The sequence below is a fragment of the Flavimobilis sp. BM9 genome, assembly GCF_058313055.1.
The window spans coordinates 739,454-797,124 of the sequence record NZ_JBZEMO010000001.1 but is presented as its reverse complement, the minus strand read 5'-3'; the positions used below and the strand labels follow the sequence as shown (position 1 = coordinate 797,124).

The 57,671-nt window shown below is 71.4% G+C and carries 51 protein-coding genes and 1 pseudogene (2 of these 52 running past the window's edge); 12 read left to right on the top strand and 40 right to left on the bottom strand.

What is annotated here, in order from left to right:
* From AC4F3Q_RS03580 to AC4F3Q_RS03570, 3 genes are all read left to right on the top strand, one after another.
* Positions 1-358, top strand: partial view of a glutamate ABC transporter substrate-binding protein gene (locus AC4F3Q_RS03580; protein ID WP_491038753.1) — the end only. The gene continues 449 nt to the left of window position 1, outside the view; only the last 358 of its 807 coding nucleotides appear in the window; its start codon lies beyond the left edge, outside the window; its stop codon occupies positions 356-358.
* 61 nt (positions 359-419) lie between these two features.
* On the top strand, positions 420-1,121 hold the full coding sequence (locus tag AC4F3Q_RS03575) for an amino acid ABC transporter permease (RefSeq protein WP_491038752.1): 702 nt from the start codon (positions 420-422) through the stop codon (positions 1,119-1,121).
* The gene (locus AC4F3Q_RS03570) at positions 1,118-1,978 is read left to right on the top strand and encodes an amino acid ABC transporter permease (RefSeq protein ID WP_491038751.1); all 861 of its coding nucleotides are present in this window, start codon (positions 1,118-1,120) and stop codon (positions 1,976-1,978) included. Before AC4F3Q_RS03575 ends, AC4F3Q_RS03570 begins: the two co-directional genes overlap by 4 nt.
* Before the next feature lie 28 nt (positions 1,979-2,006).
* Here AC4F3Q_RS03570 and AC4F3Q_RS03565 read toward each other — a convergent pair whose 3' ends face one another.
* From AC4F3Q_RS03565 to AC4F3Q_RS03550, 4 genes are all read right to left on the bottom strand, one after another.
* The gene (locus tag AC4F3Q_RS03565) at positions 2,007-3,485 is read right to left on the bottom strand and encodes an Rnase Y domain-containing protein (protein ID WP_491038750.1); all 1,479 of its coding nucleotides are present in this window, start codon (positions 3,483-3,485) and stop codon (positions 2,007-2,009) included.
* A gap of 87 nt (positions 3,486-3,572) precedes the next feature.
* Complete coding sequence (locus tag AC4F3Q_RS03560; RefSeq protein ID WP_491038749.1) at positions 3,573-4,091, bottom strand: regulatory protein RecX; 519 nt, start codon at positions 4,089-4,091, stop codon at positions 3,573-3,575.
* A gap of 77 nt (positions 4,092-4,168) precedes the next feature.
* Entirely contained in the window at positions 4,169-5,269 is a 1,101-nt protein-coding gene (gene recA, locus AC4F3Q_RS03555; protein WP_491038748.1) for a recombinase RecA, read from the bottom strand.
* A 210-nt stretch (positions 5,270-5,479) separates the two neighbouring features.
* Positions 5,480-5,713 carry a DUF3046 domain-containing protein gene (locus AC4F3Q_RS03550; RefSeq protein ID WP_168445891.1) on the bottom strand — a complete coding sequence of 78 codons (234 nt, stop codon included), beginning with the start codon at positions 5,711-5,713 and terminating at the stop codon, positions 5,480-5,482.
* Between the two features lie 69 nt (positions 5,714-5,782).
* On the opposite strand from AC4F3Q_RS03550, the gene AC4F3Q_RS03545 reads away from it, so the two are divergent.
* Positions 5,783-10,735 (top strand): DEAD/DEAH box helicase, encoded by a 4,953-nt coding sequence (locus tag AC4F3Q_RS03545; protein WP_491038747.1) that lies wholly within the window; start codon positions 5,783-5,785, stop codon positions 10,733-10,735.
* Positions 10,728-11,519, top strand: a complete 792-nt coding sequence (locus AC4F3Q_RS03540) for a DNA-formamidopyrimidine glycosylase family protein (protein ID WP_491038746.1) — start codon at positions 10,728-10,730, stop codon at positions 11,517-11,519. Before AC4F3Q_RS03545 ends, AC4F3Q_RS03540 begins: the two co-directional genes overlap by 8 nt.
* A 22-nt stretch (positions 11,520-11,541) precedes the next feature.
* On the opposite strand, the gene AC4F3Q_RS03535 is transcribed toward AC4F3Q_RS03540, so the two are convergent.
* From AC4F3Q_RS03535 to pgsA, 3 genes are all read right to left on the bottom strand, one after another.
* Complete coding sequence (locus AC4F3Q_RS03535; RefSeq protein WP_491038745.1) at positions 11,542-11,868, bottom strand: helix-turn-helix domain-containing protein; 327 nt, start codon at positions 11,866-11,868, stop codon at positions 11,542-11,544.
* A 160-nt stretch (positions 11,869-12,028) separates the two neighbouring features.
* Complete coding sequence (locus AC4F3Q_RS03530) at positions 12,029-12,535, bottom strand: CinA family protein (protein WP_491038744.1); 507 nt, start codon at positions 12,533-12,535, stop codon at positions 12,029-12,031.
* Positions 12,532-13,110, bottom strand: a complete 579-nt coding sequence (gene pgsA / locus AC4F3Q_RS03525) for a CDP-diacylglycerol--glycerol-3-phosphate 3-phosphatidyltransferase (RefSeq protein WP_491038743.1) — start codon at positions 13,108-13,110, stop codon at positions 12,532-12,534. The genes AC4F3Q_RS03530 and pgsA overlap by 4 nt, the downstream gene beginning before the upstream one ends.
* 80 nt (positions 13,111-13,190) lie before the next feature.
* Here pgsA and AC4F3Q_RS03520 point away from each other — a divergent pair, with 80 nt between their 5' ends.
* Complete coding sequence (locus tag AC4F3Q_RS03520) at positions 13,191-14,480, top strand: CapA family protein (RefSeq protein ID WP_491038742.1); 1,290 nt, start codon at positions 13,191-13,193, stop codon at positions 14,478-14,480.
* A 14-nt stretch (positions 14,481-14,494) separates the two neighbouring features.
* Here AC4F3Q_RS03520 and AC4F3Q_RS03515 read toward each other — a convergent pair whose 3' ends face one another.
* The 3 genes from AC4F3Q_RS03515 to dapA form a co-directional block, all read right to left on the bottom strand.
* Positions 14,495-17,245 (bottom strand): DNA translocase FtsK, encoded by a 2,751-nt coding sequence (locus AC4F3Q_RS03515; RefSeq protein WP_491038741.1) that lies wholly within the window; start codon positions 17,243-17,245, stop codon positions 14,495-14,497.
* 81 nt (positions 17,246-17,326) lie between these two features.
* Positions 17,327-19,012, bottom strand: a complete 1,686-nt coding sequence (locus AC4F3Q_RS03510) for a ribonuclease J (protein ID WP_168445899.1) — start codon at positions 19,010-19,012, stop codon at positions 17,327-17,329.
* Between the two features lie 20 nt (positions 19,013-19,032).
* On the bottom strand, positions 19,033-19,935 hold the full coding sequence (gene dapA / locus AC4F3Q_RS03505; protein ID WP_491038740.1) for a 4-hydroxy-tetrahydrodipicolinate synthase: 903 nt from the start codon (positions 19,933-19,935) through the stop codon (positions 19,033-19,035).
* A gap of 93 nt (positions 19,936-20,028) precedes the next feature.
* Here dapA and AC4F3Q_RS03500 point away from each other — a divergent pair, with 93 nt between their 5' ends.
* Positions 20,029-20,904 (top strand): polysaccharide deacetylase family protein, encoded by an 876-nt coding sequence (locus tag AC4F3Q_RS03500; RefSeq protein ID WP_491038739.1) that lies wholly within the window; start codon positions 20,029-20,031, stop codon positions 20,902-20,904.
* A 13-nt stretch (positions 20,905-20,917) separates the two neighbouring features.
* Here the strand turns inward: AC4F3Q_RS03500 and AC4F3Q_RS03495 are convergent, their stop codons facing one another.
* A complete protein-coding gene (locus tag AC4F3Q_RS03495; protein WP_491038738.1) occupies positions 20,918-21,439 on the bottom strand; it encodes a dihydrofolate reductase in 522 nt (173 codons plus the stop codon).
* Positions 21,436-22,290, bottom strand: coding sequence for a thymidylate synthase (locus AC4F3Q_RS03490; protein WP_491038737.1), 855 nt, complete (start codon positions 22,288-22,290; stop codon positions 21,436-21,438). Before AC4F3Q_RS03490 ends, AC4F3Q_RS03495 begins: the two co-directional genes overlap by 4 nt.
* 86 nt (positions 22,291-22,376) lie before the next feature.
* On the opposite strand from AC4F3Q_RS03490, the gene AC4F3Q_RS03485 reads away from it, so the two are divergent.
* Positions 22,377-22,886, top strand: coding sequence for a GNAT family N-acetyltransferase (locus AC4F3Q_RS03485; RefSeq protein ID WP_491038736.1), 510 nt, complete (start codon positions 22,377-22,379; stop codon positions 22,884-22,886).
* 31 nt (positions 22,887-22,917) lie between these two features.
* On the opposite strand, the gene AC4F3Q_RS03480 is transcribed toward AC4F3Q_RS03485, so the two are convergent.
* The 13 genes from AC4F3Q_RS03480 to rimP all read right to left on the bottom strand — a co-directional run bounded on the left by AC4F3Q_RS03480 (position 22,918) and on the right by rimP (position 38,818).
* Entirely contained in the window at positions 22,918-23,367 is a 450-nt protein-coding gene (locus AC4F3Q_RS03480) for a hypothetical protein (protein WP_168445905.1), read from the bottom strand.
* An 11-nt stretch (positions 23,368-23,378) separates the two neighbouring features.
* Positions 23,379-24,158: a 4-hydroxy-tetrahydrodipicolinate reductase gene (gene dapB, locus AC4F3Q_RS03475; RefSeq protein WP_491038735.1), complete on the bottom strand. Its 780-nt coding sequence runs from the start codon at positions 24,156-24,158 to the stop codon at positions 23,379-23,381.
* Between the two features lie 158 nt (positions 24,159-24,316).
* Complete coding sequence (locus AC4F3Q_RS03470; RefSeq protein WP_491038734.1) at positions 24,317-25,645, bottom strand: M16 family metallopeptidase; 1,329 nt, start codon at positions 25,643-25,645, stop codon at positions 24,317-24,319.
* Between the two features lies 1 nt (position 25,646).
* The gene (locus tag AC4F3Q_RS03465) at positions 25,647-27,860 is read right to left on the bottom strand and encodes a polyribonucleotide nucleotidyltransferase (protein ID WP_491038733.1); all 2,214 of its coding nucleotides are present in this window, start codon (positions 27,858-27,860) and stop codon (positions 25,647-25,649) included.
* 205 nt (positions 27,861-28,065) lie between these two features.
* The gene (rpsO, locus tag AC4F3Q_RS03460; RefSeq protein ID WP_098457171.1) at positions 28,066-28,335 is read right to left on the bottom strand and encodes a 30S ribosomal protein S15; all 270 of its coding nucleotides are present in this window, start codon (positions 28,333-28,335) and stop codon (positions 28,066-28,068) included.
* 126 nt (positions 28,336-28,461) lie between these two features.
* Positions 28,462-31,110, bottom strand: a complete 2,649-nt coding sequence (locus tag AC4F3Q_RS03455) for a peptidoglycan recognition protein family protein (protein WP_491038732.1) — start codon at positions 31,108-31,110, stop codon at positions 28,462-28,464.
* A 199-nt stretch (positions 31,111-31,309) separates the two neighbouring features.
* Entirely contained in the window at positions 31,310-32,269 is a 960-nt protein-coding gene (locus tag AC4F3Q_RS03450; protein WP_491038731.1) for a bifunctional riboflavin kinase/FAD synthetase, read from the bottom strand.
* A 2-nt stretch (positions 32,270-32,271) separates the two neighbouring features.
* On the bottom strand, positions 32,272-33,297 hold the full coding sequence (truB, locus tag AC4F3Q_RS03445; RefSeq protein ID WP_491038730.1) for a tRNA pseudouridine(55) synthase TruB: 1,026 nt from the start codon (positions 33,295-33,297) through the stop codon (positions 32,272-32,274).
* 132 nt (positions 33,298-33,429) lie between these two features.
* A complete protein-coding gene (gene rbfA, locus AC4F3Q_RS03440; protein ID WP_491038729.1) occupies positions 33,430-33,867 on the bottom strand; it encodes a 30S ribosome-binding factor RbfA in 438 nt (145 codons plus the stop codon).
* A gap of 87 nt (positions 33,868-33,954) precedes the next feature.
* Positions 33,955-36,729: a translation initiation factor IF-2 gene (infB, locus tag AC4F3Q_RS03435; RefSeq protein ID WP_491038728.1), complete on the bottom strand. Its 2,775-nt coding sequence runs from the start codon at positions 36,727-36,729 to the stop codon at positions 33,955-33,957.
* Between the two features lie 71 nt (positions 36,730-36,800).
* A complete protein-coding gene (locus AC4F3Q_RS03430; protein WP_491038727.1) occupies positions 36,801-37,109 on the bottom strand; it encodes a YlxR family protein in 309 nt (102 codons plus the stop codon).
* Positions 37,110-37,260: 151 nt separating this feature from the next.
* Positions 37,261-38,301 carry a transcription termination factor NusA gene (nusA, locus tag AC4F3Q_RS03425; RefSeq protein WP_168445913.1) on the bottom strand — a complete coding sequence of 347 codons (1,041 nt, stop codon included), beginning with the start codon at positions 38,299-38,301 and terminating at the stop codon, positions 37,261-37,263.
* A gap of 1 nt (position 38,302) precedes the next feature.
* The gene (gene rimP, locus AC4F3Q_RS03420; protein WP_491038726.1) at positions 38,303-38,818 is read right to left on the bottom strand and encodes a ribosome maturation factor RimP; all 516 of its coding nucleotides are present in this window, start codon (positions 38,816-38,818) and stop codon (positions 38,303-38,305) included.
* A 150-nt stretch (positions 38,819-38,968) separates the two neighbouring features.
* Here rimP and AC4F3Q_RS03415 point away from each other — a divergent pair, with 150 nt between their 5' ends.
* The 3 genes from AC4F3Q_RS03415 to AC4F3Q_RS03405 are packed head-to-tail and all read left to right on the top strand — an operon-like array spanning position 38,969 to position 41,881.
* Positions 38,969-40,051, top strand: coding sequence for a ferritin-like domain-containing protein (locus tag AC4F3Q_RS03415; protein ID WP_491038725.1), 1,083 nt, complete (start codon positions 38,969-38,971; stop codon positions 40,049-40,051).
* 52 nt (positions 40,052-40,103) lie between these two features.
* Positions 40,104-41,039 (top strand): ABC transporter ATP-binding protein, encoded by a 936-nt coding sequence (locus AC4F3Q_RS03410; protein ID WP_491038724.1) that lies wholly within the window; start codon positions 40,104-40,106, stop codon positions 41,037-41,039.
* The gene (locus AC4F3Q_RS03405; protein ID WP_491038723.1) at positions 41,036-41,881 is read left to right on the top strand and encodes an ABC transporter permease; all 846 of its coding nucleotides are present in this window, start codon (positions 41,036-41,038) and stop codon (positions 41,879-41,881) included. Before AC4F3Q_RS03410 ends, AC4F3Q_RS03405 begins: the two co-directional genes overlap by 4 nt.
* A 353-nt stretch (positions 41,882-42,234) precedes the next feature.
* Here the strand turns inward: AC4F3Q_RS03405 and AC4F3Q_RS03400 are convergent, their stop codons facing one another.
* The 15 genes from AC4F3Q_RS03400 to rpsB all read right to left on the bottom strand — a co-directional run bounded on the left by AC4F3Q_RS03400 (position 42,235) and on the right by rpsB (position 57,476).
* A complete protein-coding gene (locus AC4F3Q_RS03400; RefSeq protein WP_491038722.1) occupies positions 42,235-42,837 on the bottom strand; it encodes a hypothetical protein in 603 nt (200 codons plus the stop codon).
* A gap of 3 nt (positions 42,838-42,840) precedes the next feature.
* Positions 42,841-44,094, bottom strand: a complete 1,254-nt coding sequence (locus AC4F3Q_RS03395) for a hypothetical protein (RefSeq protein ID WP_491038721.1) — start codon at positions 44,092-44,094, stop codon at positions 42,841-42,843.
* Positions 44,091-44,879 carry an ABC transporter ATP-binding protein gene (locus tag AC4F3Q_RS03390; RefSeq protein WP_491038720.1) on the bottom strand — a complete coding sequence of 263 codons (789 nt, stop codon included), beginning with the start codon at positions 44,877-44,879 and terminating at the stop codon, positions 44,091-44,093. Before AC4F3Q_RS03390 ends, AC4F3Q_RS03395 begins: the two co-directional genes overlap by 4 nt.
* A 225-nt stretch (positions 44,880-45,104) precedes the next feature.
* Positions 45,105-46,868 (bottom strand): proline--tRNA ligase, encoded by a 1,764-nt coding sequence (locus AC4F3Q_RS03385; RefSeq protein WP_491038719.1) that lies wholly within the window; start codon positions 46,866-46,868, stop codon positions 45,105-45,107.
* 52 nt (positions 46,869-46,920) lie between these two features.
* Positions 46,921-47,817: a GNAT family N-acetyltransferase gene (locus tag AC4F3Q_RS03380; protein ID WP_491038718.1), complete on the bottom strand. Its 897-nt coding sequence runs from the start codon at positions 47,815-47,817 to the stop codon at positions 46,921-46,923.
* Positions 47,818-47,830: 13 nt separating this feature from the next.
* Positions 47,831-48,994 (bottom strand): flavodoxin-dependent (E)-4-hydroxy-3-methylbut-2-enyl-diphosphate synthase, encoded by a 1,164-nt coding sequence (ispG, locus tag AC4F3Q_RS03375; RefSeq protein WP_168445920.1) that lies wholly within the window; start codon positions 48,992-48,994, stop codon positions 47,831-47,833.
* Positions 48,995-49,069: 75 nt separating this feature from the next.
* The gene (locus AC4F3Q_RS03370; protein WP_491038717.1) at positions 49,070-50,374 is read right to left on the bottom strand and encodes a M50 family metallopeptidase; all 1,305 of its coding nucleotides are present in this window, start codon (positions 50,372-50,374) and stop codon (positions 49,070-49,072) included.
* A gap of 90 nt (positions 50,375-50,464) precedes the next feature.
* The gene (gene dxr / locus AC4F3Q_RS03365; RefSeq protein WP_491038716.1) at positions 50,465-51,634 is read right to left on the bottom strand and encodes a 1-deoxy-D-xylulose-5-phosphate reductoisomerase; all 1,170 of its coding nucleotides are present in this window, start codon (positions 51,632-51,634) and stop codon (positions 50,465-50,467) included.
* Entirely contained in the window at positions 51,631-52,185 is a 555-nt protein-coding gene (locus tag AC4F3Q_RS03360) for a DivIVA domain-containing protein (RefSeq protein ID WP_350308674.1), read from the bottom strand. The genes dxr and AC4F3Q_RS03360 overlap by 4 nt, the downstream gene beginning before the upstream one ends.
* The gene (gene rlmN, locus AC4F3Q_RS03355; RefSeq protein ID WP_491038715.1) at positions 52,182-53,318 is read right to left on the bottom strand and encodes a 23S rRNA (adenine(2503)-C(2))-methyltransferase RlmN; all 1,137 of its coding nucleotides are present in this window, start codon (positions 53,316-53,318) and stop codon (positions 52,182-52,184) included. Before rlmN ends, AC4F3Q_RS03360 begins: the two co-directional genes overlap by 4 nt.
* 22 nt (positions 53,319-53,340) lie before the next feature.
* Positions 53,341-54,195 carry a phosphatidate cytidylyltransferase gene (locus AC4F3Q_RS03350; protein ID WP_168445924.1) on the bottom strand — a complete coding sequence of 285 codons (855 nt, stop codon included), beginning with the start codon at positions 54,193-54,195 and terminating at the stop codon, positions 53,341-53,343.
* Positions 54,195-54,752 (bottom strand): ribosome recycling factor, encoded by a 558-nt coding sequence (gene frr / locus AC4F3Q_RS03345; protein WP_491038714.1) that lies wholly within the window; start codon positions 54,750-54,752, stop codon positions 54,195-54,197. Before frr ends, AC4F3Q_RS03350 begins: the two co-directional genes overlap by 1 nt.
* Positions 54,753-54,816: 64 nt before the next feature.
* A complete protein-coding gene (pyrH, locus tag AC4F3Q_RS03340; protein WP_168445926.1) occupies positions 54,817-55,560 on the bottom strand; it encodes a UMP kinase in 744 nt (247 codons plus the stop codon).
* Positions 55,561-55,679: 119 nt separating this feature from the next.
* Positions 55,680-56,525, bottom strand: coding sequence for a translation elongation factor Ts (gene tsf / locus AC4F3Q_RS03335; RefSeq protein WP_491038713.1), 846 nt, complete (start codon positions 56,523-56,525; stop codon positions 55,680-55,682).
* 78 nt (positions 56,526-56,603) lie between these two features.
* On the bottom strand, positions 56,604-57,476 hold the full coding sequence (gene rpsB, locus AC4F3Q_RS03330) for a 30S ribosomal protein S2 (protein ID WP_491038712.1): 873 nt from the start codon (positions 57,474-57,476) through the stop codon (positions 56,604-56,606).
* Here rpsB and AC4F3Q_RS03325 point away from each other — a divergent pair.
* Positions 57,364-57,671 (top strand): annotated as a pseudogene (locus AC4F3Q_RS03325) (M23 family metallopeptidase); its annotated part runs 658 nt beyond the window's last position; the annotation flags it as partial. The gene rpsB and the pseudogene AC4F3Q_RS03325 sit on opposite strands and share 113 nt — an antisense overlap.

The following is a 57,671-nucleotide window of genomic DNA, read 5'->3' as shown; positions in this document are numbered from 1 at the left end:
GAAGGTCAAGGACGACTACTCGACGGGTGTCCAGCTGCAGGAGTTCGACACGTACTCCAAGTGCATCGAGCAGCTCGCTGCCGGCACGATCGACGCCGTCACGACCGACGACATCATCCTCGCGGGCTTCGCCGCCCAGCCGGCCAACGCAGGCAAGCTCAAGGTCGTCGGCAGCCCGTTCTCCGAGGAGCAGTACGGCGTCGGACTGCCCAAGGACAACGACAAGTGCCAGAAGGTCAACGACGCGATCACGAAGATGATCGAGGACGGGGCCTGGCAGAAGGCCGTGGACGACAACACGGCGGAGGGCTACACCCCCAGCGCCGCGAACCCGCCCACCCCTGCCGCCTGCAGCTGACCCTTCCCGGGCGGGCGCGGGGACGCGCCCGCCCGTCCCTCCTCCGACCACGAGGTGATCGATGACGACGCTCTCTGCCGACGTCTCCTCGCTGTTCGCCCAGTACGACATCCTCGGGGCGTTCGCGATGACACTGCGACTGACCGGGATGGCGCTCCTCGGCTCGCTCGCGATCGGAACGGTCCTCGCTGTCATGCGGATCTCGCCGATCCCGTCGCTCCAGCTCGGCGGGGCGATCTACGTCAACGTCGTGAGGAACACGCCGCTGACTCTCATCCTCGTCGCATGCTCCCTCGGCCTCTACACGCAGCTCGGCATCGTGCTCGCTGACAGCTCGTCGCCGACGTTCATCGTGGACAACAACATCCGGCTCGCCGTGCTCGGCCTCTCGGCCTACCACGCGTCCTTCGTGTGCGAGGCGCTGCGGTCCGGTGTGAACACGGTCCCCACCGGGCAGGCAGAGGCCGCACGGTCGATCGGGCTGTCGTTCGGTCAGAGCCTGCGGCTCGTCATCCTCCCGCAGGCGTTCCGCGGCGCGATCGCCCCGCTCGGCAACGTCGTCATCGCGCTGACGAAGAACACGACCGTCGCCGCGACGATCGGGGTCGCCGAGGCGTCGTACGTCATGAAGGAGATGATCGAGTTCCGTCCTGACGTGATCTTCCTGGTGTTCGCGATCTTCGCGATCGGCTTCGTCGTGATCGTGCTCCCCGTGGGCGTCTTCATGACGTGGCTGTCCCGACGAGTGGCGGTGACCCGATGAGCACGAACCCCTTGTTCGACGTCCCAGGGCCTCGGACGCGGCGCGCGTTCCGCATCGCCAACGTGCTGGCCCTGCTGCTGCTCCTCGGCGGGCTGGCGTGGGTGCTCGTCGTGCTCGAGCGTCGTGGCCAGCTGACGGCGGCGAAGTGGGAGCCGTTCCTGACATCAGGCGTGTGGACCGACTACCTCCTCCCGGGGATCGGCGGCACGCTCACGGCTGCGGCGTGGTCGGTCGTGTTCGCGGGGATCTTCGGCGTCGTCCTCGGGCTCGGCCGGTTGTCGCAGAGCCGCGTCCTGCGCGCTGTGAGCGGAGCGGTCGTGGAGTTCTTCCGGGCGGTCCCGGTCCTCCTGATGATGGTCTTCGTCTACCAGCTGCTGATCGTCTACCGGCTGGTGCCGTCAGACAAGCTCGCGCTGACTGCGGTGGTCACGGCTCTGACTCTCTACAACGGCTCGGTCGTCGCCGAGCTGGTGCGCTCGGGCGTCCTGTCCCTTCCCCAGGGCCAGCGAGAGGCGGGGCTCGCGGTGGGCCTGACCCATGGGCAGACGTTGCGCAACGTGCTTCTTCCCCAGGGCGTGACGGCGATGCTCCCCGCTCTGGTGAGCCAGCTCGTCGTGGTGGTCAAGGACTCCGCCCTCGGGTACCTGATCAGCTATGCGGAGCTGTTGCGGCAGGCGGAGTACGTCGCGACGAACTTCTCGAACTACATCCCGGCGGTCATGGTGATCGCGGCGATCTTCATCACGATCAACTTCGCTCTGTCGACGGCTGCGGACCGTCTGGCGCGACGCCTGCGGTCGCGGACGTCGGGACGGCTGACGCCTCAGGCACCCGGGATGGTCACGAGCACGAGGTGACGGCCCGAGGCGGCGTGGCGCTGCGAGATCATCCCGCGGTCGCGCGGGCGCGCAGCTCCCGCACGACGGTGACCGTGACCTGGCCGAGGACGAGGTCGCGCTCGGCGATGTCACGGGCGATCTGGTCGGCAAGATCGGCGAGGGCGGAGTCCGGGACGGCGTCAGGCTCGACGACCACGCGAACCTCGTGCCCGGAGGCCATCACGACGACCCCGGAGACCCCGTCGACGTGGCTGACGTGCCTCTCGAGCTCGTCCATCCGGCGGACGAAGGCGCTCGCGTCTTCGCGGCGCGCGCCGGGCCTGGCGGCGGAGATCGCGTCGGCGATCTGGACGATCACGGCCTCGATGGTCTCGGTGGGCACCTCGTCGTGGTGCGCCGCGATGGCGTTGACGATGACCGGGCTCTCGCCGTGCTGGGACGCGAGCCGTGCCCCCTCTGCGGCATGCGTCCCGGCCCCGGCCCGGCTCACGCCCTTGCCGAGGTCGTGGAGGAACCCCGCGCGCCGGGCACTCTCGGCGTCAGCGCCGACCTCGGCGGCGATCGCTGCGGCGATCAGGGCAGTCTCGACGAGGTGCTCCTGCACGTTCTGGCCGGCCGAGGTTCGGTAGGAGAGCTGGCCGACGATCGTCAGGAGCTCGGGTGCCAGGCCGCGGACTCCCGCTTGCTGCGCGGCCGCGAGCCCGCTCGCCTGGACGCGGTCTGCGGTCTGGCGGGTGGCCTCGGCCACCGCGGTCTCGATGCGATCGAGGTTGATGCGCCCGTCGGCGACGAGCCGTTCGAGCGCGACGCGAGCGACCTCGCGCCGCTCGGCGTCGAAGCATGACAGCACGACGTCGTCGGACTGGTCGTCGATGATCATCGTGACACCGGTGAGCGCCTCGAAGGCACGGATGTTGCGTCCGTCCTTGCCGATGACGGGGCCCTTCAGGTCCGGGGACGGGAGCGGCACGACAGACACTGCGGCCTGGGCGCTCGTCGGAAGAGAGAGCCGGCCCACAGCGTCGACGATGATCCGGCGGGCTCTCGCTTCGGATTCCTTGCGAACCTGCTCCTCGTGGCGCCGCGCCTTGTCGAGCGCCTCCTGGCGGGCGTCGTCGAGCAACCGCCGCACCAGCTGGTCACGTGCGTCGCTCACGCTGAGGCCCGCACTGTCGGCAAGCTGCTGGTCGACCTGACGCTCGAGCTCCTCGAGCCTCGAACGCTCGGACTCGACCGTGTCTTGCAGGGCTGCGATGGCCGCCCGATCTGAGACGAGCCGCGCTTCGACGCCCTCGAGCCGCTGACGTTCGGCCTCGACGCTGCGTTCCCGCTCGGTGACTCGCTCGTCGCGGCCCGCGACGTCCTTCGCCTGGCCGATCGCGGTCTCGCGCACCGAGGCGGCATAGTCACGCGCCTGCTCGCGGACGGCTTCAGCCTCGCGTCGCGCGACGAGGACGAGGAGGAGTGCGACGAGGCAGGCGCCGAGCAGGACCAGGAGCAGGATGCTCGTCTCGACCGTTCCCATGACCCTCCCTCACGATGCGCACCGGACCTGACGGGGCCATCCTTTCAAACGAATGTGGCCCGTGACGACCAGCCCAGGGTGTCGACGTCAGTCTGCGCCGTCGACGACCTCACGGATCACCTGCATGGACACGCTCGACGAGTATCCCTTGCGGCCGAGAAACCCTGCGAGCCGTCGCCGGCGCGTGTCGGGGGTAAGGGACGTCATCCGGGCCGCTCTCGAGGCGGCGAGGCGTCGTGCGGCCATGAGCTCGTCGTCGTCGTCGACCTGGTCGAGCGCATCGCGCGCGACCGCCTCCGCGATGCCCTTGTTCCGCAGCTCTGCGGCGAGAGCTCGCCGCGACAGACCACGCTCGGTGAATCGGGTGCGGACGAGCGTGTGCGCGTACTGCACGTCGTCGATCAGCCCGACTTCTTCGAAGCGGTCGAGCACCTCCGCAGCGATCTCGGGGTCGACGTCCCGGTCAGCGAGTCCCCGCGCGAGGCGCGAACGGCTCTTGGCCGAGGCCGTGAGCGCCCGGAGCAGATATTCGCGGGCACGTTCGCGTTCTTCGTCGGGATCGGGCGCAGGCACGGTGGCCTCCCCTCCCTCCGCCGAGATGGACATGGCTCCGCCCTCGCTGCCCATGCGCGCGGACGCGCCGTCCCGCCGTGCGGGACGACGCGTCCGTGCGGCTGGGCGACTCAGAAGTCGACCTTCTTGCTCTTGGCGGTCTTGGTGGTCTTCGCCGCGGGCGCGTCGGCCGCCGCGGCCGCGGGAGCGTCTGCGGCCGCCGGCTCTTCGGTGCTCGGCACGATCCCGAGCTTCTCGAGGATGCGGCGCTCGATGTCGGCTGCCAGCTCGGGGTTGTCGCGGAGGAATGACCGCGCGTTCTCCTTGCCCTGTCCCAGCTGGTCGCCGTCGCACGTGAACCAGGAGCCGGACTTGCGCACGATTCCCTGCTCGACGCCGAGGTCGATCAGGCTGCCCTCGCGCGAGATGCCGACGCCGTAGAGGATGTCGAACTCTGCCTGCTTGAAGGGCGGTGCCATCTTGTTCTTGACGACCTTGACGCGCGTGCGGTTGCCGACAGCGTCGGTGCCCTCCTTGAGGGTCTCGATGCGACGGATGTCGAGACGCACGGACGCGTAGAACTTGAGCGCCTTGCCACCCGTCGTCGTCTCCGGCGAGCCGAAGAACACGCCGATCTTCTCGCGAAGCTGGTTGATGAAGATCGCGGTCGTGCCCGAGGTGCTCAGAGCGCCGGTGATCTTGCGCAGCGCCTGGGACATGAGCCGGGCCTGGAGGCCGACGTGGCTGTCCCCCATCTCGCCCTCGATCTCGGCCTTGGGCACGAGCGCCGCGACCGAGTCGATCACGATGATGTCGATCGCGCCCGAACGGATCAGCATGTCCATGATCTCGAGGGCCTGCTCACCCGTGTCCGGCTGCGACACCAGCAGCGCGTCGGTGTCGACGCCGAGCTTGCGCGCATAGACCGGGTCGAGCGCGTGCTCGGCGTCGATGAAGGCGGCGATGCCGCCCGCGCGCTGGGCGTTCGCGACGGCGTGCAGCGCGACGGTCGTCTTGCCCGAGGACTCAGGGCCGTAGATCTCGACGATGCGACCGCGCGGGAGCCCGCCGATGCCGAGCGCGACGTCGAGCGTGATGGAACCCGTAGGGATGACCTCGACGGCCGGGCGGTTGTCGTCGCCGAGACGCATCACCGAGCCCTTGCCGAACTGGCGGTCGATCTGGCTGAGCGCTGCTTCGAGCGCCTTCTCGCGGTCAGCGGTTGCTGCCATGGCTGTCACCTCTGTGCTCGGGCGACCTGCTGGCCGCGCGTCTCCGGTCGTTCGTGCTGTCGTGCCGACACTAGGACCGACCTCTGACACCGTCGCAGGACGGGGCAGGAACGGTGCTTCCCGAGACGTGCCGACGTCTCTGAGGACAGACGATACCGAACATCTGTTCGAGAGGCGACGGTGCTCGCGCCCGGCGTGTCGGCGAGCCGCTCAGCGGCGCGGCGGGGCCTGTCGGTGCGGGTCGGTGCCCCACCGCTTGTCCTCCGGGACGCTCATCGCGTCGCACAGCGCGTGCCACACCACCCGTGGCTCCTCGCCGTCGTCGAGCGCCTGGACCGCAGTCCGGTCCTGGAGCGGGGGCAGCACCTGGTCACCCGTGATCGAGCGCCCGTAGGCGCGGCCGAACACGTCGTCGACCAGGTCCCAGAACTCGCGGTAGCGCACCCACCAAGCCTGCCACGCGACGGGAGCACCGCCGTGCCGTTGTCGGTGGTGAACGACACAATGTCCTGCATGAGCAGTCCTGAGGTCCGCAGCGTGCCCGCGGCACGCGAGCCGGCCGACACCCTCGCCGGCTTCCACCCGGCGACGCGCGCGTGGTTCGAGGGCGCGTTCGCCGCCCCGACAGCGGCGCAGACAGGAGCATGGGCGGCGATCGACGCCGGCGACCACGCGCTCGTCGTCGCTCCGACCGGCTCGGGCAAGACCCTCGCGGCCTTCCTCTGGTCGATCGACCGTCTCCTCGCACGCCCACGCCCTGAGGACGCGTCGATCGCCCCCGAGCCCGTCCAGGACCGGATCGTCTACGTGTCGCCGCTCAAGGCCCTCGCAGCCGACGTCGAGCGGAACCTGCGTGCGCCGCTCACCGGGATCGGCCACGCGGCCCGGCGCCTGGGCTTGACGATCCCCGACCTCACGAGCGGCGTGCGCACCGGTGACACACCGCCAGCCGAGCGGCGGCGCCTCGCGGTGCGGCCGCCCGACATCCTCATCACGACGCCCGAGTCGCTCTTCCTCATGCTCACGTCGTCCGCCCGCGACGGACTGCGGGGCACAGGCACGATCATCGTCGACGAGATCCACGCCGTCGCCGGCACGAAGCGCGGTGCGCACCTCGCGGTCTCGCTCGAGCGGCTCGACGACCTGCTCGACCGCCCTGCCCAGCGGATCGGGCTGTCCGCGACCGCCCGCCCGGTCGCTGTCGTCGCGGAGGTGCTGGCCGGGCACCGGCCCTCGGAGGACGGGGGCCGCGCCGTCACGGTCGTCCAGCCTCCCGCCCGCAAGCAGGTCGAGATCGACGTCGTGCTCCCTGTCGAGGACCTCACGGACCTCGCGCGGCCGACGGCGACGATGCCGGCACCGGACCCGACCGACCTGTCCGGCCCGGCCGCGGGCCCGCTCGCACGGCCGTCGATCTGGCCGCACGTCGAGGACCGGATCGTCGACCTCGCACAGGAACGGCGCTCGACGATCGTGTTCACCAACTCGCGCCGCACAGCCGAACGCCTGACCGCGCGGCTCAACGAGATCTGGGCCGAGCGGCAGGGCGAGTCGGTCCCCGACCCGGGGGCGACGCACCCGGCGGCCGTGCCGGGCCAGTCCGGCACCGCCGCCGGCGCCGCCGGCGTCCTCGCGCGGGCGCACCACGGGTCCATGTCCCGGGCGGAGCGCACCTTCACCGAGACGGAGCTCAAGGCTGGCAGGCTGCCGGTCGTCGTCGCCACGAGCTCGCTCGAGCTCGGCATCGACATGGGCGCGGTCGACCTCGTCGTCCAGGTGGGCTCCCCGCCGTCGGTCTCGAGCGGGCTCCAGCGTGTCGGACGCGCCGGGCACCAGGTGGGCGCCCCGAGCCACGGCATCGTCCTGCCGACGTTCCGCGGCGACCTCGTCCCCGCCGCGGTCACGGCGGCACTCATGCGCGACGGCCAGATCGAGTCGCTGCACCCCGTGCGCAACCCGCTCGACGTGCTCGCCCAGCAGGTCGTCGCGATGGTCGCGATGGAGGACCGCACGGTCGCCGACGTCGCGGCGACGGTACGGCGCAGCGCACCGTTCGCCCACCTGCCCGACTCTGCGCTCCGGTCGGTCCTCGACATGCTCTCGGGCCGCTATCCGAGCGAGCAGTTCGGCGAGCTGCGCGCGCGACTGACGTGGGACCGCAGCTCCGACGTGCTCAGCGCCCGGCCCGGCTCTCAGCGGCTTGCCGTGACGAGCGGCGGCACGATCCCCGACCGCGGCCTGTACGGAGTGTTCCTCGCGGGACCGGGCGGCGTCTCAGGATCGCCCACGTCCGACGCCGTCCACACCGATGACGCGCCCGTGCGCGCCCGTGGTGGCCGCCGCGTCGGCGAGCTCGACGAGGAGATGGTCTTCGAGTCCCGCGCAGGCGACACGTTCACGCTCGGGTCGAGCACGTGGCGCATCGAGGAGATCACTCCCGACCGCGTCCTCGTCTCCCCCGCACCCGGCCTGCCCGGGCGGCTGCCGTTCTGGAAGGGCGACGCGCCTGGTCGGCCGGCAGAGCTGGGCCGCGCTCTCGGCGCATGGGTCCGCGCGCTGCCCGCCGCTCCCACGCGTCGTGCACGCGACGCTGCTGCAGAGGTCCTTCCCGCAGACCCGCGCGTCCTCGAGCTTCAGGCGCAAGGGCTCGATCCGTGGGCGGCGACCAACCTGCTCACGTACGTCGACGAGCAGAGGACCGCGACCGGGACCGTGCCGGACGACCGGACGATCGTCGTCGAGCGCTTCCGCGACGAGCTCGGAGACTGGCGCATCGTCGTCCACTCCCCGTACGGGGCGCGCGTCCACGCCCCGTGGGCGCTCGTGCTCGCGGCGCGCCTGCGCGAACGGCTCGGTGTGGACGTCGCAGCGATGCACGCAGACGACGGCATCGTCCTGCGCCTGCCCGACGACGGTCCCGGTGGGCCCGGCCGCCACGACCCGTCCGGGCCGCGTTGGACCGACTCGTCCGAGGCCCCCGACCTCGTCGAGGACCTCCTGCTCGACCCTGAGGACGTCCACCGCCTGGTACGCGATCACCTCGGGGGCTCCGTCATGTTCGCCTCGCGGTTCCGGGAGGCCGCCGCACGCGCGCTCCTGCTCCCCCGCCGGTCCCCGGACCGCAGGCAGCCCCTGTGGCAGCAGCGGCAGCGCAGCGCGCAGCTCCTCTCCGTCGCGTCCGGGCACGACCAGTTCCCGATCGTCCACGAGGCGGTCCGCGAGTGCCTCCAGGACGACTTCGACGTCGCAGCGCTCGCCGACCTCATGCGCGCCGTCGCGACGGGCGAGATCTCGGTCGTCCACGTGGACACGCCGTCACCGTCTCCCTTCGCGCAGTCGCTCCTGTTCAGCTACACGGCCCAGTTCCTGTACGACGGCGACGCACCGCTCGCCGAGCGCCGCGCGGCCGCCCTCACGCTCGACCCGAACCTCCTCGACGAGCTGCTCGGCCGCACCGCGGAGGCGCAGGTCGCGGACCTCCTCGATGTCGACGCGGTCGCACGCACCGCGGCGGAGCTCGCCGGTCTCGCCCCTGACCGGCAGTCCCGGCACGCCGACGACGTCCTCGACATGCTCCGCCGGCTCGGGCCGCTCACGCTCGCCGAGGTCGAGGAACGCACCCTGCCCGACGTGCGCGACCACGCCGCCCGCTGGCTGGCGGCGCTCGCGGACGCGCGGCAGGTGTTCAGTACGAGGCTGCCGGGTGCGGAGCGCCCTGACCCTGTGTGGGCGGCCACGACCGACGCCGCACGACTGCGCGACGGCCTCGGTGCCCCGCTCCCGGCCGGCCTGCCCGTCGACCTGACTGCGCCCGTCCCGGACCCTGTCGGAGACCTCGTGCTGCGCCACGCACGCACCCACGTGCCGTTCGCTGCGAGCGACGTGAGCGCGCGGTTCGGGCTGCCCCCGGCCGTCGTCGACGACGTCCTCACCCGGCTGGCTGCTGCCGGACACCTCGTGTCCGGGCGTCTCCTGCCCGAGGCGCTCGGGGGCACAGGGCTCGAGCACTGCCACCGCGACGTCATGCGGGTGCTGCGGCGGCGGTCGCTCGCGGCCCTGCGTGCCGAGGTCGAGCCGGTTCCACCGCGGACGCTCGGCGTGTTCCAGCCGCGCTGGCAGCGTGTCGGCGCGCTTCGCGGCCGCACCGGTCTGCTCTCGGCGATCGAGCAGCTCGTCGGCGTCCCTGTGCCCGCGAGCGACCTCGAGACGCACATCCTCCCGGCGCGTGTCGTCGACTACGAGGCGGGCATGCTCGACGAGCTCACGACGTCGGGCGAGGTGCTCTGGTGCGGACACTCGGCCCTACCGGCCGCGGGGCGCGCGGCGGGCAACGGGCTCGTGTCCCTGCACCTCGCCGACACGGCGCACCTCACGCTGCCGTGGGACGGGCTCGACGACGGTGCCGTCGAGACCGCTGAGACCGAGGACACGACCGCCAGCGTGGTCGAGCGCCTCGTGCGGACAGCGCTCGACGGCGCCGGGGCCTTCTTCCTCGACCGGCTCGTCGACCGGGTCCGCGACGCTGGCGACGCCACCGAGCTCCCCGTGGACCTCACGGCGGCCGTCCGCGACGCACTGTGGCACCTCGTCTGGGCCGGGCGGGTCACGAACGACTCCCTCGGACCTGTCCGCGAGCTCCTCGGCCCGACCCGGTCCCGCGTCAGCCGCACGCGCACCGCACGTCCGGCGCGCCGCGGCCGGACGGGCCTCGCGGCGCTCGCTGCTGCGAGCAGCGCGGGACGCGCCGGGGCGCTCCACGGCGGCGGACGTTGGTCGCTCCTGCCGCGCGCCGAGCAGGACCCGACCGTGCGCGCCCACGCGCTCGCGACCGTCCTGCTCGAGCGGCACGGCGTCGTCACCCGTGCGCTGGCGGCCGCCGAGCAGGTCAGCAGCGCCCAGATCGGGGGCGCCTTCCGGGTGCTCGGTGCGCTCGAGTCGCAGGGTGAGGCACGGCGAGGGTACTTCGTCGAGCACCTGGGCGGCACCCAGTTCGCGCTCCCGGGCGCCGTCGACACGCTGCGGCAGGACTCGCGCGACCTCGAGCGCGCCGCCGACGGCGGCTCCGCGAGCCCGTCGACGCCAGCATGCTTCGTGCTCGCCGCGACCGACCCAGCCAACCCGTACGGCGCAGCGCTGCCGTGGCCGCCGCCGGGCGAGGTGGCCCACCGACCGGGCCGCAAGGCGGGCGCGGTCGTCGTTCTCGTGGCCGGGGAGCTCGTATGGTTCGTCGAGAAGGGCGGCCGCACGGCGCTGTCCTTCACGACGGACGACGACGTGCTCGGGGCGGGCGCGGCTGCGCTCGCCGAAGCCGTGCGCGAAGGCCGTCTGGGGCGGGTCACCCTCAGCAGGGTCGACGGGCACGAGGTGTTCGGAGCGTCGAGCCCCGCCCTCGCCGCACTCCAGCGCACGGGGTTTGCCGTGACGCCGCGAGGGCTGCGCGTCTCGGCAGGGAGCAGCCGTGCCTGAGGGCGACGTCCTGCGTCTGACCGCCTCGCGCCTCCACCAGGCGCTCGCGAGCACCACGCTCTCCCGGGTCGACCTGCGCTGGCCCGGGGTCGACGACGCGACGCTCCTCGGCGGACGAGTCACGGAGGTCGCCGCGTACGGCAAGCACCTCCTCGTGCGGACCGACCACGGGTGGACGCTCAGGACGCACCTGCGCATGGAGGGTTCCTGGCACGTCGCACGGACCGGCTCCGACCAGGCCCGAGGGCGCTCGCCATTCGTGCGCGCCGTCCTCAGCAACGAGACCTGGACTGCCGTCGGCTACCGCCTCGGGATGCTCGACCTCGTCCGCACCCGCGACGAGCACACGCTCCTGGGGCACCTGGGGCCAGACCTTCTCGCGGACGACCTCGCCGTCGACGTCGACCTCGTGCGCGAGCACCTGCTCGGTGACGAGCCGCAGACCCCGGTCGCGGAAGCGCTCCTCGACCAGACCCGGCTCGCAGGTATCGGCACGATCTACGCGTCGGAGAGCCTCTTCGTCGCGCGCGTGCACCCGTGGGAGCCGCTCGCGAACATCCCTGAGGAGCAGCTCGCCGTCGTCCTGTCGACCGCCCGCGAACTCATGCTCCGAGCGGTCGCTGAGGGACTCGGTACCCGCGCGAGGCTGGTCCACGCACGCGTAGGGCGGCCGTGCGTGCGCTGCGGCACGGCTGTCACCGTGCGGCAGGCTCGCAGGCCGCCCTTCGAGCGTCCGATCTTCTTCTGCCCGCGGTGTCAGCGAGGGCAGGGTGGGTGGGCCTGACGGCCGCACCGGTGCGGTCGGCTCAGCCGACCGGGGTGAGCTCGCGCCGCGAGCTCGGGTACCTGTCGACCGTCGTGGCGAACTCGTCCGGGACCGTGTCCGGGATGAGCAGACCCTCGGCGACGGCGACGCGGTCGCTGACCTCGCGGAGCACGAGCGAGAGCGGCAGGTCCAGCGCCTCGCAGATGGAGCCCAGGAGCTCGGAAGACGCTTCCTTCTGCCCGCGCTCGACCTCGCTCAGGTAGCCCAGGGACACACGTGCCGACGAGGACACCTCACGGAGGGTTCGCCCTTGCCGCTGGCGCGCATCGCGCAACACGTCCCCGATCTCTCGTCGTAGGACAATCATCAGACGCCCCCTCTCTGCTAGTCGGCCGCCCGCGTTCGGTGCTGTGCACCGCCGTTCGTAGCGACATCGGTCCGGCTGGTAGTTCTACGGTACCGCCGACCGCCGATAACCACCTCGGCAAATCCGCGATCCTCGAGAATCACCCGCACACTCGTCACAACTACCGGACGGGCGCGTTTGTTCCCGCTCCCGGTGCGTCCTCGTCGAGCACCTCGAGCGCGAGGTCGATCGCCCGGGCAACGGTGGCCGCCCGGATCGCCGCACGGTCGCCGTCGAGAGCCAGGCGGCGCACGGTCGAGCGCCCGTCCACCTGCACGGCGACGAACACCGTGCCGACCGGCTGGCCGTCCTGCGGGTCCGGTCCCGCGACCCCGGTGGTCGCGAGGCCGACCGACGCGTCCGCGAGGCGCGCGACGCCTGCCGCCATCTGCTCCGCGACGAGCGGGTGCACGGCGCCCTCCCGCGCGAGCAGGTCCCCGTCGACTCCGAGCACGCTCGCCTTGAGGTCCGTCGCGTACGCGACGACTCCCCCGCGCAGGACGGTCGACGCCCCCGGCACGTCGACGATCGCGCTCGCGAGCGCCCCGCCGGTGAGCGACTCTGCGACGGCGATCGTGCGCCGTTGCGCTGCGACGAGCGCGACGAGCGCGGCGGCGCGGCCGGTCACCGCTTCGGACGCAGCCGGGCGGCCTGGACGAGGTAGTCGACACCCGTCACGACGGTCACCACCACGGCCGCGACCATGAGGACGACACCCACGACATGGACGAAGCCGGGCAGCACCCAGCTGGGCGCGAGCAGCGCGACGATCGCTGCCGACTGCAGGACGGTCTTGACCTTGCCGCCGCGCGAGGCGGGCAGCACGACGTACCGCAGCATGAAGAACCGCATGACGGTGATGCCGAGCTCACGCACGAGGATCAGGGCGGTCACCCACCACCACAGCTCGCCGATGATCGACAGCCCGACGAGCGCAGTCCCGACGAGCGCCTTGTCCGCGATCGGGTCCAGGAGCTTGCCCAGGTCGGTGACGAGGTTGCGCCGCCGTGCGAGGTATCCGTCGAGCTTGTCGGTGCTCGCCGACACCGCGAAGATCACGGTCGCCACCCAGCGCCACGTCTGGGACTCGCCACCGTCGGCGAGGAGCGCCCACACGAAGAACGGGACGGTCGCGATGCGGGTGGCCGTGATCGCGTTCGGGAGGTTCCACTGCTGGCGCCACGGCGTCGTCGTAGTCGGCACCCACCCAGGATAGGTCCTGCACGCAGGGCGTCCACGCGGGCTGCGTGCTGTCGGCACCGCGGTCGCGCTAGTGTCCTCGCATGCGCCACGCCCGCCTGACCCCACGCGCCTCACGCGCGCAACGCGTCCTCCTGGGGGCGGCGATCGTGACCGTCGTGGGCGCGGGAGGCCTCGCGGCAGCGACGACGGTGCGCGGTGACACGCGGGGCGCCCAGGCCACCACGACCACCACGAGCGCAGCGGGGACGGACGCACCGGCGCCGACCACGACGACGCCCGCGCTCCCGGAGGACATCAGCTTCACGATCCTCGCCGCAGGAGACGTCCTCCCGCACCTGCCCGTCATGAAGTCCGCGCGCGCAGGAGACGGCTACGACTTCAGCCCGCTCCTCGCGGGTCTCGACCCGTGGGTCCAGGGCGCCGACCTCGCGCTGTGCCACATGGAGGTGCCCGTCGCGCCGAAGGGTCGACCAGTGAGCGGCTACCCGATGTTCGGCACGACACCAGCGCTCGTCGAGGATCTCGCGGAGCAGGGCTGGGACGGCTGCTCGACGGCGTCGAACCACTCGGTCGACCGCGGCTACGCGGGTGTCGAGCGCACCCTCGACGTGTTCGACTCGGCAGGCCTGGGACACATCGGGACAGCTCGCTCGGCGCAGGAGGCGGCGGCACCCGCGCTGTACCGCGTCACCGTCGACGGCCAGCCGACGCTCGTCGCGCACCTGTCCGCGGCGTACGGCACGAACGGCATGCCCGTCGACGCGGACAAGCCCTGGTCCGTGACGCTCATCGACACGGACCAGATCGTCGCGCAGGCCAAGGCCGCTCGGGCCGACGGCGCCGACATCGTGCTCGTCTCGATCCACGACGGCACCGAGTACCGCACCGCCCCGACAGAGCACCAGGAGAAGGTCGCCGCTGCTCTCGCGGAGTCGGGCCAGGTCGACGTCGTCATCGGCCACCACGCGCACGTCCCCCAGCCCATGACGAGGCTCGCGGGCGGGCCCGGGGGCCGCGGCATGTGGCTCGCGTACGGGCTCGGGAACCTCCTGTCGAACCAGTCGGCGGAGTGCTGCGCACCCGAGTCGTCCAACGGGCTCCTGCTCGTCGCCGAGGTCACGCGCGTCGCCGGCGGCCCTGCGGAGGTCACCGACATGACGTGGGTCGGCACGACCGTCGACCGTGTCGGGAAGCACACCCTGCACGCGCTCGCAGACATCGTCGGCGAGGCGACCGGCAAGCTCTCCGCGAAGGAGATCGACGCCCGCTATGCGCGCGTGCGCGACGCCGTCGGCACGGACCTCCAGGAGCGCACCTCACCGCCCGAGCACCAGGGCAGCACCGTCGAGGTGATCTCCCGCCCGCGCTGACCGCCTGACCGCAGTCAGCGACCGGTCTCGTTCCAGGCGTCGTCGACGCCCGGCGTGTCGTCGTCGTAGTAGTCGGTCGCGGCCGGCGGCAGGCCCGAGTCAGCCCCTGCGGCGTAGCGGTCGCCGTCCTCCGACTGGTCGTAGGCCTGCGCGCCCGAGCCGGGCTCAGGCTCCCCACGGAGCATCGCGAGGGTCCCGGCGAGGTCGTCGGGCTGCACGAGCACCTCGCGCGCCTTCGACCCCTCGGAGGGGCCGACGATCTCGCGCGACTCGAGCAGGTCCATGAGACGCCCAGCCTTCGCGAAGCCGACGCGCAGCTTGCGCTGGAGCATCGACGTCGACCCGAACTGCGACGTGATGACGAGCTCGGCCGCCTGCAGCAGGACGTCGAGGTCGTCGCCGATGTCCTCGTCGACCTGCTTCTTCGCCGCGGTGACCGCGACGTCCTCGCGGTAGACAGGCTTGAGCTGCTCCTTGACGTGCGCCACGACGGCGTGGATCTCGCTCTCGGTGACCCACGCCCCCTGGACGCGCATCGGCTTGGCCTCGCCCATCGGCATGAAGAGCGCGTCACCCTGGCCGATGAGCTTCTCCGCGCCCGGCTGGTCGAGGACGACGCGGGAGTCGGTGAGCGACGACGTCGCGAACGCGAGGCGCGACGGCACGTTCGCCTTGATGAGGCCCGTGACGACGTCGACGCTCGGGCGCTGCGTCGCGAGCACGAGGTGGATGCCTGCTGCTCGGGCGAGCTGCGTGATGCGCTGGATCGACGCCTCGACGTCGCGCGGCGCGACCATCATGAGGTCGGCGAGCTCGTCGACGACCACGAGCAGGTAGGGGTACGGCGCGATCTTGCGCTGCGATCCTTCGAGCGGCTTGACCTTGCCCGCGCGCACCGCGGTGTTGAAGTCGTCGATGTGCTTGAAACCGAACATCGCGAGGTCGTCGTACCGGGCATCCATCTCGCGCACGACCCACTCGAGGGCCTCGGCGGCCTTCTTCGGGTTCGTGATGATCGGCGTGATGAGGTGCGGGATGCCCTCGTAGATCGTGAGCTCGACGCGCTTCGGGTCAACGAGCACCATGCGCACCTGGTCGGGCGTGGAACGCATGAGGAGCGACACGATCATCGAGTTCACAAAGCTCGACTTGCCGGCGCCGGTGGCGCCGGCGACGAGGATGTGCGGCATCTTCGCGAGGTTCGCGACGACGTAGCCGCCCTCGACGTCCTTGCCGATACCGATGACCATCGGGTGCTCGGTGCGGCGCGCCACCGACGAACGCAGCACGTCGCCGAGCGCGACCGTCTCGCGGTCGGCGTTGGGGATCTCGATCCCGATCGCGGACTTGCCGGGGATCGGCGAGAGGATGCGGACGTCCGCGCTCGCCACGGCGTACGCGATGTTCTTGCTGAGGGCGGTGACGCGCTCGACCTTCGTGCCCGTGCCGAGCTCGACCTCGTAGCGCGTGACGGTCGGTCCACGGGAGAAGCCCGTGACGGACGCGTTGATCGAGAACTGCTCGAACACGTTGGTGAGCGCCTCGACGACCCGGTCGTTCGCGGCGGAGCGCACCTTGTGCGGCGGACCCTTGACGAGGCTCTCCTCGCTCGGCAGGAGGTAGACGACGTCGCCCTCGAGCATGGGCTGCTCCCCCGGCGGCACGGGAGCCGTCGGGGGGGCCGCGAGCTCCTGCGCGGGCGCATCGACGGCCGTGATCGCCTCGGTCACGGCGTCGTGGTCGACGGGCGCAGCGAGCACCTCGGTCGCCGCCGCGAGCACCTCCGTCTCCTCGGCCGCCTCGATCTCGCCGCGGAGCGCGGCAGCCTCGAACGCCTCGTCGCCGACGTAGCCGGGAAGCCCGTCGTGCTGCGCGACGTCCTGCGCGCGGGACCCGGCTCGGCCGAACCGACGCCGACGCTTGGGCGCCTCCTCAGGCTCACCGTCGTGCCGGGACACGCCCTCGGCGAGGGCCAGGGGCCCGTCCTCGTCCACGTCCGCAGGGACGCCCTTGCCCGTGAGGCGGTCCACGAGCGCCCGGAGCCGCGGGACGATCTGGTTGATGGGTGTCGCGGTGAGCACCAGGATCCCGAAGAACCCGAGGATGAGCAGGACCGGGACGGCGATCCACGCGCTCAGACCGGCGACGAGCGGGTTGCCTGCGACGACGCCGACGAGGCCGCCGGCGGACTGCACGGCGTCCCACTGCGGCGGGGCCGGCAGGTCTGCCCAGACCGCGACCAGTCCGCACACGGACACCACCATCGCCGTGAGACCGATCGACTTGCGGCTCGTGACGGCTGAGTCGGTGGGGTTGCGCATGAAGCGCACCGAGAGCCACAGCAGGAGCAGCGGCACGACGACGCCCACGATGCCGACCGCGCCAGCCACGACCACGTGGACCAGCTCCATGACGAAGCCCTCGAGCCGGAACCACTCCCGGCCCGCCGTGATGATCGTCAGCGCGAGGAGCAGCAGCGCGACACCGTCGCGGCGGTGGGCCGGGTCGAGGTCGTGCGCGCCCTGGCCGATCCGCCGCGCGGAGCCGCCCACGAGGTGGGCGCAGCCCATCCAGGCTCCCTTGACCATCCGGACAGGGAGCGGAGACCGTGCCGGGCCTGCGTCCGTCACGGGCTTGCGCCCGGTCGAGCCGGCGCGCGCGGACCCGGACTTCGCGGCCGCGGGGCGCGCAGCTCCCCCCGAGGCGCGCACCGTCGTCGAACGGTTGCGCGTTCCGGAAGAGGAGCTGGACCCACGTGTCGCCATGCTGCGAAATCTACCGTCCAGACGCACGCAGCCCCGGCAGGCGCCGCCGCGAGGCGGGCCGCCGGGGCTGCGTGGCGAGGATCACGCCTCGACGACCACCGGGATGATCATCGGGCGACGACGCAGCCGGTTCGACACGAAACGACCGACGACGCGGCGCATCACCTGCTGCAGCTGGTGCGTGTCGACGCTGCCCGTCGAGGCTGCCTCCTCGAGGGCTGCGGTGAGCTGCGGCAGGATCGACTCGAAGACGGCCTCGTCCTCGGCGAACCCGCGAGCGTGGATCTCGGGCCCTGCGAGGACCTTGCCGGTCCCCGAGTCGATCACGGCGAACAGGGAGATGAAGCCCTCCTCGCCGAGGATCCTCCGGTCCTTGAGCTCCGCGTCCGTGAGCTCGCCGACGCTCGAGCCGTCCACGTAGACGTAACCGCACGGGACCGCGCCCACGATCGACGCCTTGCCGTCGACGAGGTCGATCACGAAGCCGTCCTCAGCGAGCACGACGCGCTCGGGCGGAACGCCCGTGCGCACCGCGAGGGCGCCGTTCGCGACGAGGTGACGCACCTCGCCGTGGACCGGCATGACGTTCTTCGGTCGAAGGATGTTGTAGCAGTACAGGAGCTCGCCGGCGGAAGCATGGCCCGAGACGTGGACCTTGGCGTTGCCCGAGTGCACGACGCGTGCGCCGAGGCGCGTGAGGCCGTTGATGACGCGGTACACCGAGTTCTCGTTGCCCGGGATGAGCGACGACGCGAGGATCACCGTGTCGCCGGGACCGACAGACACCTTGTGGTCACGGTTCGCGATGCGCGACAGCGCTGCCATCGGCTCGCCCTGCGAGCCGGTGCACATGAGCACGACCTGGTCGTCGCGCAGCGTGTCGATCTTCTTGATGTCGATGAGCAGGCCCTCGGGCACGTCGAGGTAGCCGAGCTCTGCCGCAATCCCCATGTTGCGGACCATGGAGCGGCCGACGAACGCGACGCGGCGCCCGTGGGAGTGCGCGGCGTTGAGGACCTGCTGGACCCGGTGCACGTGCGACGCGAAGGACGCGACGACGACACGCTTCTCGCACGTGTCGAACACGGCGTCGAGCACGGGGCCGATCTCCGTCTCGTTCGTGACGAAACCGGGGACCTCAGCGTTCGTGGAGTCGACCATGAACAGGTCGACGCCCTTCTCGCCGAGGCGCGCGAACGCGCGCAGGTCGGTGACGCGCCCGTCGAGCGGGAGCTGGTCCATCTTGAAGTCGCCCGTGTGCAGGACGGTGCCCGCCGACGTGGTCACCGCGACCGCGAGCGCGTCCGGGATCGAGTGGTTGACGGCGACGAACTCGCAGTCGAACACACCGAGCTTCTCGGTCTGCCCCTCCTTGACCGTGAGGGTCAACGGGGTGATGCGGTGCTCCTTGAGCTTCGCCTCGATGAAGGCGAGCGTGAGCTGCGACCCGACGAGCGGGATGTCGCGGCGCAGACGCAGGAGGTAGGGCACGCCACCGATGTGGTCCTCGTGGCCGTGCGTCAGGACGATCGCCTCGATGTCGTCGAGGCGGTCCTTGATGTAGTCGAAGTCGGGGAGGATCAGGTCGACCCCGGGCTGGTGGTCCTCAGGGAACAGGACCCCGCAGTCGATGATCAGCAGGCGTCCCTCGTGCTCGAGGACCGCCATGTTCCGGCCGACCTCACCGAGCCCGCCGAGGGGCACGATGCGCAGGGCGCCGGGTGCCAAGGGAGGCGGTGCGGGAAGCTCGGGGTGGGAGTGGCTCAACGTGGTGCCTTTCGTTCTGCTCAGTCGACCAGGCCGGCAGCCACCAGGTGGCTGCGCACGCCGGCGACCTCGTCATCGGTGGCTGCCACCTGGGGCAGCCGAAGAATGCGGTTGGGAAGCAGGCCGAGGATCTCGAGCGCTGCCTTGGCCATGACGGCCTGGAAGCCAGCACCGTTGACGGCGTCGATCGCTTCCGTGATGGTCGAGAACACGCGCCAGGCGCGGGCGTGGTCGCCCGCGTCGAAGGCTGCGGTGATCTCGGCGAGCTGGTCGCCGACGAGGTGCCCGGCGACCGACACGATGCCGCTCGCGCCGTACGCGAGATAGGCGGGGTACAGCGAGTCGTCACCGCAGTACCAGGCGAGGCCGGTCGATGCGATGAGCTTGGAGGCCCCGTAGATGTCACCCGTCGCGTCCTTGATCGCCACGACGTTCTGGTGCTCTGCGAGGCGGCTGATCGTGCTGGGTGAGAAGCGGACGCCGGTCCGCGCCGGGACGTCGTAGAGCATGACCGGGAGGTCGGTCGCCTCGGCGACGGCGAGCGTGTGCCGGTAGACGCCCTCCTGGCTCGGTCGCGAGTAGTAGGGGCTCACGACGAGGAGGCCGTGCGCCCCCGCTGCTGCTGCCTGCTCGGCCATGCGCACGGCGTGCGCCGTGTCGTTCGAGCCGGCACCGGCGACGATCCGTGCGCGGTCTCCGACGGCCTCGACGACCGCAGTGACGAGCTCGGCCTTCTCCGGCGCGTGCGTCGTCGGCGACTCGCCTGTCGTGCCGTTGAGCACGAGACCGTCGTGGCCGTGGTCGACGAGGTGGGTCGCGAGCCGCACCGCGGCGTCGATGTCCACCTCACCGTCGATACGCATCGGGGTGACCATGGCGGTGAGCACTGCGCCGAACGGGCGCGCAGGGGTCTGTGCAGGCATGGTGACAACCTACCGCGCCACGCCTCCGGGCGTGGGCTTGTCCGCCGTCGCGTCGTGCGGGCCAGGGCACCCCAACTGCTATCCTCGCGAACCGTGGGGGCAGGGACAGAACATGATGATGACACGACGCACGCCGGCACGCCCGAGGGCGACGGCACCGAAGCGTCTCAGGGTGAGCGAGCCGCACGCACGGCCGTCGGCGTCTCGCGCCGCCGGCTGCTGACGACGACGTTGTCCGCTGCGGCGGTCGCCGCAGCGTCGACCTACGCGGCGTCCGACGCCGTCGCGCACCGACCGCGCAAGCACGGCCCGACGTATCGCGTCTGCCCGCGCCCCGAGCTGGAGACGGCTCGCCGCGACGCGCGCGTCGTCTGGCGCGGTCACCCCGCGGAGCGACTCGTGTGCCTGACGTTCGACGACGGACCCGACCCGCGGTGGACGCCGCTGGTCCTCGACCTCCTCGCCCGGCACGACGCCCGCGCGACGTTCTTCGTGCTCGGCTCTCACGTCGTCGCGCACCCTGACGTCGCCCGCGCGACCGCGCAGCAGGGCCACGAGATCGCGAGCCACGGCTGGGACCACCAGGACATGACCGTCCTCGAGCAGACGCCCCTCCTCGACGAGTTCCGGCGCACCCACGACGCGATCGTCGAGCACACGGGCACGACACCTCGCCTCGTGCGCCCCCCGTGGGGCAGGATCGACTCCCCCGGCCTGTGGGCCGCGTCGGAGCACGGGTACGACATCGCGCTCTGGTCGCACCACCTCCCCACCGACGGCGCGGCTGCGAAGGTCGACCGTGACATCCAGACCGCGAGCCCCGGCATGATCGTCTTGTGCCACGACGGGCGCGGCACGCCCGCAGATTCGCTGTTCGTCGAGGTCGAGCGGCTCGTCGCGACGCTCACGGCGGACGGCTACCGGTTCGTCACCGTGTCGGAGATGCTCGCAGCGCCCGAAGCGCCGTAACGACCCAGAGCTCTCAGAGCGCTTCCGCTCCCGCGCGCTCGTACCGCGAGATCTCGAACCGCATACCGTTCGCTGCGGTCGTCCAGCCCTGCGCCGGTTCACGGCCCACGAGCCGCCACTCGTCCAGGTCGACCTCGGGCGCGAACGTGTCCGCCTCGGTCAGGGTGTCGATCGTGGTCACGACGAGCACGTCCGCGTACGGCATCGCGAGCTCGTAGACCTGTCCCCCGCCCACGACCCACGCGTCCTTGCCGCGCACGTGCTCGAGCGCGTCCGCCAGCTCCGTCACGACGAGAGCACCAGGGGCGTCGAGCTCGAGGTTCCGCGTGAGCACGACGTTCTCGCGGCCCGGCAGCGGGCGGAACCGCTCCGGCAGCGACTCCCACTGGAGACGCCCCATGACGACCGGGCACCCGCGCGTCGTCTCGCGGAAGTGCGCCATGTCCTCCGGCAGGTGCCACGGCAGGTCGCCGTCGCGGCCGATCCCCCGGGCGCGGTCCTGCGCCCAGATCATGCCGAGCCGGCCCGCGGTCATACCGCGACCGGCGCGCTGATCGCGGGGTGGTGCTCGTACCCGTGCACGACGACGTCGTCGAACGTGTAGTCGAACAGCGACGCCGCGGGCTTCAGCTCGAGCGTCGGGAACGGGAACGGCTCGCGCGAGAGCTGCTCGCGCACCTGCTCGTGGTGGTTGTCGTAGATGTGGCAGTCCCCGCCGGTCCAGACGAAGTCGCCGACCTCGAGGCCGACCTGCGCCGCGACCATGTGCGTCAGCAGCGCGTAGGACGCGATGTTGAACGGCACGCCGAGGAACAGGTCGGCGGAGCGCTGGTACAGCTGGCACGAGAGCCTGCCGTCCGCGACGTAGAACTGGAAGAACGCGTGGCACGGTGCGAGGGCCATCGCGTCGAGCTCGCCGACGTTCCACGCGGACACGATGATGCGCCGCGAGTCGGGGTCCGTCCGCAGCGTCTCGAGCACCTGCGCGAGCTGGTCGACGTGACCGCCGTCCGGTGTCGGCCACGACCGCCACTGCACCCCGTACACAGGCCCGAGCTCGCCGTCGGCGTCCGCCCACTCGTTCCAGATCCGGATGCCGTTCTCCTGGAGCCAGCGCACGTTCGAGTCCCCGCGCAAGAACCACAAGAGCTCACCGACGACGGAACGCACGTGCACGCGCTTGGTCGTGACGAGCGGGAAGCCGCGCGACAGGTCGTAGCGCATCTGGTGGCCGAAGACGCTGCGCGTCCCCGTGCCCGTGCGGTCCGCCTTGGGCGTACCGGTCGCCATGACGTGCCGCAGCAGGTCCTCGTACTGCGTGTCGACGGGACCCTGCCCGGGGCTGGCGGTCGAGGTGCTGACGGTGTCACGCGTCGGGGCGGTCATGACCCAGATCGTAGTCCGGGCCACGCCACCGGCGAGGGTGTGTCCGCGGTGTGCCGCGACGTCCGTCCGTGAGGGAGACTAGGCGGATGAGCCTGTTCTCCCCGACCGCCGACGTCTCGGTCCGCCCCGCGGTCTCGGGTGACGAGGACGCCGTCGCCCGTATCCAGCTCTCCGCCTGGGCCGCGACCCACACGGACGTCCTCACCGAGGACGTGCTCGACAAGCTCGACGCGGACCGCATCCGCGCCCAGTGGCGCGACGCGATCATGTCCCCGCCTGGCCCGGGCTTCGCCGTCCTCGTCGCATGCTCCGGACCGCACGTCGTCGGCTTCTGCGCCGTCGCTCCCGCTCAGCTCGTGTCGCTCGAGGTGCTCCCTGAGCACCGTCGCGGCGGTCACGGCTCTCGCCTGCTCATGGCGGGCGTCGACCGGCTCAGGTCGGACGGTGCGGACGAGGTCGTCACGTGGGTGCTCGACGGCGACACGGGCCGCGAGCAGTTCCTCGCCGGTGCAGGGCTCGGGCCCGACGGGCGCACCCGTGTGCTCGCGACCGGCCTCAAGGACGTCCGCGAGTCCCGCTGGAGCGCGTCGCTCTAGCGGAGGTCCCGCGCCGGCGGGTCGCCGTGCGCTAGCGGGCCCCGCTGCGGAACAGCGCCGATGCCCGCCGCAGCCCTGAGCGCGCACGCTTGCGGTCCCCCGCGGCGTCGTACGCGAACGACAAGAGGTACCAGGCCTCCCAGCTCTCCGGCTCAGCCTCGGTACGGGCCCGCGCGACCTCGAACGCCGCGTCGGCCGCGTCACGATCGATCCTTCCGCCCGGCGACCGCGGCAGGTCGTCGACCGGGAGCGCCCCGCGCTCGGCGAGCAGGTCCGCCATCCGCTGCACGGTGAACGCGAGCTGCCACTCGCGCACGATCAGCCCGAGGCAGACGAGCGGCGCGACGAGCGCCGCGACACCCATCGTGATCCCGAACGGGTCGCCCGTCCGGACGAGCGCGACCCCCTTGCCCAGGACCGCCCACAGGTACAGGGCGAACAGCGCCGTGACGACGACAGCAGGAACGACTCCGCGCCGCATGCTCGGGGCCTTCAGGAGAGGTCCAGGACGTTCTCGAGGCCGACCGTCAGCCCGGGGCGGGACACGACCTCTCGGACCGCGAGCAGGACGCCCGGCATGAAGGAGACACGGTCGAACGAGTCCTGCCGGATCGACAGCTGCTCGCCGGTGTTGCCGAACAGGATCTCCTCGTGCGCGACGAGCCCCCGCAGCCGGACGGCGTGCACGCGGACACCGTCCACGTCGGCTCCCCGAGCCTCCCAGCCCGTCTCGGTCGCGTCCGGGCTCGACGCGACGCCAGCCTCTTCGCGCGCCGCCGCGATCGCGTGCGCGGTGTGCCGGGCGGTGCCCGACGGCGCATCGACCTTGTCAGGGTGGTGCAGCTCGATGACCTCGACCGACTCGAAGTAGCGCGCGGCCTTCGCCGCGAACGTCATCGCGAGGACGGCGGACAGCCCGAAGTTGGGCGCGATGAGCACACCCCGCGTCGTGCCGCTGTCCGCGAGGCGCTCGAGGTGCTCGCTCACGCGGGCACGGGACCCGTCGTCCCAACCCGTCGTCCCGACGACGACGTGCGCGCCGCCGTCGAGCGCGGCATGGACGTTCGCCTCGGTGACCGACGGGACGGTGAAGTCGATCGCGACGTCGGCGCCGCTCTCGCGGACGACCGCGGCGACGTCGTCGCCCACGTCGATGCGGGCGACGAGCTCGAGGTCGGGGGCGCCGTCGACCGCGGCGCACACCGTCTGGCCCATGCGGCCAGCGGCTCCGAGCACGGCGACCTTGAGGGGGGTGGTGGTCTGGTTCGTCACGAGGTTCACCCTAGCCGCCGCGATGACGCGCGCCGGGGCGTGTCCGCCCTCCGGCGCGCTGCGCCGCGGTGGGCTGGCGCCGGGTGGCAGGCGCGACGAAGCCCCGGCGGGCTGGCCCGCCGGGGCTTCGGTACGGCCACGTGGCCTGGTCGCGAGACTCAGCGGCCGAACGGTCCGACGCGCACGATCGTGCGGTCTCGCGACGCAAGCTCCTTCGCGAGGGTCTGCACGTCCTCCGCGGTGACCGAGCGCATGCGCTCGAGCGCCTCCTCGAGGCTCTGCAGCTCCCCGTGGACGAGCTCGGCCTTCCCGAGCCTGCTCATCCGGGAGCCCGAGTCCTCGAGCCCGAGGACGAGTCCGCCAGAGAGCTGACCGCGGCTGCGCTCGAGCTCGGTCGGCGTGATCCCGCCGTCGGCGAGCTTCTCGAGCTCCGCCGCGAGCAGCGCTGTCACCTCGTCGACCTTGCTGGGCGTGCAGCCCGCGTACAGGCCGAAGATGCCGGTCCCGCCGAACCCGGAAGCGAACGAGTACGTCGAGTACGCGAGACCGCGACGCTCCCGGATCTCCTGGAACAGCCGCGAGGACATGCCCCCGCCGAGCACCGCGTTGAGGACGGTCATCGCGTAGCGACGGTCGTCGGTCGCGCTGAGCCCGAGTGTGCCGAGCACGACGTTCGCCTGCTCGACGGGACGGTGCACGTCGCACTCGACGCCGCGAGGGATCTCGCCGAGGTCGTCGATCGAGTCCGTGCGGCGCGGACGCGGCGCGTTCGCAGGGTCGAGATCCCACCCGCCCGCGACGAGGGACTCGGACACCTGCGCGCAGAGCGCGTCGTGGTCGACGTTGCCCGCAGCGGACACGACGAGCGTCTCGGGGCGGTAGTGCCAGCGGTAGTGCTCCCAGACCGCGTCCCGCGGGACCGCGTTGATCGTCGCGGGCGTGCCGCCGATCGGGCGGCCGAGCGGGTTGTCACCGAGGACGGCGGTCGAGAACTCCTCGTGGACGACGTCGCTCGGGTCGTCGTCGTTCATCGCGAGCTCTTCGAGGATGACGCCGCGCTCGGTCTCGAGCTCGTGCGCGTCGATCCGGGCGGAGGTCACCATGTCGGTGATGACGTCGACGGCCATGGGCAGGTCGGTGTCGAGCACGCGCGCGTAGTAGCACGTGTGCTCCTTGCCGGTCGCGGCGTTGGCCTCGCCACCGACGGCGTCGAACGACTCGGCGATGTCGAGGGCGCTGCGCCGAGCGGTGCCCTTGAAGAGCAGGTGCTCGAGGAAGTGCGTCGAACCGAAGTGCCCGTCGGTCTCGTCACGAGAACCGACGGGCACCCAGGCACCGAAAGATGCGGAGCGCTGGCCGGGCATCGACTCGGTGATGACCCGGACCCCGCCGGGCAGGATCGAGCGCCGGATGACGGCGCCGTCCTGCCCGGCGGTGAGCTCGCTACCGGGCTCTCCGGCCCGGGTGAGGGGAAGGTCCCAGCTCACGTCAGGCGTCGGCCTGCTCGTCGCCGGACTCTTCGCCCTCGATGACCGCGTGCAGCGACAGCTTGCCGCGCGGGTCGACCTCACCGATCTCGACCTGGACCTTCTGGCCGATCGAGAGCACGTCCTCGACGTTCTCGACGCGCTTGCCACCGACGAGCTTGCGGATCTGGCTGATGTGCAGCAGACCGTCCTTGCCCGGGGACAGCGAGATGAACGCACCGAACGAGGTGGTCTTGACGACCGTGCCGACGAAGCGCTCGCCGACCTCGGGGACGTGCGGGTTGGCGATCGCGTTGATCGCCGCACGAGCGGCCTCGGCCGAGGGGCCGTCGGTCGCACCGATGTAGACGGTGCCGTCGTCCTCGATCGAGATGTCGGCGCCGGTCTCGTCCTGGATCTGGTTGATCATCTTGCCCTTCGGGCCGATGACCTCGCCGATCTTGTCGACGGGCACCTTGACCGCGATGACGCGCGGCGCGTTCGGCGACATCTCGTCGGGCGTGTCGATCGCCTCGTTGATGACGTCGAGGATCGCGAGACGCGCCTCCTTGGCCTGGGTCAGCGCGCCGGCGAGCACGTCGGCGGGGATGCCGTCGAGCTTCGTGTCGAGCTGGATGGCCGTGACGAACTCGCGCGTACCGGCGACCTTGAAGTCCATGTCGCCGAACGCGTCCTCGGCACCGAGGATGTCGGTGAGCGCCGCGTAGCGGGTCTCACCGTCGACGGTGTCGGAGACGAGGCCCATCGCGATGCCCGCGACGGCGGCGCGCAGCGGCACACCGGCGTTGAGCATCGAGAGGGTCGACGCGCAGACGGAGCCCATCGAGGTCGAACCGTTGGAGCCGAGAGCCTCGGAGACCTGACGGATCGCGTACGGGAACTCCTCGCGGCTCGGGAGCACGGGGATCAGCGCACGCTCGGCGAGCGCTCCGTGGCCGATCTCGCGACGCTTCGGCGAGCCGACTCGGCCGGTCTCACCGGTCGAGTAGGGCGGGAAGTTGTAGTGGTGCATGTAGCGCTTGCGCGTCTCGGGCGCGAGCGTGTCGAGCTGCTGCTCCATGCGGAGCATGTTGAGCGTCGTGACGCCGAGGATCTGCGTCTCGCCGCGCTCGAACAGAGCGGAGCCGTGCACGCGCGGCAGCACCTCGACCTCGGCCGAGAGCGTGCGGATGTCCCGCAGCCCGCGGCCGTCGATGCGGAAGCCGTCCGTGAGGATGCGCTTGCGGATGAGCTGCTTCTGCACCGAGCGGTACGCGGCGGAGAGCTCCTTCTCGCGACCCTCGAACTGGGCGGCGAGCTGCTCGACGACCTCAGCCTTGATCTCGTCGAGGCGAGCCTCGCGAGCCTGCTTGTCAGCGATCGACAGCGCCTCGCCGAGGCTCGCCGTCGCGGCGGCCTCGACAGCGTCGTACGCGTCGGCCTGGTAGTCGGGGAACGTCTGGAACGCCTGGGTCTCCTTCGCGGCGCTCGCAGCGAGCTGCGCCTGCGCCTCGACGAGGGCCTTGATGAACGGCTTGGCAGCCTCGAGGCCCTGCGCGACGACCTCTTCGGTCGGTGCGACGGCACCCTCGTCGTGGATGAGGGTCCAGGACGCCTCGGGCGCCTCGGCCTCGATCATCGCGATCGCGACGTCGTCACCGACGACGCGGCCGGCGACGACCATGTCGAACGTGGCGCGCTCGCGCTCGGAGTAGCGCGGGAACGCGACCCACTGGCCGTCGATCAGCGCGATGCGGACACCCGCGACCGGGCCGGAGAACGGCAGGCCGGAGAGCTGCGTGGACGCGGACGCGGCGTTGATCGCGAGGACGTCGTAGGAGTCGTCCGGGTGGATCGCCATGACGGTCAGGACGACCTGGACCTCGTTGCGCAGGCCCTTGACGAAGAGGGGGCGCAGCGGACGGTCCACGAGACGGCACGCGAGGATGGCCTCGGTCGAGGGACGGCCCTCGCGGCGGAAGAACGAGCCGGGGATCTTGCCGGCGGCGTACTGCCGCTCCTCGACGTCGATCGTCAGCGGGAAGAAGTCGAACTGCTCCTTGGGGTGCTTGCCGGCCGTCGTGGCCGACAGGAGCATGGTGTCGCCGTCGAGGTAGGCGGCGACGGCGCCGGCTGCCTGCTTGGCGAGGCGGCCCGTCTCGAAACGGACGGTGCGGGTGCCGAAACGACCGTTGTCGATCGTTGCTTCGGCGAACTGGATCTCGGGACCCTCCACGGGTGCCCTCCTCTCGTCTCCCGCCCTGCTCTCGACGGTCTTCGATCGAGGCCTACGCAACGCGTTCGCGCTGACGGGGGCCACTACCGAGGACCGGACGAGACAGGCAGGGCGGCGGTTCAGATGATGACGAACAAGTCTTCGTCAGGACGGTGACACTACGCCAGCCCGGACCCTGAGGGGTCCGGGCTGGCGAGGTGTCGGATCAGCGGCGCAGACCGAGGCGCTCGATCAGGCTGCGGTAGCGGTTGATGTCGACCTTCTGCAGGTAGCCGAGGAGGCGACGACGCTGGCCGACGAGGAGGAGCAGACCACGACGGCTGTGGTGGTCGTGCTTGTGCTCCTTGAGGTGCTCGGTCAGGTCCTTGATGCGCTGCGTCAGCATCGCGATCTGGACCTCGGGCGAACCGGTGTCACCCTCGTGGGTGGCGTACTCGGTCATGATGGCCTGCTTGGTGGCCTTGTCGAGGGGCACGGCTCTCCTTGTGTTTCACTCGTTGCGCGGCGCCCTGGGGCTGGTTCACCCGGGCTCTCTCTGTCCGCGGCCGCTATGACGGCACACCGATCCTACCAGGCAGGCAACAGCCCGCGCAGGACCTGCTCAGCGCGCCGTGGTGACGGCGCTCACCCGAACTGTCCTCGCGTCGAGCGTCTTGACGGTGACGGTCCCTGAGAACGCCTTGGGCAGCGTGACGTTCAGACGGGAGAGCCTGCTCGTCTTGGTCGCCTTGAGGGAGAACGTCTTGACCTTCTTCGTGCCCGCGTAGACGGCGATGCGCCCGTAGCCCTTGCCCTTGCCCGCGGTGACCTGGATCGTCTTGGCGCTCTTGACCTTCGTGACCGCGATGGTCGCGCCCTTCTTCTTCGTCGAGAACGCAAAGTCGCGGAAGTAGCTGCCGTGCCGGACCTTGGTCCACGCCTTGGATCCCTGGGACCGCACGAGCGTCCCGGTCGAGACCGGACGCGTGATGGTGGGGAACGTCGCGCGGGCGGACGTCGTCCTGCCGGGAGCGACGGCGCGGATCCCGACCTGGGCCGACGCGCCGCTCGCGATCGTGACGACGTACTTGCGGGACGTCGTCGTCGCGACGGTCTTCCACGCACCGTAGCCCTTGCCGTGGGCCGCGGTGCGCACCTGGACCTTGTACGACGTCGCGCCGGGGACGGCCGCCCAGCGCAGCGTGGCCGTGCTGGAGAGCCGGACAGGGGCGGCCGTGGCGGCGGGCGTGGTGAGCGCAGGCTTGGCGAGCGCGCTCGGCGCGGGTGGCACGTCGGTCGTCGCGGGGAAGCGCGGGAACGCGAGCGCGCTCAGCGCGACGCGTGCGTCGTCGAGCGTGACGAGACGGATCCGGCCGTTCGTCGGGGCAGGGAGGTCGAGCACCCGCGCCGCGGCGCGGTCGACCGTGGACGCCGACCAGCTGAGCGTCCCGAGCGGCGTGTCGCCGAGCAGGACCTGCGTGCGCCCGCGTCCCGGCCCCGCCTCGCCGTGGACGACGACGCGACGCGCGTCGCGCACGCTCTCGACTGCGAGGCTCGCGCCAGCGACGTTCGTGGACCGCAGGTTCCCGTTGACGGCGCCGTCACCAGGCTCCTGGGTCCAGCGGAGCTTCGACGACCACGTGATGGCCGACGTCGCCACGGGGCGTGCCGTCTGCGTCAGGATGCTGAGCGCCCCGCGGCGCCCCGCGGAGTCGACCCCGCGCACGGCCACGATCCGGTTGGCGCCCGCGTCGAGCCTGACGGTCGCGGACGTCGCCGTCACGGTCGCGTAGGTACCCCACCCGCGGGAGTCCGTCATCGCGTAGCCGTGGCTGCCGACGCGGGTGAGCAGCTCGTAGCGCACCGCACCGGCTACTGCCTGCCACGAGTATGTCGAGCTGGAATCGAGCTGGGCGGGACTCTGCCGAGCATCGTGCGCTGCGACCCGTGGTGCGGGCAGGGCAGCCCCTGCCTTGCCGTGCACCGCTACCGCCTCGCCGACGACGGTCTTGACCTTCTTCCGGATCTCGGGGAGCTTCGCGTAGAGGTACTTGCCGGGGCACGCCGTGATGTTCGTGTCGCGGTGCCCCTGGATGACGTTCACGGTGACGACCTCGCCCGGCTTGGCATGCACGCCGCTCTTGGTGCTGGTGCCGGTCGTGAGGCGCACGGTGCCCAGAGGGTCGAGACCGTGCTGGTACGCCTTCCAGGCGAGCACCCGCGAGATCGCGTCGACCATCGCGGCTGTCGGCTTCCCCGTCTCGAGGTTGCCGATCGCCGAGATGCCGATCGTCGTCGTGTTGTACCCGCCGGCCTGGGCGCCGATCGGCAGCGTGTCGATCGCGCCGTAGCGCCCCTCGTAGATGGATCCGTACTTGTCGACGAGGAACTGGTAGCCGATGTCGGGCCACTTCATGCTCTGCGTGTGGTACGCGTAGATGCCTCGGACGAGCTTGGGGCCGTCGCCCTTGGCGTAGGAGTTCGAGTTGACCGTGTGGTGCACGTACATCGCGTTGAGGACCGCCGACTGGTCGGGCGTGCCCCAGCCCCTGCGGAGCTTCTCGTCGGCGCCCCACCCCTTGCGCGTGACCACGGTCGGCTTGATCTCGTAGCCGTTCGAGGCGGACGCGGAGGCGGCGGGCGCAGACGGTGATACTGCTGCAGCGTCCGCGGCCGAGTCGCCGGCGTCGATGAGCTCGATGCGCAGACCCGACGGCGCTTCGCCGCTGACCGTCCGCACGCGCGCCTGGATGCCGTCCGCACCGGCGGACGCGACCGGCTCGGTGCCCGTCCGGTCGGAGTCGGCAAGGCCCTCGGAGGCGGGCAGCGTCGTCCACTCCCCCCATCGGCCGTCCTCGCGGATCCGCACGACGACCTCGATGACCTCCTCGGTGCTCGTCGCGTCCCACGTGACACCAGCCACCGTGAAGGCCTCGGTGCGCTCGAGCGCGCTCAGTGCTGCGAGGTCAGGGTCCTGCGCCGACTCGAGCGGTGCGACCTCCTCGGCGTGGTCCTCGTGGACTCCCTCAGGCTCCTGCGCCTCGGCGAGCTCCAGCGCACGGGACAGCTGCGGGTCCGTCTGCTCAGGGTCCACGGGCGCGTCGATCGCCGTGGGGTCGGCGGCGGCCTCGGGATCGATGCCGTCGAGCGGCAGCGTGGAGCGCTCTGGCGTCACGGGGGTCGCAGCCGCGACGGGGAGCGTGACGACTGGGAGCGCCACCCCGGCGATGGTGAGCGCGGCCGTGAGGACGACCGGGACGATCCTGCGCATGCTTCTCCCTCTCGCGCGGCCTCGGGGGTGGCCGCCGTGTGCCTATCGGCGCGGAGGGCCCGACAATCAGCGAACGGGCCCGTCCGAGTTGCACGATAACGCACGGCGCGCGCGCACACGAGCCCCTTCAGCCACACGCTTCACGCCGCTCGGCGCGGCACGCGTGGCCACTCGACAGCCCGGGCGGCGTCCTTCCAGGTCAGCGGTGCGCGAGCACCTCGCGGCACCGGTCGACGTCCTCGGCCATGCGCGAGACCAGCGCCTCGACCGAGTCGAAGCGCAACGTCGGCCGCAGGTGCTCGACAAGCTCGAGCTCGACGACCTCGCCGTACAGGTCGAGGTCCGTCCGGTCCAGGACGTAGGCCTCAACCCGACGCTCCACACCGGCGAACGTCGGGTTCGTGCCGATCGAGATCGCCGCCGGCAGCACGAGGTCCTCGATCGGGGTGCCCTCGGGCGCAGCGTCGCGGCGCAGCCGCCCCGCGTACACGCCGTCCGCCGGGACGTGACCCTCGATCGGCCACCCGAGGTTCGCGGTCGGGTACCCGATCGTCCGGCCCCTCGCGTCACCGTGCACGACGGTCGAGCGCACCCGGTGGTTGCGTCCGAGCACCTGCGCCGCGCGCGCGACGTCGCCGTCGACGAGGAGGTTGCGCGCGCTCGTAGACGACCACCGCCCGCCGCTCAGCCCCAGGTCCTCGATCGCGACGACCTCGAACCCGTGCTGCGCCCCGAGCTCTGCGAGCGTCGCGAGCGTCCCCGAGTTCCCCCACCCGAACCGGACGTCGTGCCCCACCACGACACGTGCAGCGCGCAGGCCCCGCACGAAGCACGACTCGACGAACTCCTGCGGCGACTGCCGCGCGAAGTCGAGCGTGTAGTCGATCACGAGGACCGCGTCGAGGCCAAGCCCTGCGAGCAGCTCGAGCCGCTGTGCCGGGCTCGTGAGCAGCTCGGGCGCGTGCTCAGGCTGGTGCACGGCGCGCGGGTGCGGCACGAAGGTCACCGCGACCGACGTCAGGCCGCGATCGCGCGCCTGGTCGACGACGCTCCGCAGCACCTCCGCGTGCCCCCGGTGGACGCCGTCGAAGTTCCCGATCGTGACGACCGTCGGGCCGAGGTCACCGGGGACCTCCGTCAACCCGTTCCAGACGTGCACGGCTACTCCTGCCCGCGGGTCGTGCCCGCACGGTCCGGCTCGGGCCCACCAGCGGTCCTGGCGGCAAGGTCCTCGAGGGCGCCGAGAACCGCGAGCGGCTGCAGACGCTCGCCCGCGACCTCGACGACGGCGACGAGCGCCCCGTCGGGTGCGATCGCCGCGACGGGCCCCCCAGCGTCCTCGCCCTGACGGGCGATCCGTCGGCCGTGGAGCAGCTCGACCACCTCGGCGCCGGTCAGGTCGCGCGCCGCCATGATCGCGCGCGCCGCCCGTGCGAGCGGCAGCACGGGAAGAGGCTCGTCGCGCTCCTGGGCTGCGTCGACCAGATCGTCGACGGTCGGAGCCTCCTCGACCCCGTACCCGCCGACGCGCGTGCGGCGCAGCGCCGTGAGGTGCCCGCCCACACCCAGGTCCGCACCGAGGTCGCGTGCCAGGGCACGCACGTACGTCCCCGACGAGCACACGACGACGACGTCCACGTCGAGCACGACGCGCCCGTCGACGTCGACGCGGCGCACCTCGACCACGTCGAAGCGCGAGACCGTCACCGGGCGGGCGTCGAGCACGACCCTCTCCCCCGACCGGGCCAGAGCGTAGGCGCGCTTGCCGTCGACCTTGATCGCGGAGACCGTGCTCGGGACCTGCAAGATGTCGCCCGTGAGCCGTGCGACGCCAGCACTCACCGCGTCCTGCGTCACGCCCGACGCGTCGACCGCGTCGACGGGCTCGCCCTGCGCGTCGTCCGTCGTCGTCGTCTCACCGAGGCGGATCGTCGCGCGGTACTCCTTGTCGGCGCCGACGACGAATGTCAGCAGCCGGGTGGCCCTGCCGATGCCGATGACCAGGACGCCTGTCGCCATCGGGTCGAGCGTTCCTGCGTGCCCGACCTTGCGCGTGCGGGCCAGGTAGCGGACCTTCGCGACGACGTCGTGGCTCGTCCAGCCGAAGGGCTTGTCGACGACGAGGATGCCGTCGGGCGCGGGAGGCCAGGTCCGGGTGTCCGGACGGCGCTGGGGGCTGGGGGTCACGGGTCTCAACGTTATCAGCGGCGCGGCTGCGCCGACGCCGCGAGCCGAGGACCGTCCACGGGGTGGTCCGTCACGCACGAGAGGGTCGGACCGCGTGCTGCGGGCCCGACCCTCTGCGTGCGACGAGGACGCTCAGGCGTCGTCGTCCTCGGTACGAGGCTTCTTGTACGGGTCGGCGTCGCCGGCGAACGTCGCCTCGCGACGCACCTTCTCGAGCTCCGCGTCACGACGACGCGCCTCGAGCAGAGCCGAGTCGAGCAGCGCCGCGGTCTCGGGGACCGCGTCGAGGATGAACTCGATCGTCGGCGTGAGGCGGATGCCCGTCTGCTTGCCGACCTCGCTGCGGATGATGCCCTTGGCGCTCTCGAGCGCCTTGGCGGTGTCCGCCTGCGCCTCCTGGTCGCCGAGCACCGTGTAGAAGATCGAGGCGTTCTGAAGGTCGCCGGTCACGCGCACGTCGGTGATCGTCACGAAGCCGAGGCGCGGGTCCTTGATCCGCGTCTCGAGCATCTGCGCGACCACGACCTTGATGCGGTCAGCCACCTTGAGGGCCCGGGGGTGATCCACCATGTCGTCGCTCCTGTTCTGGTGGTGATGTCTGGGATGGGACGCCGGGAGGGCCGGACCGTCGGTCCGACCCTCCCGGCGTCACGTGCGTCAGGAGCGCGGCTTCTCGCGCATCTCCCACGTCTCGATGACGTCCTCGACCTGCAGGTCGTTGAACGACCCGAGACCGATACCGCACTCGAAGCCCTCGCGGACCTCGGTCGCGTCGTCCTTGAACCGCTTGAGCGACTCGATCGTGAGGTTGTCCCCGACGACGACGCCGTCGCGCAGCACGCGAGCCTTCGCGTTGCGGCGGATGAGACCCGACCGCACGATCGTGCCCGCGATGTTGCCGAACTTGGAGGAACGGAAGATCTCGCGGATCTCGGCGGTACCGAGCTGGACCTCTTCGTACTCCGGCTTGAGCATGCCCTTCATCGCAGCCTCGACGTCGTCGATCGCCTGGTAGATCACCGAGTAGAACTTGATGTCCACGCCCTCGCGGTCCGCCATGTCGGCGACCCGCTCGGCGGTCTTGACGTTGAAGCCGATGATGACGGCGTTGTCGACCGTCGCGAGGTTGACGTCGTTCTGCGTGATCGCACCGACACCGCGGTGGATGACGCGCAGCTGGACCTCGTCGCCCACGTCGATCTTGAGCAGCGAGTCCTCGAGGGCCTCGACTGCACCGGAGACGTCACCCTTGATGACGAGGTTGAGCGTCTCGACCTTGCCCTGCTCGAGAGCCTGCGTGAAGTCCTCGAGGCTGATGCGCTTGCGACGCTTGGCGAGCGTCGCGGCACGCTCGGCCGCCTCGCGCTTCTCGGCGATCTGACGAGCCGTGCGGTCGTCGGGCGCCACGAGGAACGAGTCGCCGGCGCGCGGCACCGACGTCAGGCCGAGGACCTGGACCGGACGCGCCGGACCAGCGGCGTCGACAGCGTTGCCGTGCTCGTCGAACATCGCGCGCACACGGCCGTGGGCCGTGCCCGCGACGATCGAGTCGCCGACACGGAGCGTGCCCTGCTGGACGAGGACGGTCGCCACCGCACCGCGGCCCTTGTCGAGGTTCGCCTCGATCGCGACACCACGCGCGTCCTTGTCCGGGTTGGCGCGCAGGTCGAGCGCCGCGTCCGCCGTGAGGAGGACCGCGCCGAGCAGCTCGTCGATGTTGAGGTTCTGACGGGCGGAGACGTCGACGAACATCGTGTCGCCGCCGTACTCCTCGGCCACCAGGTTGTACTCGGTGAGCTGCTGACGGATCTTCGCCGGGTTCGCCGACTCCTTGTCGATCTTGTTGACCGCGACGACGATCGGCACACCGGCGGCCTGGGCGTGGTTGAGCGCCTCGACCGTCTGCGGCATCACGCCGTCGTCCGCCGCGACCACGAGGATCGCGATGTCGGTGACCTCGGCACCACGAGCACGCATGGCCGTGAAGGCCTCGTGACCCGGGGTGTCGATGAAGGTCAGCGCGCGGTCGACACCGTCGTGCATGTGACGCACCTGGTAGGCACCGATGTGCTGCGTGATGCCACCAGCCTCGCCCGACACGACGTCGGTGCGACGGATCGCGTCGAGAAGACGCGTCTTTCCGTGGTCGACGTGACCCATGACCGTGACGACCGGCGGACGGGCCTGCAGGTCCTCCTCGGACTCGTCGGCCAGCTCGCCCTCGAGGTCGATGTCGAAGGCCCCGAGCAGCTCGCGGTCCTCCTCCTCGGCCGAGACCATCTCGATGACGTAGCCGAGCTCGGCGCCGAGGGTCGCGAACGTGTCCTCGTCGAGCGACTGCGTCGCGGTCGCCATCTCACCGAGGTGGAACAGCACCGTGACGAGCGACGCCGGGTTCGCGTCGATCTTGTCGGCGAAGTCGTTCAGCGACGAGCCGTGGCGCAGCCGGATGACCGAGCTTCCGGTGCCGCGGGGCACCTGCACGCCGCCGAGCGACGGCGCCTGCATCTGCTCGAACTCCTGGCGCTTCGCCCGCTTCGACTTGCGCCCGCGGACGGGGCGCCCTCCAGCACGACCGAACGCACCCTGGGTGCTGCCGCGACCGGCACCACCCGGGCGGCCACCACCACCGGGACGACCGGCGAAACCGCCGCCACCACCAGCGGGGCCGCCACCGGGAGCGCCGCCACCGCCGGGACGGCTGAAGCCGCCACGACCGCCGCCGCCACCAGCGCCACCGGGACGACCGCCAGCACCACCGGGTGCCGGGCGACCGACCGACGTACGGCCAGGCATCATGCCGGGGTTAGGACGGGGACCGCCACCAGGACGCGGCGCGCCCGGACGCGGAGCACCGGGACGCGGAGCGCCCGGACGGGGACCGCCGGACCGCTCGCCCGACGGCGCCGCCTGGGCGTCAGGACGCGCACCAGCACGGGGCATGCCCTGGCTGGGTGCGAACGGGTTGTTGCCCGGGCGGGGGCCGCTCGAACGCGGCATGCCCTGGCTCGGGGCGAACGGGTTGTTGCCCGGACGCGGACCGCTCGCCGACGGCGCCTGAGGGGCAGGCGTCGGGGCTGCGGGCTTGGCGCTCGGCGCCGCCTCGGCAGGCGCGGCGGGAGCCGCCGGCGCGGCCGGAGCCGGAGCAGCGGGTGCCGGAGCAGCGGGGGCGGGCGCCTCCGCAGCGGGCTCAGCGGCCTTCTCAGCAGGCGCAGCCGGGCGAGCGGGCGCCTTCGGGGCACGGGCGGGCTTGGCAGCCGCCGGCGCCTCGGCGTTCGCCGGGAAGGCGTCGCGGAGCTTCCGGACGACCGGCGGCTCGATGGTCGATGAAGCCGACCGGACGAACTCACCGAGCTCGCCCAGCTTGCTCATGATGGTCTTGCTCTCCACACCGAGCTCCTTGGCGAGCTCGTACACGCGGATCTTTGCCACTTCTCTCCTGTCCAGGCCCATCCCCGGACAGGGAGGGACCGATTTAGTTCTGGGGGCTCATCGCTGAGTACTCATCGGGTGCCCATCGGCGTCTGACCCGCTTTCCTTGGTGACTGTCCAGACTCGTGACGCCCGGCAGCAGGGAGCTGCCCGTCGCGTCCTTCGTGCTCTTTCATCCAGCTGCGCACCGCCGTGAGATCGGCTGGGCCGTCCAGGCGGAGCGCTCGTGCAGGTGCCCGCCGTCGTTCCGCGAGCTCCAGGCAGCGCAGGTCCGGGTGGATCCACGCGCCGCGGCCTGGGAGGCGCTTCCGCTCGTCGACAACGACCGGGACCGCCCCGTGACCGAGGCCCGGCTGGCCCGGACCGGTGCGCTCGCGCACCAACCTGACCAGCTCGGCACGCTCCCCGGTGCCACGGCAACCGACGCACGTCCGGACAGGTCCGGGGGCATGGTCCTGCCCAGTCTGCGACCCGTCACGGTCATAGAGGGAGGGCACGGCAGGCCCGGTGTGCGTCTGCACGGGGTCCAGTCTAGCGCCCCTGTCCAGTCTCGGGCGCAGGCGCACCGTCACCGCCGCCGTCGGAACGGATGTCGATGCGCCATCCCGTCAGCTTCGCTGCCAGGCGGGCGTTCTGACCTTCCTTGCCGATCGCGAGCGACAGCTGGAAGTCCGGGACGACGACACGAGCCGACCGCGTAGCCTCGTCGACGATCTCGACGGACGACACGCGCGAGGGCGACAGGGCGTTCGCGACGAACGTCGCGGGATCCTCGTGGAAGTCCACGATGTCGATCTTCTCGCCGTGCAGCTCCGCCATGACAGCGCGCACGCGCTGCCCCATCGGGCCGATGCACGCGCCCTTCGCGTTGACACCCGGGACCGTCGCGCGGACGGCCATCTTCGTGCGGTGCCCGGCCTCGCGGGCGAGCGCGACGATCTCGACGGTCCCGTCGGCGACCTCGGGAACCTCCATCTCGAAGAGGCGACGCACGAGGTTGGGGTGAGTCCGGCTCAGCGTGATCTGCGGACCCTTGAGGCCGCGAGCGACCTCGAGCACGTACGAGCGCAGACGCTCGCCGTGCACGTACTTCTCGGTGGGGACCTGCTCGTGGGCGGGGAGGACCGCCTCGGTCCCTCCGACGTCGACCAGGACGACCCGCGGGTCGCGTCCCTGCTGGATGATGCCGCCGAGCAGCTCACCCTCCTTGTCCCGGAACGTACCGAGCACCTGGTCGTCCTCGGCGTCGCGCAGACGCTGCACGATGACCTGGCGCGCGGTCGCGGTCGCGATCCGGCCGAAACCCGCGGGCGTGTGGTCGAACTCGGGGCCGAGCTCACGCAGGGTCCGGGTCGTGCCGTCCTCCTGCTGGACCTCGGTGAGGATCTCCTCGCGAGCGAGCACCGTGACGTGGCCGGACTTGCGGTCCACGACGACGCGGGCGCTGTGGTGCGCGTCAGGTGTGCGCAGGTACGCCGAGTGCAGCGCCTGCTCGATGGCCTCGATGAGCAGGTCCAGCGGGAGCTCGCGCTCGTGCTCGAGCATCCGCAGCGCGGTCATGTCGATGTCCATGTCAGGCCTCCTCGTCCTCGGGTCCGAGATCGACCTCGTCGATCCGCTTCATCTCGACCTCGATGCGTCCGCGACGCACGGTCGCGAGCGGGACGCGCACCTCGTCACCCTCGACGTCGAGGACCACGTCGTCACCGTCCACGTCAGTCACGCGACCGACGACGGGCTGCCCCTCGGTGCACTCGATCCGCACGAGACGCGTCCGCGCCCGACGGAAGTGCCGAGGCTCGGTCAGCGGCCGCGACGTGCCTGGGCTCGAGACCTCGAGCTGGTAGGCGCGCGGGAACAGGTCGGACGCGTCGAGCGCGTCGGAGACGGCGCGGGACACCTCGGCGACACGCTCGAGCTCGACGCTCCCCACCTCGTCCTCCTCGAGGTCCACGGTCACGCGGACGACGGCGCGCTGCGCCGGTCCCACGATCGTGACGTCCTCGAGGAACAGCCCGCACGCGCGCACGACCGGGGCGATCACGCTCGCCACCGCTGTCGGCGTCGGTGTCTCGGCCTCTGGTGCCATCTTCATCTCCTGTCGGATCCAGGCGCACATCTGCACCTGGTGACGACCGGTGTGTACTTGTACGCGCAGCAGGCACAGCCTATCGGCACCGCAGGGGTGCGGCATGCCGTGACCTGGTGACGCTCGTCGCGCGTGGCATGATCGGCAGCGATGGAACCGCACCCGCTCCTGCCCCCCACCGCCCCGACCGTCGTCGTGACGTCGCGGGGACGCGCCCACCGCGGCCCGCTCGGCGGTCAGGTGCGCCGGATCGCCGCGGCCGCCGCCGTGGTGGCGATGCTCACAGGCTGCGGGGTCCGCATGGAGACGCCCTCCCCGACGCAGCCGGTGCCGGACGCGGTCGAGGCCGCGCGGCGCGCGGCCGTCCAGGACGTCGTGGACGTCGAGGCGCAGGCCCGCGCGACGGTCGCGGCCCTGCCCGCCGACGCGAAGGGCGACGCGAAGCGCACGACCGACGGACAGCGCGAGTCGCTGCAAGCCGTCCTGGACGACGCCGGCGCGCACCTCGCAGCGCTCGGCGGACAGTACGTGTCCGGGCTCCTGGACGCCGACGGCGTCCCCCTCCCTGCTGAGCCGACCCCGGCGGTCGCGGAACCCGGAACCCAACGGACCGTCGACCGGCTCGTGCAGTCGTACGCCCGCGCCCGCGGCGCGCTGACGACCCAGGAGGACGACGCCGTCGCGCGGCTCATGGCCTCCGTCGCCGTCGCGCAGCTCACCCGCGCCCAGTCCCTCGCCGCTGCCGGCGGCGACACGCTCCCAGAGATCGACGCCCCCGTGTCGGCCCAGGTTCCCGACACGCTCCCCGACGGCGTGGACGCGGACCTGGTCCCCCTCGTCGCAGCCGAGGACGCCGCAGGCTACACGTACGAGGTGCTCGCGGCCCGGACGACAGAGGCCGAGCGGGTCGCCGCACGCACCCGGGCGGCCCAGCACCGCGAGCGGGCGGAGGCGTGGGCGCGTCTCGCCGAGGTGGACGGCACCGCGCAGGACCCGCGCAAGATCGCCTACGCGCTGCCCGACGGGCTCCTCGCCGACCCCGCCGACACCACGGGCGTCCACACGCTCGAGACGAACCTTGCCGCGAGCTACGCGACCCTGGTGTCGCAGGTCGCGCCCGAGCAGCGCACAGCGATGCTCGACCTGCTCACGGACACCTACGGGGCGGCGCTGACCTGGGGTGCGGCACCTGTCGCGTTCCCGGGCCTGCCTGAGCGGTTGTCCATCGGCTGACCCGCGGCCGCACCTGCACCGCTGCGGCGCCCGCACTCGATAGCGTGGCGTCATGACAGCTCCCGCACCCGCCCTGCCCGTGATCGAGGCGCGCGCTCTGAGACGCACGTTCGGGGAGGTCGTCGCTGTCGACGGCATCGACCTGACCATCCGTCGCGGCGAGGTCGTCGCGGTCCTCGGCCCCAACGGCGCCGGCAAGACGACGACGATCGAGATGCTCCTCGGCCTGCGCCGACCGACGTCCGGCACGGTCCACGTCCTCGGCGCCGATCCCGAGTCCGCCGACGTGCGCGCCCGCGTCGGTGCGATGCTCCAGGACACGGACGCCCCGGCCTCGCTCACGGTCGCCGAGATGATCACGCTCGTCGGCACGTACTACCCGATGCACCTGCCGACGCCGTTCGTGCTCGAGCGGGCCGACCTCGTCGAGCATGCGGGCAAGCGTGTCAACCAGCTCTCCGGCGGGCAGCGTCAGCGGCTCTCGTTCGCGCTCGCGATCGTCGGCGACCCGGACATCCTGTACCTCGACGAACCGACGGCTGCTCTCGACGTCGTCGCGCGGCAGCGGTTCTGGTCCTACGTCCGCGCGTTCGCCGACCTGGGCCGGACGATCGTCTTCTCGACGCACGACATGAACGAGGCCGACGAGGCCGACCGGGTCGTGGTGATCGACCACGGGCTAGTGATCGCGGACGCGAGCCCCGCCGAGCTCAAGCGGCTCGTCGCCGCGACGACGGTCACGATGCGCACCGACGCCACGCCGGACGCGCTGCACGGCCTCCCCGGAGTCCGCAGCGCGACCATCGAGGATCCGGGCACCGACGGGCTGCGGCCCGTGGTGCTCCACGTGAGCGACGCCGTCGCGCCGCTGCGCGCGCTCCTCGCGTCCGACGCGACCGTCGTCGACCTCCTCGTGACCGAGGCGAGCCTCACGACGGCGTTCCTCCATCTCACCAGCCAGCCCGAGCAGCCGGAGGTCACCGCGTGAGCACCGACCAGCACCTCGCCCGCGTACCGAGCCCCGAGGCGCTCCCGAGCGGCGGGCGCCTCCCCCGGCTCGCCGCGCAGGTCGCGTCCGAGGTCACCCGCTACCGGCGGCTGCCCGAGTACTTCATCGGCGTCGTCGTGCTGCCCGTCATCCTGTTCGCGATGTTCGGGCTGCCCAACGCGGGCACGACGCTGCCCGGCGGTACGACCGTCGTCGCGCTGCTGTTCGTGTCGTTCTCCTGCTACGGCGTCGTGTCGCAGTCGCTGTTCTCGTTCGGCGCCGAGCTCGCGGCCGAGCGCGAGGCCGGATGGCTGCGCCGCCTGCGTGCCACCCCCATGCCGATGAGCGTCTACTTCGCCGGCAAGCTCGCCGTGAACCTCGTGTTCACGCTCCTCATCGCGATCGCGACGGCGCTCCTCGCGACGTTCGCAGGCGACGCGGCCTTCGACCCGGGGCGCCTCGCGGCGACGGTCGGCGTGCTGCTCCTGGGCACCGTCGTGTTCTCGCCGATGGGCGCGGCGATCGCCTACTGGGCGCGACCGCGAGCGGCCTCGACGATCGTCAACCTCGTCTTCCTGCCGCTGTCGTTCCTCTCGGGGTTCTTCTTCCCGCCGAGCCAGCTCCCCGACGTGCTCCAGGGGGTCGCGCCGTGGCTGCCGACCTTCCACTTCGGCCAGCTCGCCTGGCGAGCGATGGCACCCGCCGACGACGTGCGTCGCTTCGGTGCGGAGCTGTCCGGCAGCGCGTGGCAGCACGTCGCGGTCGTCGTCGTGTGGGGCCTCGTCTGCACGGTCGTCACCGTGTTGGGCTACCGGCGCGAGCTGCAGCGCGAACGGTCCTGACGTCCCGGGCGCGGCACCCGGAGATCACTGCGCGGATCGCCGGACGACCAGGATGCGCGCGTCCTCGTCCCCGACCGACCCGACGTGCTCCGTGACGACCACCTCGTCATCGACAGCGATCGGGCCGCCCCCCACGAATGCGAGCGGACCGCAGAGGTCGTCCGCCCCCGATGGGCGCACGCACCCGACGCTGCGATCGTCCTCCATGGAGACGAGCTGTCCGTGGACCTGGGTCGGTGCAAGCTCGGCGCGGGTGTCGCTGGTACCCCAGAACCGCCCCCCGACGAGGCCGGCTACGACTGCCAGCGCGACCGCGCCGATGACTCCCGGACGCAACCGTCCAGACGAACGCATCACTGTGACCTCCGACCTCTTCCCGCCCGTCGCACCGACGGGCGAACGACATAGAGAGCTGCACCGCATGCCAGGACGGTGAGACCCACGAGCATGTTCCCTGCGCCCACCGGTGCCAGCAGGAGCGCCCAGCGCCTCTCTTGGAGCGTGATCGGGTCGAGCCCCACCGTGTAGGTTGCTGCCACCACGACCACCGGGAGCACCCAGGGCACCGCACCGATCCTCGCAGCACCGAGGAGCAGGCCGACGAGGAGCGCCCCGTTTCGGAGGACCTCCAGCCCGGCCACGGTCTCGGAATACTGGGCCGCGACGGCAAGGCCTGCGAGCACCACCGAGCACGACGCCCAGAGCACGACCACGGCGCGGCTGACCTGTGCGCGAGCGCGCATGGCTCGCTCCAGCTCCTCCACCGGTGCGGGCAGCGCGGGGACGAGCGCGACCGCGAGCAGGACCGGGGCGACGAGCCTCAGGCGAATCTCGACAGGGTCGTGCAGGAAGGGCGCTCCGACCCCCGCGCGTCCGCTCGCGAGCACGAGCAGCACGGCTGCCGCGGTGGCGATGGCGACAGACACTCCCTGCCGCGCCCGGATCATGGCAAGCATTCGCTAGGAACCTACCGGCCGCAGGTCGGCGAACTCGCACCGGTCCGAAGCGGTGAGCAGCTGCGTGATCCAGCGTTGCTGTTCCGTCTCCGAGGTCTGGAGCATCGTTCGCGCACCTGCACCGATCTCTCGAGCGTCGACGAAGCCGGCCCGGACGAGCAAGACCTCCTGCAGCTCGGCGAGCACGGCGCGCGCCGCCTCGGGAGGTGGCGCGTCGCCCCACAGGCAGTCCCTGTTCCAGACGACGTAGTGCATGAGGGCCACCGGATCCACGCCGTCGACGCCGAGCGTCCCTGCGTTCAGCACAAGGTCACGGCCTGGACCGGCGGCCGGCTCTGCTCCGGTTGCCTGATCGAAGCGCGCCGGGAAGCCCGCCCCTGTGCCTCCTGCAGCACTCGAGATGCGAGCGAGCGCGTCATGGACGAGCCCGATCCGTCCCGCGGCCTCGGGAAGCATGCACACCTCGGGGGCCTCGCCGTGACACTCAGCCGCCGTCCGAGAGGGCGCAAGCTCGAACCTGTCCGACGATGTCTGGGCCAGCGTCACCGCCGGCACGACGATCGCCACGAGCACGGCGAGCGACGCGGCGGCTCGCCGCAACCGTCCGCCTGCCACGATGACCCAGGGGACGACGAGGAGCGAGAGCCACAGGACCGACTGTGCCGCGACGACGTCCTTTCGCCAGGCAAGACCTGCCAAGGGTGCGGTGGCGCCGCCAGCCTCGAACCACAATCGAGGGAGGGGGCCACCGACGCTCGAGGCCACAGCGAGCAGGGACCCGATGGCAACCGCGGGGGCGGCCAGACGGCTCGTCACGACGAGCCCGACAGCGTGCCCGACGCCGACGTAAGCCGCGAGCGCGAGCAGCTGCCAGGCAAGGGCCACGACCGGCGGCCACCCCGCTGTTCCCGAGGCGAGCACCGCCCCCGACACGACAGCGAGCGCGAGCAGATGGCTCGCCCACACCCACGACAAGGTCCCCAGGAGCTCGAAGCCGTAGGCGCGCGCCGACCCGCGCGCCGCAGCGACGACCTCACCGAAGCTCGCTCGCATCACCTGAGCGCGCCAGGTCGCGAATCCAGCGATGACCGGGCCGAACAGCGAGATGGTGCCGCCCAACCAGTCCACCGCCCAGGTCCACTCCGTCCGCCATCCCGCGCCCTCGAAGCTGAAGAGGACGACAATCTCGAAGGCGAGCGCTACCGGGAAGAGCCACCGTGCTGGCGACGTGCGTACGGCGAGCAGCCAGGTTCTCATCTGTCCCCGCCAGAGGCTCGGACGGGAGCTGTCCCACCCATCAGGCCGGTCCTCTCCGGTCCGACCAGCGCGAGAAAGGCGCGCTCGATGTCGGAGCCGGAGCGTCCACCAGGTGCGAGCGTGTCGAGCGAACCCGAGTACTTCACCCGCCCGGCATCGAGGATGACGACGTGGTGTGCCAGGGCGGCGACGTCGTCGGCAAGATGGGTGGTGAGCAGCACCGACGATCGCGCACTCGTCGAGCGGATCAGCTCGCGCATCGCAGAGCGCTGCTGGAAGTCGAGCCCCGCGGTCGGTTCGTCGACGATGAGGATGTCGGGATCACCGACGAGCGCTGCGGCGAGCCCGAGCCGCCGGAGCATCCCACCCGAGAGCGCGCGCGTCCGTGCACGGGCATGGTCCCCGAGTCCGACGTCATCGAGGAGGCGCGGCGCCCGCGAGCGCGACTCGCGCCCGGGCAGCCCCTTGAGGAACCCTACGTACTCCAGGTAGTCCACGCAGGTGATCCCGGGCACAGCCCGCACGTCCTGCGGGAGGTATCCCACCAGCCGACCGCGACGGCGGTCGTCGAGCGTGACCCGGGACCCGTCGCCGTCGAGGACGACGACGCGACCGCTGTCGGGAGACAGCGCACCGGCAAGCACCCTGATGAGGCTCGACTTCCCGGCGCCGTTGATCCCGAGGAGAGCGGTCACGCCGTCGGCCATGGTGAAGCTGACATCATCGAGCGCGTGCACCCGGCCGTAAGACAGGTGCACGCGCTCGACCGCAAGACGAGACGTCACGTCGGGCTCACCACGTCGCCCGCTCACCACTGAGCACAGTTCCCCCCTGCTTCGGCACGTACTGCCGCTCCACCGCCACAGAGCACGCCGACGCAGGTCAGCCGCCATGTCGCGGGAGCGTCGATGACCTCCAAGGAGTACCGGATCCCACCATCCCCGTCAACAGGATCGGCGAGACCCGACACGGGCCCCGCCGACCTGCGGATGACAGGTCGCCCCCGCGTCTCAGAAGGTGCTGACGATCCCCTCGACGTGCGCGACGACGTCGTCCACGGCGACCTGGATGCGATCGGTGCTCGTACGCTCGCGCACCTCGATCACCCCGTCCGCGAGGCCGCGGCCGACGACGACGATGAGAGGAACACCGAGGAGCTCGGCGTCGGCGAACTTCACGCCGGGCGAGACCTTGGGGCGGTCGTCGTACAGGACCTCGACGCCGCGCGCCGAGAGCTCCGTCGCGACCTTCTCCGCCGCGGCGAACACAGCCTCGTCCTTGCCGGTCGCGACGACGTGCACGTGCGCGGGTGCGACGTGGGCAGGCCACGTGAGGCCCGAGTCGTCGTGGTTCGCCTCCGCGAGCGCCGCGAGCGCGCGCGTCACGCCGACGCCGTACGAGCCCATCGTCACGGTGACCTGCTTGCCGTTGACGTCGAGCACCTTGAGGCCGAGCGAGTCCGCGTACTTGCGGCCGAGCTGGAAGATGTGGCCGATCTCGATGCCGCGCGCGAGCTCGAGCGGGCCCGAGCCGTCGGGAGCGGGGTCGCCCGCGCGCACCTCGGCGGCCTCGATCGTGCCGTCGCCGACGAAGTCGCGGCCGGCGACCAGGTCGAACACGTGCGCGTCCACCACGTTCGCGCCGGTGATCCAGCGTGTACCGGCGACGACGCGCGGGTCGAGCAGGTAGCGCACGCCCTCCTCGTCGCCGGTGTTGGCACGGCCGACCGCCTGCGGGCCGATGTAGCCCTTGACGAGCTCGGGGTGCTTCGCGAACTCGGCCTCGCCGGCAGGCTCGGCCTCAGCGGGCGCGAGCGACGCCTCGAGACGCTTCATGTCGACCTCACGGTCACCGGGCAGACCCACGACGACGAGCTCCTTCGAACCGTCCGGGTGCGTGAGCGACAGCACGACGTTCTTGAGAGTGTCCGCCGCCGTCCACTCACGGCCGTCCGTGCGGGGGTGGTTCGCGTTGGCGAACGCGACGAGCGACTCGATCGTCGGCGTGCCGGGCGTAGCCTCGACGTGCGCAGCCGGCGCGTCGTCGAACGGCAGCGCGTCCGGGACGGGGGTCACCACAGCCTCGACGTTGGCCGCATACCCGCCCGCCGAGCGGACGAACGTGTCCTCCCCGATCGGGCTCGGCGACAGGAACTCCTCCGAGCGGGAGCCGCCCATCGCCCCGGCGGTGGCCGCGACGATGACGTACTCGAGGCCGAGGCGCGTGAAGATCCGCTCATAGGCCGCACGCTGCGCCTGGTAGGACGCCTCCAGGCCCGCGTCGTCGATGTCGAACGAGTACGCGTCCTTCATGATGAACTCGCGGCCGCGGATCAGACCAGCACGAGGGCGCGCCTCGTCGCGGTACTTGGTCTGGATCTGGAAGAGCGTCAGCGGCAGGTCCTTGTACGACGAGTACAGGTCCTTGACCAGGAGCGTGAACATCTCCTCGTGCGTCGGCGCGAGCAGGTAGTCGGCGTCCTTGCGGTCCTTGAGGCGGAACAGGTTGGGACCGTACTCCGTCCAGCGGCCCGTCGCCTCATAAGGCTCACGCGGCAGGAGCGCCGGGAAGTGGACCTCCTGGGCGCCAGCCGCGAGCATCTCCTCGCGGACGACCGCCTCGACCTTGGCGAGGACGCGCAGGCCGAGCGGCAGCCACGTGTAGATGCCAGGGGCGGCGCGACGGATGTACCCGGCGCGCACCAGCAGGCGGTGGCTCGCGACCTCCGCGTCGGCGGGGTCCTCTCGCAGGGTCCGGACAAAGAGCTGACTCATTCGCAGAAGCACAGGGCAAGCGTACCGACTGGCGGCACCTGCCCTGGCCGCGTCAGAACATCACGGTCGCGTACGTGCCCTCCCGCACGAACCCCACGCGCTCGTAAGCCGCGAGCGCCCTGGTGTTGTACGCGTTGACGTAGAGCGACACGAGCGGCGCGTGGGTCGCGAGCGTCGCCGCGACCACCGCAGCGACGCCCGGGGCAGCAAGGCCTTCCCCGCGGCGGGACGGGGTGACCCACACCCCCTGGAGCTGGGCGACCTGCGGGACGAGCGCCCCGACCTCCGCCTTGAACACGACCTTGCCGCGACGTCCGGCTCCAGCGCCCTCGATCCGGGCGTAGGAGCGTCCCTCGGAGATGAGCTGCAGCACGCGGCGCTCATAGCCCGACGACGACGCCGAGAGCGGCGAGTACCCGACCTCCTCGACGAACATGCTCACGCACGCGGGCAGGAGCGTCCCGAGCTGCTCAGGCATGCTCGCCCGGACCTCCGGGTCGGGCTCGACGGCAGGCGCTGCGGAGATGACGAGCGACGGCTGCTCCGGCCTGATCTCGCGCGCGGGCCCCCAGGCGCCATCGAGGTGCCGCCACAGCCCGAGCACCCCGTCAGCCCGGCCGACGATTGACGACGAGCGCCGTCCACGGCTGCGCGCGAACGCGGCGAACGCCGCGCTCGCCTCGTGACGACGACGCAGGGCGAGCGCAGGGGGCAGCACGGGCACGAGGTTCGCCCCGGCCCAGCAGACCGCCTCGAGCGGCCCCTCGGCAGGGAAACCCCACACCTGACCGCCCGACGAAGCGACCCCGCTCTCGACCGCCATGAGGAGGCGGCAGTACGCGAGCACCGAACCGACCGGGTCGGCAGCGCACAGCTCGAGAGCAGCCGGCAGGTCGACGTCGGTCAGCTGCCGGGCCTGCTCCAGGCCCGGGGCGAGGTCGCGCCCCACGGGTCGTCCGCGCTCAGCCCGCGACCGACACGGTCGGGGCGGCACCCTCGACCGGCTCCATCGTCGCGGCGATACGCATCGCCTCGTCGATGAGCGTCTCGACGATCTGGTCCTCCGGGACAGTCTTGACGACCTCGCCCTTGACGAAGATCTGCCCCTTGCCGTTCCCGGAGGCCACGCCGAGGTCAGCCTCGCGCGCCTCGCCCGGGCCGTTGACGACGCAGCCCATGACGGCGACGCGCAGCGGGACCGTGAGCCCCTCGAGGCCAGCGGTGACGCGTTCGGCGAGCGTGTACACGTCCACCTGGGCCCGGCCGCAGGACGGGCACGACACGATCTCGAGCCGACGCGGGCGCAGGTTGAGCGACTGCAGGATCTGGATGCCCACCTTGACCTCCTCGACGGGAGGGGCCGAGAGGGAGACGCGGATCGTGTCGCCGATGCCCTGGCTGAGCAGCGCGCCGAACGCCGTCGCAGACTTGATCGTGCCCTGGAACGCCGGGCCCGCCTCGGTCACGCCGAGGTGCAGCGGCCAGTCGCCACGCTGCGCGAGCAGCTCGTACGCGCGGACCATCACGACAGGGTCGTTGTGCTTCACGGAGATCTTGAAGTCGTGGAAGCCGTGCTCCTCGAAGAGCGACGCCTCCCAGACGGCGGACTCGACGAGCGCCTCAGGCGTCGCCTTGCCGTACTTCTCGAGCAGGCGACGGTCGAGCGAGCCGGCGTTGACCCCGATGCGGATCGACGTACCAGCGTCGCTCGCGGCACGCGCGATCTCCTTGACCTGGTCGTCGAACCTGCGGATGTTCCCCGGGTTGACCCGGACCGCCGCGCAGCCAGCGTCGATCGCAGCGAACACGTAGCGCGGCTGGAAGTGGATGTCAGCGATCACGGGGATCTGCGACTTCTTCGCGATGATCGGCAGCGCGTCCGCGTCGTCCTGCGACGGGCACGCGACACGCACGATGTCGCAGCCCGCGGCGGTCAGCTCGGCGATCTGCTGAAGCGTCGCGTTGATGTCCGTCGTCGGGGTCGTCGTCATCGACTGGACCGAGATCGGTGCGTCGCCGCCGACCTCGACCGTGCCCACGCGGATCTTTCGGGTCTTGTGCCGGGGCGCCAGGACGGGGGGCTGTTCCTTGACGGACGGGATGCCGAGGCTGATCGGTACGCTCACCCCGTCAGTATCCCCCTCGCGAGGCGACGGCGGCGCCCTGGGACCGAGGTGCTGCACACAATCCACCCGCCCCGCTCAGGTCAGCGTCACCGGCACCACGAGGTCGGCGACGATCAGGAGCGCGGAGATGCCGATGAGCACGACGAACACGCCGTACGCGAGAGGCATCATCCTGGCGGTGTCCGCAGGCCCCGGCAGCGGCGAGCGGCCGCGCAGGCGGGCGGCCTGGCGGCGCGCACCCTCGTAGAGCGCCCCGACGACGTGACCGCCGTCGAGAGGCAGGAGCGGGATCAGATTGAAGACGAACAGCGCGATGTTCAGGCTCGCGAGGAGCGACACCCAGATGACCACCCGGTCGCCCGTCGTCACGCCCTCGAGGTCCGCAGAGCCGACCTCACCCGCGACCCTGCCGACACCGACGATGCTCATGACCGAGTCCTGGGCGCGCTCACCGCCCGTGACGAGCGTCCGGCCGACGTCCCACACCTGGACGGGCAAGGTGGTGACGATCCGGGCCGTGCCCGTGACCTGGGTCCACAACGCCTCAGCGGTGTCCCCGAGGTCGCCGCGGACCTTCTCGACGGTCGGGCCCACGCCCACGTACGCCGACGTGACGGTCTGCGGCTCCCCTGCGTCGTCGAGCACAGGCGTCCCCGCGGCGTCGACCACCGTGCGCGTCGCGACCTGCGGCTGCACCGTGACCTCGGTGCGCGCGCCGTCGCGCTCGATCACGACCGCCGCCGGGCGGTCGCCGTTCGCGCTGATCGCGGCCGTCACGTCAGACCACGTGTCGACGTCGGTGCCCGCATAGCTGAGGATCCGGTCGCCAGGCTCGAGGCCCGCAGCAGCGGCTGGCGACTGCTGGTCGCCCGCTGCGCACGCGCCCGCCGTCGTCGCGGGGACGCACGGGACGACGCGCTCGACCGTCGTCGTCGGCTGCACGGACCCGACACCCATGACGAGCACGCCCATGAGGACGAGCGCGATGAGGAGGTTCATGAACGGGCCGCCCAGCATGACGACGACCTTCTTCCCGGCCGAGAGCCGGTAGAAGGCACGGTGCTCCTCGCCCGGGAGGATCTCCTCGGCCGACGCGTCGCGGGCGTCCTGCGCCATCTCCGCGAACCGGCCCGGCCGGCTCTCCCCCGTGCCCGGCGCGTACATCCCGACGAGCCGCACGTAGCCACCGAGCGGGATCGCCTTGACGCCGTACTCCGTCTCGCCACGCGTCCGTGACCACAAGGTCGGCCCGAAGCCGACCATGTACTGGCTCACCCGCACGCCGAAGCGCTTCGCGGGCACCATGTGCCCGACCTCGTGGAGCGCGATCGACAGGAGCATCCCGACGACGAACACGACGACACCGATCAGGTACCCCATGCGACTGCTTCTCCTCGGTGCTGTGCTTCGCCCCGACGGGGCGTTCAGGCTGATGGTACGGCTGGCGGGCCCCGGGCCGGAACGGCGGCGTCAGCGCGCGAGCACCTCGTTCGCCCGAGCGCGGGCCCACGACTCAGTCTCGAGCACGAGGCTGGGAGTCAGGTGAGAGGTTCCCGGGCCCTCGTGCTCGGCGAGAACTGCCTCGACGGTCGCGACGATGTCGAGGAAAGCGATGCGGCTGGCGAGGAACGCGTCGACGCACTCCTCGTTCGCGGCGTTGAGCACGGCCGGGTGCGTCGGCGACGCGGTCACAGCATGACGCGCGAGGCCGACGGCGCGGAACGTCACCTCGTCGAGCGGCTCGAACGTCCACGACGTCGCGGCGGTCCAGTCGCACGCGGGCGCCGCGTCCGGCACGCGGTCGGGCCAGCCGAGGCCGAGCGCGATCGGGATGCGCATGTCCGGTGGGGACGCCTGCGCGATCGTCGACCCGTCCGTGAACTCGACCATCGAGTGGACGACCGACTGCGGGTGCACGACGACCGTGATGTCGGCGACCGGCACGTCGAAGAGCAGGTGCGCCTCGATCAGCTCGAGGCCCTTGTTCATCATCGACGCCGAGTTCACCGTGACGACCGGACCCATCGCCCAGGTCGGGTGCGCGAGCGCCTGCTCGGCGGTCACGCCCGCCATCTCCTCGCGCGTCCACCCGCGGAACGGTCCGCCCGACGCGGTGAGCACGAGACGGCGCACCTCGTCACGACGTCCGGAGCGCAGCGCTTGCGCGATCGCAGAGTGCTCCGAGTCCACCGGCACGATCTGCCCTGGCCGCACCGCGGCCTGCGTGACGAGCGCCCCTCCGACGACGAGCGACTCCTTGTTCGCGAGCGCGAGCGTCGAGCCCGCCTCGAGCGCCGCGATCGTCGGCTCGAGACCGACCGAGCCCGTGATGCCGTTGAGCACGACGTCCGCACCGCACGCCGCGACCTGGGACGCGGCACCAGGGCCGGCGAGGACCTCGACGCCCGGATCGTCGAGCGCCTCGACGACCGCAGCACGCGCGGACTCGTCGTGCACCGCGACGACGCGTGCCCCGACCTCACGCGCCTGACGTGCGAGCAGCCCCGGGTCACGGCCACCCGCGCTCAGCGCGACGACGTCGAAACGGCCAGGGTTGCGCCTGACGACGTCGATCGCCTGCGTACCGATCGACCCCGTCGACCCGAGCAGCGCGACCGTGCGACGCCCGTCGGAGGTCACTCGACGCCCAGGAGGACCTCGATGGCGCGGGTGAGGAACGCGTCGACGGGAGCCTCGGCGTACCCGTCACGACCGCGCCGACGCCGGAACTTGGCCTCACGGACCTCGGTGGACGTGATCGGCTCGCCGCGGTCGAAGTAGCTCACGAGGCGGGCGCACAGAGCGTCGACGTCGTCGGCGTCGTACGACCAGTGGCCCCGGCTCCCAGGAGCGAACTTCTCCCCCGCAGGGCGGCTCAGCCGCCCGTACAGCGTGCGTGCACGCTCGGCGAGCAGGGCCATCCACGCCTGCTGCCCGTTCTGGGCGACGTACTCGGTGCGCTCCTTCGCGACGAAAGCCGACTCGAGACGGTCGAGCGCTGCGTCGACCTCCGCGAACGCGTAACCGCCGCGCGTGAAGCCGAACGCAGCCCGGTGGATCGACGCGGCGTCGAGCCCCGTGCTTGCCGAGCCCTCGTACTCGCGCCGAGCGCGGTCGAAGAGCTCGTCGACGTCCTCCGGGGCGTATCCGGTGCGGAGCCTGGACACGGTCGAGAACATGGTGCTGCTCACTCGTCCTCCTCCTCGGCGGCCAGCTGGCCGCACGCGCCATCGATGTCGCTGCCGCGGGTGTCGCGGATCGTCGTGGGGATGCCGTGGCCGCGCAGGCGCGCGACGAACTCGGCCTCGACCGCAGGGTCGCTCGCCGTCCAGATCGAGCCCGGCGTCGGGTTGAGCGGGATCGGGTTGACGTGCACCCAGCCCCGGCCCCGCGCGTTGAGCTTCTTGCCGAGCAGGTCGGCACGCCACGCGTGGTCGTTCATGTCGCGGATCAGCGCGTACTCGATGCTCACGCGACGACCCGTGACCGTGTGGTACTCCTTCGCCGCGTCGAGCGTCTCGTCGACCGACCAGCGGGTGTTGATCGGCACGAGCTCCGAGCGCAGCTCGTCGTCCGGCGCGTGCAGGGACAGCGCGAGCGTGAGGGGCAGCCCCTCGCCGCTGAGCTTGCGCATCGCGGGCACCAGGCCCACCGTCGACACCGTGATGTTGCGCGCCGACATCCCCATGCCGTCCGGCACCGGGGCGATGAGCTGGCGGATCGTGCCCATGACGGCCTTGTAGTTGGCGAGCGGCTCACCCATGCCCATGAACACGAGGTTGTTGAGGCGGCCCGACCCGCCGGGGATCTCACCGTCGACGAGCGAGCGCGACGCCGCGCGCACCTGCTCGACGATCTCCGCGGTCGAGAGGTTGCGGGTCAGGCCGAGCTGCCCGGTGGCGCAGAACGGGCACGCCATGCCGCAGCCAGCCTGGCTGGAGACGCACAGCGTCGACCGGTTCGGGTACTGCATGAGCACCGACTCGACCTTCGCGTCGTCGAACAGGTGCCACAGCGTCTTCACGGTCGTGCCACCGTCCGCCTTGAGCGTCCGCGACGCGCGCAGGAGCGGCGGGAAGAGCGACTCGGTGAGGCCCTCACGCGTCGCCGCGGGCAGGTCCGTCATGAGCGCCGGGTCCGAGGTGAGGTGCCCGTAGTAGTGCTGCGCGAGCTGCTTCGCGCGGAAGGGCTTCTCCCCCGCCTCGGTCACCGCGACGACGCGCTCCTCAGGGGTGAGGTCCGCGAAGTGGCGCGGCGGCTTGCCCCGCCGGCCGGCGGCCGGGGTGGCGAGGTTGAGCGTCACAGGGACGCGTCGTTCTGACATGGGAGAAGTCTCTCAGGGTTGGTCAGCCCGCGGCCGGCAGGGACACGGACAGCAGGAGGTACACGAACGGGGCGGTGAGGAGCAGGGAGTCGAGCCGGTCGAGGACGCCGCCGTGCCCGGGAAGCAGCGTGCCCATGTCCTTGAGCTCCATGTCTCTCTTGAGCAGCGACTCGGCGAGGTCGCCGAGCGTCGCGGTCACCGGGGTCGCGACGCCGAGGGCGAACCCTACCCAGAGAGGCTCGCCGAGCACGACGACGCCGCCGACGAGCCCGACGGCGAGCGCGAGCAGGAACGAACCGGCCAGCCCTTCCCAGCTCTTCTTGGGGCTGATCGTCGGGGCGAGCGGGTGCTTGCCGAACCGGACGCCGGCGAAGAAGCCACCGGTGTCGCTCGCGACCGCGAGCAGCACGAACACGAGGACGCGCGTGGCACCGTCGGGCTGCGCGAGCAGGAGCATCGCGAAACCAGCCATGAGCGGCAGGTACGCGGCGGCGAACGCGCCGGCCGAGGCATCGCGCAGGGCACGCGCTCCACGCGCGTCGATCGCACGCCACACGACGACGCCCACGACCGTCAGCACGAACGACACCATGAGGGCCTCGAGGCCCGACGTGTACGCCGAGACGAGGATCCCCGCGGTGCCCACCCACAGCGGGGCGAGCGGGAGGTGCACGTCACGGCGGGAGAACGCCTGAGCCAGCTCCCACAAGGCCGCGCACACTGCGACCAGAGCGAACAGGACGAACGCGGGCCGCCACAGGTAGAGGGAGCCGACGACGACGACGAGCAGGCCCACCCCCACCGCGACGGCCTTCGGAAGGTCACGTCCGCCGGTCGAGGAGGTGCGAGGCTCAGCGTCCACGGGCAGGTCAGCCATCAGACCTCGAGAAGCTCGGCTTCCTTGGCGGCGAGGATGACGTCGATCTCGTCGGTGTGACGCTTCGTCAGCCCGTCGAGCTCCTTCTCCGCACGCGAGCCCTCGTCCTCACCGATCTCACCGTCCTTGACGGCACGGTCGATCGTGTCCTTCGCCTTGCGGCGCACGGAACGCACGGAGACGCGCGCGTCCTCAGCCTTGGACTTGGCGAGCTTGACGTAGTCGCGGCGACGCTCCTCCGTCAGTGCAGGCAGCACGACGCGGATGACGTTGCCGTCGTTCGCCGGGTTCACTCCGAGGTCGGAGTCGCGCAGCGCCTTCTCGATCGCCGTCATCGCCGTCTTGTCGAACGGGGAGATGAGCACCGTGCGCGCCTCGGTGACGTTGAACGACGCAAGCTGCTGCAGAGGAGTAGGGCTGCCGTAGTACTCGACGAAGATCTTGGAGAACATCGCCGCGTTGGCACGACCGGTGCGGATCGCCGCGAAGTCCTCCTTGGCGACCTCCAGTGCCTTGTCCATCTTTTCCTCTGCCTCGAGGAGAGTCTCGTCGATCACCGGTGCTCCTTGTGTCGCGTTGGGTGCTCGCGTCAGCGAGCGGGGGGTTGCTTCGTGGCCACGCTCAGCGCGTGGTGACTACCGTGCCGATGTTCTCACCCAGGAGGGCGCGGGTCACGTTACCGGTCTCCCCCATGCCGAAGACACGCATCGTGACGTCGTTGTCCATGCAGAGGCTGAAGGCGGTCGAGTCGACGACCTTGAGCCCGTGCAGGAGAGCGTCCGAGTACGTGAGGGTGTCGAGCTTGCGGGCGTCGGGGTCGACGTTCGGGTCGGCGGAGTAGACGCCGTCCACGCCGTTCTTGCCCATGAGGACCTCGTCGCAGCGCGTCTCGAGGGTGCGCTGGACGGCGACCGTGTCGGTCGAGAAGTAGGGCATGCCGGCGCCTGCGCCGAAGATGACGACGCGGCCCTTCTCCATGTGCCGGATGGCGCGCAGCGGGATGTAGTTCTCGGCGACCTGGCCCATCGCGATCGCGGTCTGCACGCGAGTCGAGATGCCCTCCTTCTCGAGGAAGTCCTGGAGAGCGAGGCAGTTCATGACGGTGCCGAGCATTCCCATGTAGTCGGCGCGGGCGCGGTCGAGGCCACGCTGCGAGAGCTCGGCCCCGCGGAAGAAGTTGCCGCCGCCGACGACGATCGCGACCTGGACGCCCGCGTTGACGGCTGCGGCGATCTCCGCAGCGACACGCTGGACCACGTCGGGAGCGAGCCCGATCTGACCACCGCCGAACATCTCTCCGGAGAGCTTCAGCAGGACGCGGCGCGCCTTCTTCGACGTCTGCGTGGTCGTGGTCTCGTCGCTCATCGGGTCTCGCCTTCTCGTGCTCTCGTGGTCCGTCCGCGCGCCGCGGACAGGTGCTGAGGTGGTGCGGGTGCGCCGTCGGCCCGACCCCACCGGGGTCGGGCCGACGGCGCGTGCAGGAGTCAGGCCCCGACGCGGAAGCGCACGAAGGACACGACGTTGCCGCCGGCCTCCTGAGCGACCTTGCCGACGGTCTTGCTCGGGTCCTTGGCGAGCGGCTGCTCGAGCAGGACGACCTCTTCGAAGAACTTGTTGAGACGGTTCTCCGCGATCTTCGCGATGATGTGCTCGGGCTTGTTGCCGCCCTCGTTGCGCGCCGTCTCCTCGACGATGCGGCGCTCGTTGTCGACGGCCTCGGCCGGGACGTCCTCACGGCTGAGGTAGGTCGGGGCGAGCGCGGCGACGTGCTGCGCGACGTCCTTGCCCACGGAAGCACCGGCGGCGTCGGTGACGACGAGGACACCGATCGTCGGCGGGAGGTCCTTGGCCGTGCGGTGCACGTAGCTCGTGACCTTCGGGCCGGAGACGACGGCGACGCGACGCAGGACGACCTTCTCGCCGATCTCCGCGGACAGGTTGGTCACGGTGTCCGCGACGGTGCCGTCAGCCGTCGGTGCGGCGAGAGCCGACTCGACGTCGGTCGCGCCTGCGGCGACGACCGCGGCGAGCACGGTGTCAGCGAGGCCGATGAACTTCTCGTTCTTCGCGACGAAGTCGGTCTCGCAGTTGAGCTCGACGAGGGTGCCGGTCTCACCCGCGTCGGTCGTGGTGATGTCGACGGCGACGAGGCCCTCGGACGTCGCGCGGTCCTCGCGCTTGGAGACGCCCTTGAGGCCCTTGATGCGGAGGATCTCGAGCGCCTTGTCGGAGTCGCCGTTCGCCTCGTCGAGAGCCTTCTTGACGTCGAGCATGCCGGCGCCCGTGCGCTCGCGCAGCGCCTTGATGTCAGCGGCGGTGTAGTTCGCCATGATGTGGTCCCTTGCCTGTGGTGGTGTGCGGTGGGCAGACGGCAGCCGGGCGGGGTGCTCCCCGCCCGGCTGCAGTCATCACTCGGACTTCGGCGCCTCGGCCTCGGCCGCGGGAGCAGCCTCAGCGTCGGGGGCAGCCTCGGCGGCCGGAGCAGCCTCGGCGGCGGGAGCGGCCTCAGCAGCGGCGTCGCCAGCGAGGAGCTCGCGCTCCCACTCGGCGAGCGGCTCGGCCGGCGCCTCGGCGGCACCGGACTTGCCCGACGCACGCTGGAGCAGACCGTCCGCGACCGCGTCAGCGATCACGCGGGTCAGCAGCGCGACGGCGCGGATCGCGTCGTCGTTGCCCGGGATCTTGTAGTCGACGACGTCCGGGTCGCAGTTGGTGTCGAGGATCGCGACGATCGGGATGTTGAGCTTGCGCGCCTCGGCGACAGCGAGGTGCTCCTTGTTCGTGTCGACGATCCAGACGGCGGAGGGGACCTTCGCCATGTCACGGATACCACCGAGGGTCTTCGTGAGCTTGTCCTTCTCGCGGCGGAGCACGAGAAGCTCCTTCTTCGTCAGGTTCGAGCCAGCGACGTCGTCGAAGTCGATCTGCTCGAGCTCCTTCATACGCTGAAGGCGCTTGTGGACCGTGCCGAAGTTGGTGAGCATGCCACCGAGCCAGCGGTGGTTGACGTAGGGCATCCCGACGCGAGCGGCCTGCTCGGCGATGGGCTCCTGCGCCTGCTTCTTCGTACCGACGAACAGGATCGAGCCGCCGTGGGCGACCGTCTGCTTGACGAACTCGTACGCGGTGTCGATGTACGACAGCGACTGCTGCAGGTCGACGATGTAGATGCCGTTGCGCTCCGTGAAGATGAACCGCTTCATCTTCGGGTTCCAGCGGCGGGTCTGGTGTCCGAAGTGGACACCGCTCTCGAGGAGCTGGCGCATGGTCACGACTGCCATGGCACTTCCTTCCGGCACGGCCGCGGATCCTCCGCCTGCCGTGCACCTTGATCGGCGGCCCGTCGGGCCGCGTGCGGTTGTCGGTCGTCCCGGTCGGGACCACCCCTGGTGCCCTGGATCGAGGGACCGGCGAACCGGACCACCCCTCGACCCCCCTCCGCCCGTAGGCGGCCGTGCCTGTCTGGCAGGCATGGA

Bases quoted from the DNA above. Each gene is read 5' to 3' on its own strand.
- AC4F3Q_RS03575 (WP_491038752.1), top strand. From the start codon at position 420: ATGACGACGCTCTCTGCCGACGTCTCCTCGCTGTTCGCCCAGTACGAC.
- AC4F3Q_RS03570 (WP_491038751.1), top strand. From the start codon at position 1,118: ATGAGCACGAACCCCTTGTTCGACGTCCCAGGGCCTCGGACGCGGCGC.
- AC4F3Q_RS03565 (WP_491038750.1), bottom strand. From the start codon at position 3,485: ATGGGAACGGTCGAGACGAGCATCCTGCTCCTGGTCCTGCTCGGCGCC.
- AC4F3Q_RS03560 (WP_491038749.1), bottom strand. From the start codon at position 4,091: ATGTCCATCTCGGCGGAGGGAGGGGAGGCCACCGTGCCTGCGCCCGAT.
- recA (WP_491038748.1), bottom strand. From the start codon at position 5,269: ATGGCAGCAACCGCTGACCGCGAGAAGGCGCTCGAAGCAGCGCTCAGC.
- AC4F3Q_RS03545 (WP_491038747.1), top strand. From the start codon at position 5,783: ATGAGCAGTCCTGAGGTCCGCAGCGTGCCCGCGGCACGCGAGCCGGCC.
- AC4F3Q_RS03535 (WP_491038745.1), bottom strand. From the start codon at position 11,868: ATGATTGTCCTACGACGAGAGATCGGGGACGTGTTGCGCGATGCGCGC.
- AC4F3Q_RS03520 (WP_491038742.1), top strand. From the start codon at position 13,191: ATGCGCCACGCCCGCCTGACCCCACGCGCCTCACGCGCGCAACGCGTC.
- AC4F3Q_RS03515 (WP_491038741.1), bottom strand. From the start codon at position 17,245: ATGGCGACACGTGGGTCCAGCTCCTCTTCCGGAACGCGCAACCGTTCG.
- dapA (WP_491038740.1), bottom strand. From the start codon at position 19,935: ATGCCTGCACAGACCCCTGCGCGCCCGTTCGGCGCAGTGCTCACCGCC.
- AC4F3Q_RS03495 (WP_491038738.1), bottom strand. From the start codon at position 21,439: ATGACCGCGGGCCGGCTCGGCATGATCTGGGCGCAGGACCGCGCCCGG.
- AC4F3Q_RS03490 (WP_491038737.1), bottom strand. From the start codon at position 22,290: ATGACCGCCCCGACGCGTGACACCGTCAGCACCTCGACCGCCAGCCCC.
- AC4F3Q_RS03485 (WP_491038736.1), top strand. From the start codon at position 22,377: ATGAGCCTGTTCTCCCCGACCGCCGACGTCTCGGTCCGCCCCGCGGTC.
- AC4F3Q_RS03480 (WP_168445905.1), bottom strand. From the start codon at position 23,367: ATGCGGCGCGGAGTCGTTCCTGCTGTCGTCGTCACGGCGCTGTTCGCC.
- AC4F3Q_RS03455 (WP_491038732.1), bottom strand. From the start codon at position 31,110: ATGCGCAGGATCGTCCCGGTCGTCCTCACGGCCGCGCTCACCATCGCC.
- rbfA (WP_491038729.1), bottom strand. From the start codon at position 33,867: ATGGTGGATCACCCCCGGGCCCTCAAGGTGGCTGACCGCATCAAGGTC.
- nusA (WP_168445913.1), bottom strand. From the start codon at position 38,301: ATGGACATCGACATGACCGCGCTGCGGATGCTCGAGCACGAGCGCGAG.
- rimP (WP_491038726.1), bottom strand. From the start codon at position 38,818: ATGGCACCAGAGGCCGAGACACCGACGCCGACAGCGGTGGCGAGCGTG.
- AC4F3Q_RS03415 (WP_491038725.1), top strand. From the start codon at position 38,969: ATGGAACCGCACCCGCTCCTGCCCCCCACCGCCCCGACCGTCGTCGTG.
- AC4F3Q_RS03410 (WP_491038724.1), top strand. From the start codon at position 40,104: ATGACAGCTCCCGCACCCGCCCTGCCCGTGATCGAGGCGCGCGCTCTG.
- AC4F3Q_RS03400 (WP_491038722.1), bottom strand. From the start codon at position 42,837: ATGCTTGCCATGATCCGGGCGCGGCAGGGAGTGTCTGTCGCCATCGCC.
- AC4F3Q_RS03395 (WP_491038721.1), bottom strand. From the start codon at position 44,094: ATGAGAACCTGGCTGCTCGCCGTACGCACGTCGCCAGCACGGTGGCTC.
- AC4F3Q_RS03385 (WP_491038719.1), bottom strand. From the start codon at position 46,868: ATGAGTCAGCTCTTTGTCCGGACCCTGCGAGAGGACCCCGCCGACGCG.
- AC4F3Q_RS03370 (WP_491038717.1), bottom strand. From the start codon at position 50,374: ATGGGGTACCTGATCGGTGTCGTCGTGTTCGTCGTCGGGATGCTCCTG.
- rlmN (WP_491038715.1), bottom strand. From the start codon at position 53,318: ATGTCAGAACGACGCGTCCCTGTGACGCTCAACCTCGCCACCCCGGCC.
- AC4F3Q_RS03350 (WP_168445924.1), bottom strand. From the start codon at position 54,195: ATGGCTGACCTGCCCGTGGACGCTGAGCCTCGCACCTCCTCGACCGGC.
- pyrH (WP_168445926.1), bottom strand. From the start codon at position 55,560: ATGAGCGACGAGACCACGACCACGCAGACGTCGAAGAAGGCGCGCCGC.
- tsf (WP_491038713.1), bottom strand. From the start codon at position 56,525: ATGGCGAACTACACCGCCGCTGACATCAAGGCGCTGCGCGAGCGCACG.
- rpsB (WP_491038712.1), bottom strand. From the start codon at position 57,476: ATGGCAGTCGTGACCATGCGCCAGCTCCTCGAGAGCGGTGTCCACTTC.